This is a genomic window from Variovorax sp. GW821-FHT10C12, assembly GCF_059415405.1.
Genome location: NZ_JBWKNE010000009.1, coordinates 53713 through 106395, shown reverse-complemented (window position 1 = coordinate 106395; position 52683 = coordinate 53713). Strand labels below are relative to the sequence as shown.

Here is a 52683-nt window from a genome sequence, read left to right as displayed (position 1 = left end):
GTTGCCGTGGTTTTTTCGCCCCATCGCATGTAATTCCAAAGTTCTATATAAGAAAATTTCTCTTCAACGAAAACATTTATTGCACTAAATTGTCAATTCGCTCTCGGCGATGCCTTACAAGCCTGAGGGTCGGGTAATTCAAGGATTTGATGAGAAGGAATCACCTCTGTTGAATTGATTGAATCCGTGGTTTTTTTGTCCGTGGTCATGGGAATTCACGCAATTAGAGTTCCCCGTTGCGTGGCCTTTTTTGCCATTCGATGCGATTGAATTGCTTTGAAAGAAGGCAGACATGAAGCAGAAGAGCGAACAGGCCGAGGTGTCCCTGGGCCCGTCCACGGCAGCCCCCGGCTGAGAGGTGGTCGTGGTGTTGCGCATCACCTTCCGGCAGCTGGAGGCCTTTCACTGGGCCGCGACGCTGGGCTCCGTCAACGCGGCGGCCCGCCACCTCTTCGTCAGCCAGCCGGCCATCACGGCCCGCGTGAGGGAACTCGAAGGCATCCTCGGGCACGCGCTGTTCGCGCGCAGCCAGCAGGGCGTGCAGTTGACCGCGGCCGGCTGCGAACTGTTCCAACAGGTGCAGGTCGTGTTGCAGGCCGGCGAAGAAGTCGAGCGGCGCGGCGGGCGGCCGCTGCCGCCGCAGGCCGCCGGCCTGCTGTGCGGCATCGACGAATCGCAGCAGCGCCTGTAGCCCGCCAGGGCCGGGTCAGTCGTGCAGCGACGACAGGAACTGCTTCAGCTCCGGCGTCTGCGGCGCACCGAACAGTTCTGCCGGTGGGCCCATCTCGTGCACGCGCCCCTGGTGCATGAAGATCACGCGGTCGCTGACCTTGCGCGCAAAGCTCATCTCGTGCGTGACCATCAACAGCGTCATGCCTTCGTCGGCCAGCGACTCCACCACGCGCAGCACCTCGCCCACCAGCTCGGGGTCGAGCGCCGAGGTGATCTCGTCGCACAGCAGCACGGCCGGTTCCATCGCGAGCGCGCGGGCGATGGCCACGCGCTGCTGCTGGCCGCCCGACAGTTGCTCGGGCATCGCATCGAACTTCTCGGCCAGGCCCACGCGCTCGAGCAGCTTGCGCGCCTGCGAAGCCGCTTCCGCTTGCGAGCGTTTCTTCACCAGCGTGGGCGCGAGCATCACGTTCTTGCCGACCGTGAGGTGCGGGAACAGGTTGAAGCCCTGGAAGATCATGCCCACGCGCTGGCGCAGCGTGCGCATGGCCATCGCGCTCTCGTGCAGCAGCGGCTTGCCGTCGACCGTGAGCGCACCTTCCTGGAACACCTCGAGCCCGTTGATGCAGCGCAGCAGCGTGCTCTTGCCCGAGCCGCTCTTGCCGATGATGGCGATCACCTCGCCGCGCTTCACGTCCAGGTCGATGCCCTTGAGCACCTCGTTCGTGCCGTAGGACTTGCGCAGCGCCGTGATGCGCACGATGGGCGCCGCGAACGATGCGGTTTCGGGTTGTGTTTGGGGTTCAAGCACGGCGGCCATGGGTCTTCCTCTCGAGGGTCTTGGCGTACAGGCTCACGGGGAAGCACAGCACGAAGTAAAGCAGGGCCACGCAGCTGAACACCACGAAGGGCTGGAAGGTGGCGTTCGAAATCATGCTGCCGGCCTTGGTGAGTTCGACGAACCCGATCACCGACGCCAGCGCCGTGCCCTTGATCACCTGCACCAGGAAGCCGACCGTCGGCGCGATGGCGATCTTCACGGCCTGCGGCAGGATCACGTGGCGCATCTGCTCGCCGAAGCTCAGCGCCAGGCTGCCCGAGGCCTCCCACTGGCCCTTCGGAATCGAGGCCACGCAGCCGCGCCAGATCTCGGTGAGAAAGGCGCTGGTGTACAGCGTGAGCGCCACGCTCGCGGCGGTCCACGCCGACACGTCGATGCCGAACAGCGCGATGCCGAAGTAGGCGAGAAACAGCTGCATCAGCAGCGGCGTGCCCTGGAACAGCTGCACGTACAGGCCCACGGCCCGCTGCGCCGCCTTGCCGCCGCGCAGCCGCGCGAACAGCAGCAGCGCACCCACGATCCCGCCGCCGACGAAGGCGATGAGCGAGAGCACGACGGTCCAGCGCAGCGCCATCAGCAGGTTGCGCAGGATGTCCCACAAGGAAAAATCGACCATGGTGCAAGGGCCTCGCGTTCAGCGGCCGAAGAAGAAGCGCGGCCCCGCCCACTGGAGCAGGCGGCGCAGCGCCACGGCCAGCGCCAGGTAGATGAGCGTGGCGACGATGAAGGATTCGAAGGCGCGGAAGTTGCGGCTCTGGATCAGGTTGGCCGCGTAGCTCAGCTCCTCGGTCGAGATCTGTCCGCACACCGCCGAGCCCAGCATCACGATGACGATCTGGCTCACCATCGCGGGCCACACTTTCTTCAGCGCCGGCGGCAGCACCACGCGCAGGAACACCTGCGCCTTGCTGAGCGCCAGGCTCACGGCCGCCTCGATCTGCCCCTTGGGCGTGGCCTCGATGCCGGCGCGGATGATCTCGGTGGAGTACGCGCCCAGGTTCATCACCATCGCGATCACCGACGCCACCTCGGGCGAGAGCTTCACGCCCGCGGCCGGCAGGCCGAAGAAGATGAAGAACAGCTGCACGATGAAGGGCGTGTTGCGGATCAGCTCCACGTACGCACCCACGAGCGCGCGTAGCCACGCCGGCCCGCCCGAGCGGGCCCACGCGCACAGCGTACCCACGGCCAGCCCGAGCACGGTGCCGACGGCCGTGAGACCGAGGGTCCACGCCACGCCGCGCAGCAGCAGCGGCCACTCGGCGAGCACCGCGCCGAAGTCGAATTCAATGCCCATGGCCGCGCCTTCCGCTCAGACCGGCAGGTCGCCGGCGGCCTTGCCGAGCCACTTCTTGGACATCGCGTCGAGCGTGCCGTCCTTCTTGGCGGCGGCAATGATCTCGTTGACCCGGGTCTTCAATGCGGTCTCGCCCTTCGCGATGCCGATGAAGCAGGGGCTGTCCTTCAGCAGCAGCTTGTACTCGGCGCTCACCTTCGGGTTCTTGGCGAGCATGTCGCCGGCCACCGCCGCGCTGGTGGCGAGGGTCTGCGTCTGGCCGGCCACGAAGGCGGCGATCGTCGCGTTGTTGTCCTCGAAGCGGCGGTAGTCGACGTTCGGCGGCGCCACCTTGTTCAGTTCCTGGTCTTCCATGGCGCCGCGCGTCACGGCGACGGTCTTGCCGGCCATGTCGGCGAAGCTGGTGAGTTTCATGCTCTTGGCCGCATACACGGCCTGGAAGAAGGGCGCGTAGGCCGCGCTGAAGTCGATCACCTTCTCGCGCTCGACGTTCTTGCCGAGCGTGGAGATCACGAGGTCGGCCTTGCGCGTCTGCAGGTAGGGAATGCGGTTGGCGCTGGTCACCGGCACCAGCTCGACCTTCACGCCGAGCTTGGCGGCGACGAGCTGCGCCATCTCGACGTCCAGGCCCTGCGGTTGCATGTTGCGGTCGACCGAGCCGTACGGCGGGTAGTCGGTGGGCACGGCGATCTTGATCGTCTTGGCCTTGAGCACGTTCTCGAGCGCGTTCTGCGCCTGGGCGGCGCCGGCGGCGGCCAGCAGGGCGACGCTGGCCAGCGCGAGGGCAAGACGGCGGGTGGCGAAAGAGGTCATAGCAGGGCTCCTAGGTAGGTCGATGAATCGGTGGTGGCGTCGTCGGTGGGCGCGGCCTTGCGGCGGCGCTTCGGCGCGGGGGTGTTGTTCAGCGGTGCCAGCGCATCGCGCAGCTGCGCGAGCGGGTCGGCGGGCGCCTGCACGCGCAGCGCCGACTGCACCGTGCCGATGTGTTCGGCCATCAGCGCCTCGGCGGCGGCGTGGTCGCCGCGCTCCAGCGCCGCGACGATCTGCACGTGGTCTTCGCACGACTGCACGGCGTCGTGCGTGCTCTGGTAGAGCATGGCGATCAGCGTGGTGCGCGCGGTGAAGTCGCGCAGCGTGTCGGCCAGCAGCGTGTTGCCCAGGCACTCGGCCAGGCACACATGGAAGTCGCCCAGGAGGAAGCTGCGGTGGCCGACGTCGCTCTCTTTCAGTGCGGCCTTTTCACGCTGCAGGTGCGCCTTCAATTGGCGCAGAGCACTCTTGTCGATCTTGTCCGTGCTGCGGATGAGCCCGAGCTCGATCACGCGCCGCGCCTCGAAGGCTTCGCGCGCCTCGTCCTGCGAGGGCTCGATGACGAACCAGCCGCGCCGCGCGCTCACCGTGACGATGCCGCGCGCGGCCAGCCGCGTGAGCGCCTCGCGCACGATGGTGCGGCTGCAATCGAACAGCATCGCCAGCGGCTGCTCGCCCAGGCGCGCGCCGGGCGCGAGCTTCTGCGCCATCACCGCTTCGACGATGCGTGCACTGATTTCGGATGCGGAGATGGCCATAGGCCTGCATATCAGCAGCTTCCGTGCCAACTGGTATGCAAGCCGTGTGCACCGAAATGGGCCGGCCGCGGTGCGCCGGCGGTGCGCGCTACCGCCGGCCGAGCGCGCTGCGGGGCAGGGCCAGCAGCATGAGCAGCGCCGACAGCACCAGCGCACCGCTCAGCACATACAGGCTGGCCGTGAAGCCGCCCGTGAGCGTCTTGAGCGCGCCCACCATCATCGGCGCCACCAGCCCCGCGCTGCCGCCGATGGTGCTGATGAGCGCAATGCCCGCCGCCGCGGCGCTCTTGGACATGAAGCTGCCGGGAATCGCCCACAGCACGGTGAAGGCGCTCGAGATGCCCATCGACGCCAGCGCCAGGCACAGCACGGCGGCCACGGGGCTGTGCATGAAGAGCGTGGTCAGCGCCAGCCCGGCTGCGCCTGCGAGCGCGCCCAGCGCGAAGTGCCAGCGGCGCTCCTGGTGCCGGTCGGAGTGGCGCCCCACGACGATGTTGGCGGCAATGCCTGCGATGGCGGGAATCACCGAATAGAAGCCGATCTGCAGCACGCTGAGTCCCATCGACTTCAGGATCGTCGGTTGCCAGAACGACAGCGCGTAGATGCCCAGGATGATCAGGAAGGACATGAAGCCGATGAGCCACACGCGCCCGTCGCGCATCGCCGCGCCGAAGGTGTGGCGCCCGGCGGCGCCGTGCGCGGCCTGGTCCTCGGTCAGCAGCTGCGCCACGCGCTGCTTCTCGGTCGCCGACAGCCACGGCGCCTGCGCCGGGCTGTTCGACAGCGTGCGAAAGGCGATGACGCCCAGCAGCACGCTCGGCAGCCCTTCGAGCAGGAACAGCCACTGCCACCCGCGCAGCGCCAGCACGCCGTCCAGGTAGGTCATCGTGAGCCCGGCGATCGGCCCCGCGACGATGGGCGCCGCGCCGAAGGCCATGAAGAAGAGCGCGGTGGCCTGCGCGCGGCGGCGCGAGGGGAACCACAGCGTCAGATAGAACAGCACGCCCGGTGCGAAGCCGGCCTCGAACACGCCGATGAGAAAGCGCAGCACGTAGAACTGCGTGGGCGTGGTGGCGAACATCATCGCCGCCGAGGCCAGGCCCCACAGGCCCATGATGCGCAGCAGCGTGGCGCGCACGCCGATCTTCGCGAGCATCAGGTTGCTCGGAATCTCGAACACCGCGTAGCCCAGAAAGAAGATGCCCGCGCCCAGGCCGAACACCGCGTCGCTGAAGCCCAGCTGGTCCTTCATCTGCAGCTGCGCGTAGCCGACGTTGGTGCGGTCCAGGTAGTTCAGCACGTAGCAGGCGCACAGCAGCGGCATCAGCCGCCAGGTGATCTTGCGAAAGAGCGCGGCGTCGTCGCGCGCATCGGCCGAGGCCGGTGCGTGCGCGCCGGCGGCGGCGTCGAGGGTGGCGGTGTTCATCGGTGTGTCTCCTTCTCTTTTTTGCTGTTGTGCGCGTGTTGGCGGGTCAGGCCCGCACGAGCGCGCCGAAGCTGGTTTCGCCCCACAGGTGGCTCGTGGGCGCGCCCGGAAACAGCCAGTGCGGCGAGCACTCGGCCGACGGCACGACGTTGCTGAAGCCGTGCAGCGCCGAGGTGCCCGCGAGCGTCTTCTCGAGCACCATCGACAGGTACTGCTCGTTGCTGCTTTCCTGCGTGTTGCCGTTGAGGATCACCTCGGCGCCCGTGGCCTGCGCATAGCGGCGGATGCCGTTGTGGCGCGACTGCAGCGGCGCCCAGCTGTCGGCCGACACGCCGTTCTCGCTGCTCACGCGCAGGCCGTCGCCCGTGCGGTACACCAGCGAGTGGTTGCCTTCGGTGTGCCCCGGCGTGTGCACCAGCGCGATGCCGGGCCCGAGCTGCAGGCTGCCGTCGAAGGCGACGATGCGTTCGGTCGGCACACCGTCCAGGCCGTGCGGGCAGTACCACTCGGCCTGCACCGGCAGCAGGCCCTGCACGTTCGCGAGTTCCTGGCGGTGCACCAGCAGCGTCGCGTTCGGCAGCAGGCCCGGCATGCCCGCGCTGCCGAGCCAGCGCCGCACGTCCTGCGTGTGCAGGTGGTCGTAGGTGATGTGGTCGATCTGCTCGGGCGCCACGCCGCAGCCGGCGAGCGCCTGCAGCACGGTCTGGTAGACCGGCGCGATCGCCTTGTGCAGGAACTTCGGCGTCTGGTCGCTCAGGCGCTTGAAGTAGGGCGTCTCGTTGCCGGCTTCGAAGTCGGCCGGCGTGAAGAGCAGCGTGCGCAGCCGGCCTTCGAAGTCGTCGTACTGGACGAGCACCGTGCGCGCCAGCAGATGCACCATGTGCGGCTTGAGCAGCTGCTGCGAGTACACGCCGGTGAAGGCGAACCACGCGGGGTACGGAATGCGCAGCAGGTTGAAGCTGCGCGCGAAGTGAACCGGCGGCGCGTCGAGCAGCCGCTCGCGCAGGGCTTCGGCGCCGCGGCGGATGGCGCGCAGGCGGTCTTGCGGCAGGGCGGCGTGGCGCGTGCCGTCGAGCTCGGTGATCTGCGCGAAGCCGGTGGGGTCGGGGTCTCGGGTCATGGGGTCTCCTGTGTCTGGATGCGTGGGCTGCCTGGTTCGTCGCTCAGTACATCGAGCGCCCTCCGGAGATATCGAACACCGCCCCGGTGCTGAACGAGCACTCGTCCGACGCCAGCCACGCGGCCATCGCCGCCACCTCGTCGACGTCGACGAAGCGCCCCATCGGCACGCGCGAGAGCAGGGCGGTGCGCAGCTGTTCGCGGTGCTCGGCGGGCACGTCCGCGAAGACGGCGGTGTCGGCCGCCGACGGCGTGATGCAGTTCACCAGCACGCCCGACGACGCCAACTCCTTGCCGAGCGACTTGGTCAGCGCGATGAGCCCGGCCTTCGAGGCCGAGTAGGCGGCGTTGAAGCCATTGCCTTCCTTGCCCGCGACCGAGGCGATGTTGACGATGCGCCCGCGCCGCTGCGCCAGCATCAGCGGCGCGAGGGCGCGGCAGCACAGCCAGGCCCCCGTGAGGTTGATGTCGAGCACGTGACGCCATTGCGCGGGCGTGTGCTCCCACGCGGGCACCGTCGGCCCCAGCACGCCCGCGTTGTTGACGAGCACGTCGACGCGGCCGAAACGCTCCTGCGACTGCGAAGCCGCACGGGCGATCTGGTCTTCGTCGCGCACATCCACCAATGCAGTGACCACGGTGCCCAGCGGCGCCAGTTGCGCCATGGCATCCGCCAGCGTTGCGGCCTCGACGTCCCACAGCGCGACGCTCGCGCCGTTCGCGAGGCAGCGCCGCGCGATGGCCAGGCCGATGCCGCGCGCGCCGCCGGTCACGATCGCATGGCGTCCTTCGAGTGGCCGGGCGGGCGTGCTGGTCATGCCGTGGCGGCCTCGGCCCGCGGGGCGGTTTGGCCGAGCAGGCCGGCGACCAGCCCGCCCACCATCTCCGGGGGCACGCCCACGAGCAACTGGCGCAGCATCGTCAGCGTGTCGAAGTACACGCGCTCGCACACCAGCCGGTCGCCCTCGAAGATGAAGAAGGCGTTCATGCGGCAGCGAAAGCTGTTGCCCGTCGGCGGCAGGCCCTTGAGCGGGCCGCGGTGCGTGCCGAGCAGCCAGAACTCCACGATCACCGAGTCGTCGGCATGGCGCAGCTGGATGATCTCGTGGCGCTGGTCGGGGAAGGCGCGGCGCGTGTCGGTGTAGTACTGGCGCACGTCGGCGATGCCGTCGTGCACCTCGCCGCTGGGAATCAGCTCGTAGTGCGGGTGCGGGAAGGTGCCCAGCACCGCGTCGAAGTCCTGGCGGGTCTCGTCGGCGAAATGGTCGAGCACGAGGCGCTCGCGGCGGGCTTGCAGGTCGGTCAGTGTGGTCATCGGGGTGTGCTCCATGCGACAGGGGTGACAGGGGACATCGGGTTGCCGCGAATGCGTCGACCCGGGTGGCCTGCGTACTATCGACAGCCCCTCGACGCCAGACTGTCCGGTGTTGGCAATCGAGGCCCCGGACAAACCCGCGATGCCACGCTCTTCCCCTTCTTCCAGCGCCAGCCCCGCCGAGCCGGACGCGCAGCCTTCGCCCGTGCACAACAGCGACATGCGGCTGGCCGACGACGTGCAGCAGCGCCTGCTCGCGGTGGCGCACCGGCGCACACTGGTGCGCGGCGAATCGCTGTTCCACAAGGGCTCGTCGCCCGACGCGCTGTTCGGCGTGGTCAGCGGCTCGTTGCGCGTGAGCGTGGTGGCGTCGGGCGGGCGCGAGGCGGTGATCGCGATGCTCGAGCCGGGCCACTGGTTCGGCGAGGTCTCGCTGCTGGTGGGGCGCGAGCGCGTCTACGACACCTGCGCCGTCGACACCACCGAGATGGCCGTGGTCGCGGCGGCCGACTTCCACCGGCTGGTGGCCGACCATCCCGACGTGCACATGGCCTTCACCCGGCTCGTGTGCCTGCGGCTGCGCCAGGCGCTGGCCTGGATCGACGACGTGATCCTGATGCCGCTGCCCGTGCGGCTGGCGCACCGGCTGCTCACGCTGGACGCGCGCGCGGTCGCGCCGGCGCAGGAGAGCGGCGGCACGCTGCTGGGCGTGTCGCAGGAAGACCTGTCGTTCATGCTCGGCGTGTCGCGCCAGAGCGTGAACCGCCAGCTCAAGCTGTGGGAAGAGGACGGCACGCTGCGCGTGCGCTACCGCAGCATCGAGCTGCTCGACCGCGCACAGCTGGAGCGGCACGCGGCCACGCCGCGCTGAGCGCGGCGCGCACGCCCGTCGGCGATCAGCCGGCCAGCGTCGCCTTTAGCGTGATCTCGGGCACGCTCGCCAGCGCCTTCGACAGCGGGCAGCCGGCCTTGGCGGCGGCGGCGATTTCCTGGAACTTCGCTTCGTCGAGGTTCGGCACGGCCGCGTCCAGTTCGAGCTGGATGCGGTCGATCTTGAAACCGGCGCCGTCCTTGGCCAGCCGCACGGCGGCCTTGGTGTCGATGCGCGTCGCGGTCAGGCCTGCCGCTTCCAGCGCGAAGGCAAAGGCCATCGTCAAGCAGGCCGCATGGGCCGCGCCGACGATTTCCTCTGGGTTGGTGCCGCGCTTGTCGTCTTCGAAGCGGCTGGCGAAGCCGTAGGGGTAGTCCTTGAGGGCGCCGGTCTCGGTGCTGACCAGGCCTTTGCCGGTCTTGCCGGCGCCTTCCCAGTGAACGCTTGCGTGCTTGTCTGCTGCCATGGACATTCCTTCAGTCAGGTGGAGGGTGGATCGGAGGGAGAACCGCAGGTATCGCTCCGAAATCCGCGACTGTCTGTAGTCGCAGGGCGCATCGCATCGGGGGCCGATGTCAGCCGCCGTGCACGCCCCAGGTGCTGCGCTTGAGCTGGCCCCGGACCTCGCCGCCCGGCCAGGCCTGGGTCGACACGCTGACATACCAGAGGCCGGCCATCAGGTCGGCCATCTGGGCGGGCGTCAGCCGGCTCGTGCCGGTCCGCTCGTAGCCGGCGCCGGTGCCGTCGTTGCGCGGCTCCCCCTCGCTGAGCAGCGGCAGCTGGATCGCCAGCGGGCCGTTGCTGCCCGTGGCGGCGGGGCCGTAGAAGCCGACGATCGTCGCCGGCCCGCTCAGGCGTGCGGCGTTCACGCGCCATTCGAACAGCCCGGTGGCCAGCGTCAGGGTGCCGGCCGCCGAGCCGCCGGCCTTGCCCTTGTGCGGCGGGACCACCTCTTCGGTTCCGAGCCAGCAGTCGGCCACGAACCACGTCGGCGGTTCCTTGGACGGCGAGTCCGTCACGGGGGCCGACATGCCGAACCGCGGGACCCGCGAGCAGCCCGCCGCGGCCAGGGCGGCCAGTGCGGCACCGAAGAGGGCGATGCGTCGGCGCAAGGTGGGGCGGGCGGGATCGGGCATGGCAGGCAGGCACAGGTGAAGCGGAGCCCGCACGATAGCCGATGCGCCTGTGCCTACCCGACGTACGAAGAATGGGCGTCGCCAAGGTGACGCCCCGGGGGCTTCCCCGATGGGAGCGGCGGCCGGTGCGGCTTAGGCTGGCGCATTGCGCCTTTTCGCACCGCTTTCCTTTCCCCTCCTTCCTCCTCCTCCGCCTGTTCACAGACCATGCAACCACGCCCGCATTACAAGTTCTGGCCCAAGCGCCTCCCGCATTCGATCACCGTCCCCGCGACCTCGCTGTGGCACAACCTGGCCACCTCGGCGGCGCGCTACCCCGACAAGGCCGCGCTGGTCTTCTTCGGCCGCGTGCTGAGCTACCGCGACGTGGCCGACCAGGTCGAGCGGCTGGCCGGCACGCTGCATGCGCTGGGCGTGCAGCGCGGCGACCGCGTGGTGCTGAACATGCAGAACTGTCCGCAGCTGGTGATCGCGCATTTCGCGATCCTGCGCGCCAATGCCGTCGTGGTGCCGGTCAACCCGATGAACCGGGCCGAAGAACTCAAGCACTACATCGTCGACCCCGACGCCAAGGTGGCGATCACCACCGGCGACCTCGCGGCCGAGCTGGCCAAGGCCAGCGACGCACTGCCGCCCGAGCAGCGCCTGTCGCACCTCATCGTGAGCCAGTTCACCGACGCCTTCGATGCGAATGTGACCGGCGACGACGCCCCAGCGCCGGCCTGGGCCGACTGGCTCGGCACGCGTCACCCGCTGCCCGCGCTGGCCGGCGGCCAGGTCATGGCGTGGACCGACGCGCTTGCGGCCGGCCACCCGGCGCCCGCGCATGTGGTGGGCGCCAACGACATGGCGCTGCTGCCCTACACCAGCGGCACCACCGGCCTGCCCAAGGGCTGCGTGCACCACCATTCGAGCCTCATGCACAACGCGATGGCCGGCCAGCTCTGGGGCCAGGCCACGTCGGAGGCGGTGGTGCTGGCCGTGGTGCCGATGTTCCACATCACCGGCGTGGTGAGCATGATGCACACCTCGATCCTCGCGGCGGCCACGCTGGTCATCATGCCGCGCTGGGACCGCGACGTGGCGGGCCGGCTCATCTCGCGCTGGAAGGTCACGAGCTGGACCAACATCCCCACCATGGTCATCGACCTCATGGCCAGCCCCAACTTCGCGAGCTACGACCTCACGAGCATGACCCACATCGGCGGCGGCGGCGCCGCCATGCCGCAGGCGGTGGCGCAGCGCCTGTTCGAGCAGTACGGCCTGAAGTACCAGGAGGGCTACGGCCTCACCGAGACCGCCGCGCCCTCGCACACCAACCCCTCGGACCACCCCAAGCAGCAGTGCCTGGGCATTCCGTTCATGAGCACCGACGCGCGCGTGGTCGACCCCGACACGCTGCAGGAAATGCCCATCGGCGAATCGGGCGAGATCATCATCCACGGCCCCGAGGTGTTCCAGGGCTACTGGAAGCGCCCCGACGCCACCAAGTCCGCTTTTGTCGAGTTCGAGGGCAAGCGCTTCTTCCGCTCGGGCGACATGGGCCGGATGGACGAGGAGGGCTACTTCTTCATCACCGACCGCCTCAAGCGCATGATCAACGCGAGCGGCTTCAAGGTGTGGCCGGCCGAGGTCGAGCTGTTGATGTTCCGCCACCCCGCGATCCAGGAAGCTTGCGTCATCTCGACCAAGGACGACTACCGCGGCGAATCGGTCAAGGCCGTGGTGGTGCTGCGCGCCACGCACAAGGACACGACCGAGCAGCAGATCATCGACTGGTGTCGCGAGAACATGGCGGTCTACAAGATTCCGCGCAAGGTGGCGTTTGTGGATGCGCTGCCGAAGAGCGGCAGCGGCAAGGTGATGTGGCGCCTGCTGCAGGAGAAGGAAGGCACGGCGGCCTGATCGTCACTGTGGGTTACGGCTGGCGCGCGTAGCGCCCCGGCGCCTGGCCCACATGACGGCTGAACGCCGTGCTGAAGGTGCTGGCCGAGCTGTAGCCGACGCGCGCGGCCACCTCCGCCGGCGCGCAGCCGCCGCGGCGCAGCAGGTCCTTGGCGAGCGCCATGCGCCACGCCAGCAGGTATTCCATCGGCGGCAGGCCCACGGCGCGCGAGAAGCGCTCGAAGAAGGCCGAGCGCGAGAGCGCGGCCTTGCCGGCGAGCTCTTGCACCGTCCATGAACGCGCGGGGTCCGCGTGCATGTGCCGCACGGCGGCGGCCAGCCGGCTGTCCGCCAGCGCGCGCAGCAGCCCCGGCGGCGCGCCTTCGCCGGGCGCCGAGCGCAGCGCCTCGATCAGCAGCACCTCGACCAGCCGCCCGAGCACGAGGTCGCGCCCCGGCCGCTGCGCCATCGACTCTTCGCGCACGAGCTGCACCAGCAGCGACAGCCGCGCGACGCCGCGCATGTGCAGCACCGAAGGCAGCAGCGACACCATCAGGGCCGCGTCGGGCGAATCGAAGGCGAAGTAACCGCCGAGCATGCGCACGTCGGGCGGGCCGTTCCGGTCGCCGTGGCGAACCTCGTTGTGTGCGTCCTCGCGCGCCGCCTGCTCATGCGAATCGAGAAACACCGGCGGTGCCGGCGTGAGCCCCGACAGCGTGAAGCCGGGCGTGGCCGGCATGAGCAGGAAGTCGCCGGCGGCCAGCGCCAGCGGCGGCTGGCCGTCGACCGCTAGGATGCACTCGCCCTCGAGCATGGTGCAGAAGCTGGGCTGGCCGAAGGCCGTGTAGCGCACGGCCCAGGCGCCGGCGCCCGCGATCACCTTGGAATACACGGCGCGCGGGCGAAGCAGCGCGATGACCTCGGCCAGGGGATCGGCCATGGCTGGACTCCTGCAAAAGAAATGGCGACGTTAGATGGTAGCAAGTCCGGCCGGTCGTCCCTATCGTTGGGGCTCTTCATCACCCACCACCAAGGAACCTCATTGAAAACCGCACTGATCACCGGCTGCTCCTCCGGCTACGGCCTGGCCACCGCGCGCCACTTCCACGCCCAGGGCTGGCGCGTCGTCGCCACCATGCGCACGCCGCGCGTCGACCTCTTTCCCGACGCGCCGAACCTGCGCGTGCTGCCGCTCGACGTGACGCAACCCGACAGCATCGCCGCCGCCATCGAGAACGCGGGCCCGATCGACGTGCTCGTGAACAACGCGGGCGTCGGGCTCTTCGGCGCCTTCGAGGCCACGCCCATGGCCACCGTGCGCGAGGTGTTCGAGACCAACACCTTCGGCATGATGGCCATGGCGCAGGCCGTGCTGCCGCAGTTCCGGGCGCGACGCTCGGGGGTGCTGGTCAACGTCACCTCGACCGTCACGCTCGCGCCGATGCCGCTGGTGGCCGCGTACACCGCGAGCAAGACGGCCATCGAGGGCTTCACCGCCTCGCTCGCGTTCGAGCTGGCGGCGTTCGACGTGCGGGTGAAGCTGGTCGAGCCGGGCTACGGGCCCGGCACGCGGTTCACCGAGAACGGGGCGCAGCGCATGCAGGGCCTGATTCCGCCGGACTACGCAGCGCTGGCGCAGGGCGTCTTCGCGGCGCTGGGCAACCCCACGGCCGTGACCACGGCGGCCGACGTGGCCGAGGCCGTCTGGCGCGCCGCGAACGACTCGGATGCGACGCTGCGCTATCCGGCGGGCGCGGACGCGGTGGCGCTCGCGGCGGCCCGGCCGGCCTGAGCCACGCAGTCCGCAAGCGCGGGCACTGCGGCCTTTTTGCTTAAAATGAGAATAATTCTTATTTGTAGGCGGAGCCCCCGCCGCCGTGCCGCCCGCCATGTCCGCTGCCGAAGCCGCCTTCCAGCAAGTCCACACCCTCTACAGCGACCACCACGGCTGGCTGCAGTCGTGGCTGCGCAAGAAGCTCGGCAATTCGTGCGACGCGGCCGACCTGGCGCAGGACACCTTCGCGCGGCTGCTGACAGCGCGCAACCCCGAGGTCATCGTGCAGCCGCGCGCCTACCTCACGAGCGTGGCCAAGAACATCCTCGTGAACTGGTACCAGCGCCAGGCGCTGGAGCGGGCCTACCTCGAGGCGCTGGCCGTCATGCCCGAGCCCGAGGCCCCGTCGCCCGAGCAGCGGCTGGTGATCCTGCAGACGCTGCACGAGATCGATGCCATGCTCGACGCCCTCAAGCCGCTCGCGCGCCGCGCCTTCCTGCTGTCGCAGCTCGACGGCATGAAGTACGAGGACATCGCGCGCGAGCTGGGCGTGTCGCTCGTCACGGTCAAGCGCTACATGCAGCAGGGCTTCCGGGGCTGCCTGGCGGTGATGGCATGAGCGCCGCGCCGGGCCGCCCCAAGCAAGCGCGCGCCGAAGTGCGAAGCACGAAGGCATTCTGATGAGCGCGATGAATTTCGAAACGTCAGCACTTGCGCCTCGCGTGCTCGACGAAGCCGCCGAATGGCTGATGCGGCTGCACGACAGCGCCGTCACCGACGAAGACCGCCGCGCCTGCGAGCGCTGGCGCCAGAGCCACCCCGACCACGCCCGCGCCTGGGCGCGCGCCGAGCTGCTGATGAACAAGCTCGGTGGCCTGCCGCCGGCGCTGGCCATGTCGTCGCTCGCGCGGCCCGCGCGTGGCAATGCGAACAACCGCCGCGCCACCCTCGGCCGGCTCGCCGCGCTGCTGGCGGCCGTGCCCGCCGGCTGGCTCGGCTGGCAGGTGGTCGAGACGGCGGGCGAGCGCGGCTGGATGGCCGGGCACCGCACCGCCACTGGCGAGCGCCGCGAGCTGCGGCTGGCCGACGGCAGCCGCCTCACGCTCAACACCGCCAGCGCGGTCGATGTGCACTTCGACGGCACGCAGCGCCGCGTGGTGCTGCAGGCGGGCGAGATCTTCATCGCCACCGCGCCCGACCCCGCCGCCGCGCACCGCCCGTTCCGCGTGGCCAGCGCCGGCGGCACGCTGGAAGCCCTGGGCACGCGCTTCAGCGTGCGCAAGGAAGCAGGTGGCGCCACCCACATCGCCGTGCTCGAAGGCGCGGTGCGCATCACGCCCGAACGGGCCGCCGCGCGCGTGCTGCCGGCGGGGCAGCAGGCCCGCTTCACGGCCGACGGCATCGACGACTTCCGCCCGGCGGACGCCTCGGTGCTGGCCTGGACCCAAGGCATGCTGCTGGCCGACGGCATGCGGCTGGCCGACTTCGCCGCCGAGCTGTCGCGCTACCGCCCCGGCCTGCTGCAATGCGATGCGGCCGTGGCCGAGCTGCGTGTCTCGGGCGCCTTTCCGCTGGCCGACACCGACGGCGTGCTGCGCATGCTGGTGTCGACCTACCCGGTGGACGCGGCCACGCGCCTGCGCGGCTACTGGGTCACGCTGGTGCCGCGTGCGGCACCCGAAGAGCGCGCGACGGGCGCTTCGAAAAATATATCGATCCGGGGGTGAGACTTTTTTTCGTTTCGGCTGGCAAGGAGGGTGAAGAACTCACCGTTGCCCAACCGAAAGGCCCGTCTCCATGTCCGCATCCCGCCCGTCCGCCCTGCGCCCGTTCGCAGAGCGCCGCCTGAACACCGTCCTTCGCCATGCCCTGGTGGCGCTTGCCCTCGGCGGCCTGGCCGGCGCGGGAGGGCCGGCTTTCGCACAAGCGTCGTCGTCCTCGCTCGACGCCGCCGCGTCCCGTGCCTACGACATTCCCGCCGGCCCGCTGGGCCGCACGCTCGCCACCTTCGCGGCGGGCAACGGCATCGCGCTGTCGTTCGACCCCGCGCTGACGCAGGGGCGCAGCAGCCCCGCAATTTCGGGCCGCTACACCGCGCGCGAAGCCATCGAGCGCCTGCTCGCGGGCAGCGGCCTGCAGGTGGTGGCGCGCACCGACGGCAGCTACACGCTGAACCGTCGCGAGGCCGGCGCACCTGTCGCAGGGCAGGGCGGCATCGACACGCTCGCCCCCGTCACCGTCACGGCCGATGCCGACCGCAGCGGCACCACCGAAGGCACCGGCGCCTACACCACGCGCGCCACAGCGGCGGCCACGGGGCTGGCGCTCTCGCCGCGCGAGACGCCGCAGTCGGTCACCGTCATCACGCGCCAGCAGATCGAGGACCAGAACCTGCTGTCGCTCGGCCAGGCCATGCAGAGCGTGCCCGGCGTGTTCTCGGTGAGCTCCGACAGTGACCGCACCGACCTGTACGCGCGCGGCTTCTACATCGACAACTACCAGTACGACGGCGTGCCGACCACGGTCACCACCGACTTCTTCGGCGCCTCCACCAACGACCCGGTGCTGTACGACCGCATCGAGGTCGTGCGCGGCTCGACCGGGCTGCTCACCGGCGCGGGCAATCCCTCGGCCTCGGTGAACCTGGTGCGCAAGCACGCCGACAGCAAGGTGTTCGCCGGCAACGCATCGCTCGCACTGGGCTCGTGGAACCTGCGCCGCGGCACGGTCGACCTGCAGACGCCCGTCACCAAAGACGGCCGCGTGCGCGCCCGCCTCATCGGCATGACGGAAGACCGCGATTCCTTCATCGACATGTACCACGGCCGCAAGCACGTGCTGTACGGCGTGGTCGATGCCGATCTGTCGCCGAACACCACGCTGAGCGTGGGCATCGAGTCGCAGGCCACGCGGCCTACCTCGTCGACCTGGGGCGGGCTGCCGCTGACTTTCAGCGACGGCACGGCCACGCGCTGGGACCGATCCAAGACCCTCGGCACGCCGTGGACCCACTGGGACACGACCACCACCACCGCCTTCGCGAACCTCACGCACCAGTTCGACAACGGCTGGAAGCTCAAGGCCAACGGCTCGCACCGGCAGAGCAGGCAGAACGCCAAGCTGCTGTACCTGTACAGCGACCTTGACCGCCTCACCGGCACCGGCCTGGGCTCGCTGCCCGGCTACTTCGAGCACCAGTTCCGCCAGAACAGCCTCGACCTGCAGGCCACTGGCCCCTTCACGCTGCTGGGGCGCACGCACGAACTCGTGGTGGGCGTCAGCAACAGCCAGTCGCGCTACGTGGAGGCGAGCCATCCGCGCACCAGCCCGCTGCCCGACACCGGCAACTTCTACGACTGGAACGCTGCGTCGTACCCCGAGCCGGGTTGGGACCCGCTGAAGGTCTCGGCCATCACCAAGACGCGCCAGACCGGCACCTACGGCGCCGCGCGCCTGTCGCTGGCGGATTCGCTCAAGCTCATCGTGGGCGGGCGCCAGAACAGCTGGCGCTCCACGCGCCTGACCGCCGACGCCCCGGCCACGCGCAAGCACGAGGTGTTCACGCCCTACGCGGGCCTGGTGTACGACCTGAGCGAGAACTACTCGGTGTACGCGAGCTACACCGACATCTTCCAGCCGCAGAACTACCGCGACGCCAGCGGCGCGTACCTCGACCCGGTGACCGGCAAGAGCTACGAGATCGGCCTCAAGGGCGAGCACCTGAACGGCAAGCTCAACACCTCCATCGCCGTCTTCCGCGCCGAGCAGGAGAACGTGGCGCAGCGCGACGGCACGAAGCTCGTGCCCAACTCGAGCGAAGGCGCCTACTACGGCGCACGCGGCGTGACCAGCAAGGGCATCGAGCTGCAGGTGTCGGGCGAACTGGCCCCGGGCTGGCAGCTGAACGCGGGCATCGCGCGCACGCTGGGCCGCGAAGGCAACGGCAACCGCATCAACACCGCCATGCCGACCACGCAGGCCACGCTGTTCACCACCTATCGGCTGCCCGGCGCGTGGCACCGGCTTACGCTGGGCGGCGGCGTCAACTGGCAGAACCGCACCTCCTACGCGTACAGCGTGGGCGACGCCGACCTGCGCTACCAGCAGGGCTCGCGCGCGGTCGTGAGCCTGATGGCGCGCTACGCCTTCACGCCCAAGCTGGCGCTGCAGCTGAACATCGAGAACCTCTTCGACAAGAAGTACTACAGCAACATCGACGGGCAGGCCTACTTCGGCACGCCGCGTAACGCGGTGGCGACGCTGAGCTACGCGTTCTGACCGGAAAAGAGCGGGGGGCATGACCCTTTTTTCGTTCTCGTTTGTCATGTAGGGGAGGGGCGCATGTCCGCGCCCCGTTTTCCGGTCCCCGATGAACACCCGCACCTCCTCCTTTTCTCCCGCCCTGCGGCTGCTGTCCCGCGTCGCGGCCGCCGTGCTCGGCGGCTACGCGCTGGCCTCGGCCGCCGCCGTCTTCCTGGCCGCCGTGCTGCCGGCCGGCCCCGCCGAGGCCGCGCTCGGGGGCATGCAGTTCAGCTTCGCGGTCTACACCGTCGCCGTGATCTGGGCGTTCGCGCCCGTGTCGCTTTCGCGCGCCTGGGCCGGCTTGCTGCTGCCGGCCTTGGTGCTGGCCGGGCTCGGCCTGGCCTTGCGCGGCGCGGGAGGCGGCGCATGAGCACGAAGAAAGCCAAGGCGCCCTCGCAAGGGGGCTTTCGCCAGGCCCAGGCCTGGCTGCACACCTGGTGCGGCCTGTGGTTCTCGTGGCTGCTGTTCGCGGTGTTCCTCACCGGCACGCTGGCGGTGTTCGACGAGCCCATCACCCACTGGATGACGCCGGAGCACCACGCCGAGGAAGCCGCCGCGGCTGCAAAGAAGGGCGAGCCCACGGCCGACCGCGCGCAGCGCCTGGCCTGGGGCATGGCCTACATGGCCGAGCACCACCCGGGCGCTTCGATGTGGGAGCTGTGGCCGTCCGACGCGCAAGGCGGCGGCGAGCTGCGGGTGTTCTGGTTCGACGCCAACCGGCAGTACGCGGGTGTCGCGCTCGACCCCGCCACCGGCAAGCCGTTGACGGAAGAGGGCGGCCACGCGACCCGCGCCACGCTCGGCGGCCACCACTTCGTCGACTTTCACTACGAGCTGCACGCCGGCACCGTCGGCCTGTGGATCGTCGGCATCGCCGCGATGGCGATGCTGGTGGCGCTGGTGTCGGGCGTCATCACGCACAAGCGCATCTTCAAGGACTTCTTCACCTTCCGTCCCAAGAAAGGCCAGCGCAGCTGGCTCGACGCGCACAACGCGGTGGCGGTGCTGACCTTGCCCTTCCAGTTCATGATCGCCTACACCGGCCTCGTGATCTCGGGCACCAGCTTCATGCCGGCCCCCAAGGTCTTGCACTACGGCACAGGCCCGCAGGCGCAGGTGCGTTTCGTGTCCGAGCTGGGCGACAGCGACAAGCCCGCCGCCACCGGCCGCGCGATGCCCGTGCCCGTGCTCGAACCCTTCGCCGCGCGCGGCCAGGAGCGCATGGGCCAGCCGGTGCGCGCGGTCGTCATCGATCATCCGGGCGACGCGGCTGCGCGCATCGGCGTGTACGGATGGAATGGCGACGACGAATCCGCGCGCCGGCTCAGCGCCACCACCGGCATGGTGCAGTTCTCGGCCGCCACCGGCGAGGTGCAGCGCGTGCGCCTGCCGGGCGCCGCGGACGGCGGCACGACCATGCTCGCGCAGTCGGCCATGGGCGGGCTGCACATGGTCACCTTCGGCGGCTGGCCGATGAAGTGGCTCTACTTCCTGTGCGGGCTCGCGGGCACCGCGATGATGGGTTCGGGCGCGGTGCTGTTCATCGTGAAGCGCCGGCAAAAACACTTGGGCGAGTTCGGCGGCGCGACCGCGCGGGTCTACCGGCTGGTCGAGGCGCTGAACGTCGCGGCCATCGCCGGCCTGGCCATCGCCTGCGTGGGCTACCTGTGGGCCAACCGGCTGGTGCCGGTGGGCATCGGGCAGCGCGCGGACCGCGAACTGCAGGTCTTCTTCGCGCTGTGGGCCCTGGCGCTGGTGCATGCCTTCGTGCGCCAGCCAGCGCGCGCGTGGCGCGAGCAGCTCGGTGCGCTGGCCGCGCTGTGCCTGCTGTTGCCGCTGCTCAACTTCGTGACCACGGGCGATCACTTGTTGGCGCAGCTGTCGCGCAGTGATGGGGAAAGCCTCGGGGTCGAACTGGGCGTGGTGGCCTTCGGGCTTGCGGCGCTGGGCGCGTTGCGCCATCTGCTGCGGAAGGTGGCGCGATGACGACGGCATGGGCTTCGTTGCTTGGCCTTGCACTGGCGTATGCGGGCATGTCGTGCCTGAGCTTTGCCATGGACCGGCACCACGAGCAGCTGACGCGCGGACGCGAAGTGCCCGCGCGCCGGCGCACGGGCTTGCGCGTGATCGGCGTGTTGCTGCTGGCCGCTGCCGTCGTGCCCTGCGTGTTGGCCTGGGGCCCCACGGTCGGGACGGTCGCCTGGCTGGGCCTCCTGTCGGCGGGGGCGTTGCCGGTGGCCTTGCTGTTGCCGTACCGCCCGCGCGCCGTGGCGTGGGGCGCTGGTGCTGCCGCCGTGGCCGGTGGTGCGGGGCTTGCGCCGGTGCTGGCGGCGCTGCTGCGCTGAGGTCAGTCCACCTTGATGGCCGCGGCCTTGACCACCTGCTGCGCCTTCGCGGTCTCGTCGGCGATGAACTTGTTGAACTGCGCGGAGGGCATGGTGAAGGGCTCGGCGCCGAGCTTCTCCAGCCGCTCCTTCAGCTCGGGCGCGACCATGATCTTCGCGACCTCGGCCTGCAGCCGCTCCACCACGGGCTGCGGCGTCCTGGCGGGCGCGAACAGGCCGACCCAGAACAGGTAGGCCGAGCCCGGCACGCCGGCCTCCACGGTGGTGGGCGCGTCGGGCAGGGCCGACGAGCGACCGGCGGTGCCCACGGCCAGTGCCTTCAGCTTGCCGCTCCTAACCAGCGGCAGCGCCGACACCATCGGCGCGAAGAACCAGTCGACGCGCCCGGCCATCACCTCGGTCATGGCTTCGGGCGTGCCGCGAAAGGGCACATGCTGCGCATCGACGCCGGCCGCGAGGCGGAACACCTCGGCATTCATGTGCGTGGCCGAGCCGTTGCCCGCGGAGCCGTAGTTCAGCCCGCCCGGTTTGGCCTTCGCCTTGGCCACGAGGTCTTTCACGTCGGCGAAATGCGAGGGCGAGGTCACCAGCACGTTGGGCAGGCTGGCCATCGGCGTCACGCCAGTGAAGTCCTTCAGCGTGTCGTACGACAGGCCCTTGTAGATCCACGGGTTCACGAGGTGGCCGGCCGAATGCACCAGCAGCGTGTAGCCGTCGGCCGGCGCCTTGGCGGCGATGGCCGCGCCCAGCGTGCCGCCCGCGCCGGGGCGGTTGTCCACGATCACGCTGGTGCCCAGCGCGGGCCCCAGCTTCTCGGCGACCAGGCGCGCGACGATGTCGGTGCCGCTGCCTGCCGTGAAGGGCACGACCAGCTTGATCGGTTGCGTGCCCGGCCAGGGGCCTTGTGCATGGGCGCCGCCGAGCGTGCAGGCCGCGAGTGCCGCGGCGATCGTGAGCGCCTGTCGGCGGCTCCAGGGGAATGTCTTCTTCATGCGTCTTGTCTCCGTTGATTGGTTGGTGCGAGCGATGAATGACTGACTGGGAAAGAAGCGCGCTAGGCGGGCGGTGCGTTCGCCATCACCAGCGCCACCAGCACCGGGCGGTTGCTTCGGTTCTCGAGCTGGCGCTTCTCGCCGGGCGCGAAGCGGCAGCTGTCGTAGGGCAGCAGCACGTCTTCCTGGTGCGCGCCGTCGAGTTCGCCGACGACGTGCAGCTCGCCCTCGAGCACGAGGTAGAGCTTTTCCATCGGCGAGCCGTCCAGGCCGGTGCGACCGCCGGGCAGGATCTGGCTCATGCCCATCCACATCTGCGTCGAAGGGCCGGCTTCCTTGCCCTGCAGGCGCAGGCAGCGCATGTCGAAGTGGTTGGGCGCCTCGTAGTGCGGCGCCTCGCTGAAACGGGTCACATGCATGGTGGGTGTCCTTGGGAGTCAGGGGCGCAGCACGACGCGGTCGGTGCTGCCCGACAGCACCAGCCGGTAGGCGTCGATCGCTTCGTCGAGCGCGAAGTGGCGGGCCACGGGAAAGGGCTTCAGCGTGCCGCGCTCGAAGCCTTCGCGCATCGCGTCGAGTTGCGCGGTGGAGGCCACGCAGTCCATCGCCAGCGAGTCGATGCCCACGTAGGTGTGCATGCCGCGGTAGAACGCGAAGATGTCGAAGGGCACCGCGCGGTCGTGCGTGGCGATGAAGATCTGCGTGGCGCCCTTGGCCATTGCCTTGTTGGCGGCCTCGAAGTAGGCGCTGCCCACGGTGTTGTAGACGATGTGCGCGCCGCGCCCGTCGGTGAGCTCGCGCACCTGCGCGCCCACGTCGGCGTGGTGGCGCGCATCGACCACGTCGACCGGCGCGCTCGCGAACCCCGCGAAGGGCCCCGGGCCGCGCTGCACCGCGATCACGCGCGCGCCGGCCTGCGTGGCCAGCTGCACCGCCGCCTGCCCGACCTTGCCGTTGGCGCCCAGCACCAGCACCGTCTGGCCCGCCTGCGGCATGCCGCTGCGCCGGAAGCCCTCGTAGGCCGTGACGAAGGGCACGCCCACGGCGCCGGCCTCGTCCATCGAGATGCCCTGGGGCTTGGCGCGCAGGGCCGCTTCGGGCAGCACCAGGTAGCGCGCATGCGAGCCGTCGCGCGTGATGCCGACATCACCGCCCGAGCCGTAGACCTCGCGGCCGATCCATTCCGAAGGGCCGCTCACGACGGTGCCCGCGAAGTCGCGCCCCGGCGTGCGCGGCCAGGCGGCCTGCGGCATGAGGCCCAGCGCGGCCTTCACGTCGCTCGGGTTCACGGCGGCGGCGGCCACGCGCACCACGGCATGGCCGGGCGGCGCCACGGGCTCGGGCTGCGGCGCGGCCTCCAGGTGCAGCGCGTCGAGGTTGGCAGCCTTGCCGTTCACGCGCAGGGCGCGGGGTTCCAGAGTGACGGCGCTCATCGTGCGGCTCCCTGAACGGCGCGGGTGTCGGCCAGCCCCAGCATCGCGCGGGCCTCGCGCGGGTTGGCGACCTCGCCGCCCAGGCTGCGCAGGATGTCGCGCGCCTTCGCCACGAGCTGCGCGTTGCTCTGGGCCAGCACGCCTTTCTCGAGGTAGATGTTGTCTTCCATGCCCACGCGCACGTGGCCGCCCAGCAGCCACGACTGCGCAACGATGGGGAACTCCGTGCGGCCGATGCCGAAGGCGCTCCAGAAGGCGCCGCGCGGCAGCAGGTTGCGCGCATAGAGCAGCGTCTCGGGCGTGGGCGCGAAGCCGTACTTCACGCCGAGCACGAAGGTCCACATCGCGGGCCCGTCGAGCGTGCCGTCGGCGATGAGGTCCAGCGCCAGGTGGATGTCGCCCGAGTCGAAGATCTCCAGCTCGGGCTTCACGCCGGCCTCGCGCATCACCTTTGCCATGCGGCGCACGTTCTTCGGCGTGTTGATCACCACGTCGGGGCCGGAGTTCATGGTGTTGAGGTCGAGCGAGCACACGTCGGGCCGGATCAGCGCGATGTGCTCCACGCGCTTTTCGGGCGGCAGCAGCGTGGTGCCGGGCGCGGCGATCTTCGGGTCGTCCTCGCTGGGAATGAAGCGCCCGCCCGGCCCGGTCGTGAGGTTCACGATCAGCTCGCGGTTCTCGCGGCGGATGCGATCGACCACCTCGCGGTACAGATCGACCTCCATCGAGGGCTTGCCCGTCTCCGGGTGGCGCACGTGGATGTGGACCTGTGCCGCGCCGGCTTCGGCGGCGGCCAGGCATTCGTCGGCGATCTGCACCGGCGTGATTGGCAGGTGCGGCGTCTGCTCGGGCTTCACGAGGTTGCCCGTGACGGCGCAGGTGATGAGCGTCTTGGCGTTGTTCACAAGTGGCGCCCTCCGTCGACCACGATGCGCGTGCCGGTGACGAAGCGCAGCGTGGTGGCCAGCGCTTCCACGGTGGCGGCCACGTCGTCGGGTTTGCCGATGCGTCCCAGCGGCGTGGTGCTGGCCATCTTGTCGGCGAACTCCGCGCCGCGCCCGGGCACGAAGCCCGACTCGACCGCGCCCGGTGACACCGACACCACGCGCACCGCCGGCGCCAGCGCCTTGGCCAGCGCGTTGCCTACCACGTCGAGCCCGGCCTTGGCCGCGACATACGCGAGGTTGCTGCCCACGCCCGTGAAGCCGGCGATGGACGAGATGTTGACCACCAGCCCGTCGCCGGTGGCCTTGAGCATCGGCGCGAAGGCGCGGATGGTGGCGAACACGCCGCGGAAGTTGGCGCGCAGCAGGTCGTCGATGAGGTCGTCGGTCAGCGCGTCGAGGTCGCCGGCCGGCACGGGCTGCGTGTGGCCCGCGCTGTTGACCAGGATGTCGCAGCGCCCGTGCGCGGCCTTCACCTCGGCGGCGGCGGCCTGCAGGCTCGGCGTGTCGACGATGTCGGCGCGGATCGCGCCGTGGCGCTGGCCGCTGTCCGAGGGCAGGGCGGCGGCGCGCGCGGCGGCGTTGTTGTCGTCGCCACCGCGGTGCAGCAGCACGCAGGTGGCGCCCAGCGCGGCCAGCCGCGTGGCCGTGGCGTAGCCGATGGCGCCGAGGCCGCCGGTGATGACGGCGATCTTGCCGTGGAGTCGGGATTGGGGATCGAAGCTCATGGATGTGAGGGGGGCGGAGTGGATGAATGGGTCATGTCTTTTCGCGGAACACCGAGGAACCGGCTTTGCCGGGCCTCTGGTGTTGCCCCCTGGAAGGGGGTTGGCGAAGCGACACGAAGTGCGCGAAGACTGGGGGTGATCAAGGTATCGGTGGGCGGGGGAACTTCATTTCTCCCGGTTCGAGTTGGAAGTCGTACTGCAGCGTGGCGCTGCGGCCATCGGGCGCGAGCGCGAAGCGGCCGATGAGCTGGCGCGTCACGCCGAAGGTCGGGTCGCTCTCCAGGTTCTCGTCGTCGTCGGCGAACACCTGCGTGACCAGCACCTTGTGGCCCGGCTTGCTCAGCATGAAGTGCAGGTGCGCGGGCCGGTTCGGGTGACGTTGCTGTGCGCGCAGCAGCACGCCGCACGGCCCGTCGGTGGGCACGGGGTAGCCGGCGGGGCGCACGCTGCGGAAATGAAAGCGGCCCTCGGCATCGGTGGTGAAGCGTCCGCGCAGGTTCATGTCGTCCTGCTCCGGGTCCTGGTTCTCGTAGAGCCCGACCGGCGAGGCCTGCCACACGTCGACCGTGACGCCGGCCATCGGCTGCCCGCTCACGTCGCGCACCGTGCCCGTCACCGCCAGCGGCGTGCCGGGCGTGCCCGAGCGCGCGATGCTCTCGCCCGCCGCGCAGGCCGGCGAGTTGGCGCGCCAGAAGGGGCCGAGCAGGGCGGCCGGCGATTCGCCGTGCGGGTCCTGGTTGTTCTGCAGCGCCACCACCGTGGACACGCCCAGGATGTCGGCCGCCAGCACCACCTCGTTCTTGGTCTCGCCCGTGGCGTGGCCGATGGCGACGATGAATTCGAGCGCCTGCTCGAACTCTTCCTCGGTCAGCTTCACCTCCTGGACGAAGGCGTGCAGGTGGCGCGTGAGCGCGTCCATCACGGTGCGCAGGCGCGGATCGGGGGTGCGTTGCATGGCGTCGAGCGCAAAGCCGAGCACCGAATCGGGGGAGGTGGCGATGTTCATCTGCAATCCTTGCAATCGTTTGCATGATCTTAAGGCAGATTCCCAAAAAGTAAAATGGCGGGTATCCGGGACGCCAGAATGGGAATTCGCCAGCCGTGGCACACCGGATGACCAACAATCGTTTGCACCAATGAGCACCCATCCCCCTTCCAGCCCCGTCACCATCCGCGACGTCGCCCGTGCCGCCGGGGTGCATGTGTCGACCGTGTCGCGCGCGCTCAGCCCCGAGAAGCGTTCGCTGATCAGCGACGAGGTGCTGCGCGTGGTCGAGGAGGCCGCGCAGCGCCTGGGCTACCGGCCCAACCGCGCGGCCTCGGCGCTGCGCACGGGCCGCACCCACACCATCGGCGTGCTGGTGCCCGACATCACCAACGCGGTGTTCCCGCCGATCCTGCAGGGCATCGAGGCCAGCGCGGCGGCGCGCGGCTACTTCGTGTTCGTCACCAACGTGGTCGACCCGGCGCTCGCGCGGCCGGTGCTCGAACGCATGCTGGCGCAGCGCGTGGACGGCGTGATCCTGGCCACCGCCACGCGCGACGACCCGCTGGTCGACTTCGTCGCCAAGGCCGGCATGACCGCGGTGCTGGTCAACCGCGCCGACGAGACCGGCCGCCTGCCCGCCGTGGTGAGCGACGACCGGCTGGCGATGAAGCTCGCGGTCGATCACCTCGTGGGCCTGGGCCACAAGCGCATCGCGCACCTGGCGGGGCCGCAGACCATCCCCACTGGCGTGGGCCGCCTGCTGGGCGTGGAGCAGGCGCTGCGCGACCACCGCATGAAGCCGGCCCGCATCGTCGAATGCGCGAGCTACAGCCGCGAGGCGGGCGCGGTCGCGATGAAGCAGATGCTCGCGGCCGGCGCCGCGCCGCAGGCCGTGGTGTGTTGCAACGACCTCGTGGCGCTGGGCGCCTACGACGCGCTGCGCGAGGCCGGCCTGCGCGTGCCGAAAGACATCTCCATCACCGGCCACAACGACATGCCGCTGGTGGACATGGTCGATCCGCCGCTCACCACCATCCGCCTGCCGCACCGCGAACTCGGCTGGCGTGCGGCCGAGATGCTGTTCGAGGAAATCGACGGGCAGGCGCTGTCGGCCTCCACCGTGGTGCTGCGCCCGGAGCTGGTGGTGCGCAAGTCGACGGCCGCGCCGGCCGCGCGCTGAGCGAAGACGAAAACAAATGCATCCGCAGGGCGAAGCGCGCACTTCGCGCCGAGAATCGTCGGCCATTCTTGGCCCCGTGTTCCGCTTCCTTTCCGCATGCGCTTTCGTTCCGTCTTCCTGCTTCTTTCCCTCGGCCTTTCCCTCCCGCTGCTGACCCACGCCGCGTCGTCGCGCACCTGCCTCGTCGTGGGCGTGAGCGACGGCGACACGCTCACCGCGCGCTGCGGCCGCAGCGGCGCCTATGAGCAGGTCAAGGTGCGCATTGCCGCCATCGACGCGCCCGAGAAAGCGCAGCCTTACGGCCAGCGCAGCCGCCAGGCGCTGAGCCGCCTGTGCTACGCCGAGAAGGCCGTCATCACCGAGCGCGACACCGACCGCTACGGCCGCACCGTGGCCGACGTGCGCTGCAATGGCGAAGACGCCGGCCGCCGCCTGGTGGCCGAGGGCTGGGCCTGGGTGTACGACTACCACGGCATCGTGAAGAAGCGCGGCGGCGACCTGTTCCGCCTCGAAGCCGCGGCGCGCGCGCAGCACCTGGGCTTGTGGGCCGACACCGCGCCGACGCCGCCGTGGGACTGGCGGCGCGAACGCCGGGAGCAGCCGCGCAACAACAACCACGGCGGCTCGCGGCCCTGGGGCGACGTGCGCTTCGAACCCCTGTCATGACGGCTTCATGGGCGCGCGGGAGCATCGCGGGTTCCCACGATTCCCACGGACCCCCAGGACATGGCCAAAGACTTCGCGCGCATGGAGGACTCGAACCCCTCCGGCAATCCCACCATCCACGACGTGTCCGATCCGCAGCGGCGGGTCTTCGTGCGCGGCGGCCTGGCAGCGGCCGTGGCAGGCCTGTTCGGGCCGCTGGCCGGCTGTGCCAGCACGGGCAGCGGCGGTAGCAACGCCGTGAGCGGCCTGGGCCGCGCGATCGGTTTCAAAAGCGTGCCCATGGCGGCGGTCGACCAGGTCGTCGTGCCCGAGGGCTACCGCACGCAGGTGATCTACCGCTGGGGCGACCCCACCGGCATCGCGGGTCGCATGCCCGCCTTCAAGACCGATGCCTCCGACACCGCCGACGACCAGGCGCTGCAGGCCGGCATGCACCACGACGGCATGGCCTTCTTCCCGCTCGACGGATCGAACCGCGGCCTGCTGGTGCTGAACCACGAGTACGTGGACGACGGCCTGCTGCACACCGACGGCATGAAGACCTGGAGCGCCGCGAAGGTGCGCAAGTCGATGCACGCGCACGGCGTGTCGGTGATCGAGCTGCAGCGCGACGGCGCGGCCTGGCAGCAGGTGCTGCCCTCGCGTTTCGCGCGCCGCATCACCGCGCTCACGCCGATGACGCTCACCGGCCCCGCCGCTGGCCACCCGATGCTGCGCACGGCGGGCGACCCCTCGGGCACGCAGGTGCTCGGCACTTTCAACAACTGCGCCAACGGCCAGACGCCGTGGGGCACCTACCTGACCTGCGAGGAAAACTTCGCCGACTACTTCGAGGGCACCGCCACGCCCGACGCGCACCAGAAGCGCTGGGGCCTCAAGAAGGGCAACGGCGCCAAGTACCGCTGGCACGAGCACGAAGAGCGCTTCGACGTCGCGAAGCACCCGAACGAGTCGAACCGCTACGGCTGGGTGGTCGAGATCGATCCGCAAGACCCGAGCTCCACGCCGCGCAAGCGCACCGCGCTGGGCCGCGCCGCGCACGAGGGCGCGGCCGTGGCGCTCACCGACGACGGCCGAGCCGTGGTCTACATGGGCGAAGACTCGCGCTTCGAATACATCTACAAGTTCGTGAGCCGCGACAAAGCGCGTCCCGGCGGCGCCGCCGCCAACCGCGAGCTGCTCGACCACGGCACGCTGTACGTGGGCCGCTTCGACGTCGACGGCACGGGCGAATGGCTGCCGCTGGTGCAGGGCAAGGGCGGGCTGGTGGCCGACAAGGGCTTCGCCACGCAGGGCGACGTGCTCATCAAGTCGCGCCAGGCCAGCGACATCCTCGGCGCCACCAAGATGGACCGCCCCGAGTGGACCACCGTCGATCCGCTGACGAAGGAGGTCTACTGCACGCTCACCAACAACAGCAACCGCGGCGCGCCGGGCCAGCCCTTCATGGATGCGGCCAACCCGCGCTCCAACAACACGATGGGCCAGATCATCCGCTGGAAGGAAAGCGGCGACCTCGACGCCACGAAGTTCGCCTGGAACCACCTCGTGCTCGCGGGCGACCCGAAGCAGACGCGCTACGAGGCGCAGGGCAACGTCAAGGGCGACGCCTTCGGCAGCCCCGACGGCCTGATGGTCGATGCGCGCGGCGTGCTGTGGATCCAGACCGACGTGTCGACCTCCACGCTCGGCAAGGGCGAGTACACGAACCTGCCCAACAACCAGATGCTGGCCTGCGACCCGACCAAGGGCGAGATCCGCCGCTTCCTGCTCGGCCCGGCCGGTTGCGAGATCACCGGCCTCACGGCCACGCCCGACCTGCGCACGCTGTTCATCAACATCCAGCACCCGGGCGAGCCGGCCAACGAGCGCAGCGACCCCGAGCGCCCGCTCGCCGTGTCGAAGTGGCCCGACGGCGCGGGCCGGCCGCGCTCGGCGACCGTGGTCATCACGAAGATCGACGGCGGGGTGATCGGCAGCTGACACGGCCAGGGGGGCGCCTCGCGGGGCGCCCTCGGGGCTTCAGCAGTGGCCCGAGTACCAGCAGCGCACCTCGGGCATGAACAGCCCCCAGACGAAGCTGATCGCGCACACGACCAGCATCAGCAGCGCGAACATGCGCAGGCCCTCGGCGCCCCAGCGCGGCGCGAAGATGCTCACGAGAAAGCCCGAGAGGAAGGTGCCTTCGAGCCAGGCCGCGCCGCCCCAGCGCAGGATCCAGAGCCAGAACAGCGCATCGAGCGCATGAAAGACGACCCACCAGAGCAACGTCATCGCGCGGCGTGGGAAGTGCTTACGACTCGCTGCGGCCCTGCACGTCGGCCACCACGCGCGCGTTGCGCTGGAAGCTCCAGTAGGCGCTGGCCCAGTCCCACATCACGACCACGCGGTTGCGGAAACCGATGAGGAAGTACGCGTGCGCGAACAGCCAGAACAGCCACGCGGGCCGGCCGCTGAAGCGCAGCGGGCCGAAGGGCGTGCCCAGGTCGACCACCGCCGAGTTGCGCCCGATGGTGGCCAGGTTGCCGTAGTCGGCGTAGCGGAACGGCACGGTGGGCTGGCCCGCCAGGCGGCGCAGGATGTTCGCCGCCGCCGCGCGGCCCGCCTGCTTGGCGCCGGGCGACACGCCGGGCACCGGCTTGGGCGGCTTGCCGGGCGCGTGGCTCATGGCGGCGGCCAGGTCGCCCACCACGCTGATCTCGGGGTGGCCCGCCAGGCTCAGGTCGGGCTCGACCTTGATGCGGCCCGCGCGGTCGCACTCGACGCCCGTGGCATTGCCGAGCAGGCGGCCCAGCGGCGAGGCCGCGACACCGGCCGCCCACACCACGCAGCTGCTGGGAATGCGGTAGCTCTGCAGCGGCGCGCCGTCGGGGCCGCCGCCGGTCTGCACTTCGAGGCCGGCGTTGTCGATGGCGGTGACGCGCGCGTTCAGCCGCACCTCCACGCCGAGCCGTTCCAGTTGTTCGAGCGCCTTCTGGCTCAGGCTCTCGGGCATGGCCTGCAGCACGCGCGGGCCGCCCTCGACCAGCAGCACCTGCGCGCTGCCGGGGTCGATGCGGCGGAACTCGCCCGCGAGCGTGTGCTTGGCGATCTCGGCCAGCGTGCCGGCCATCTCGACGCCGGTCGGGCCAGCGCCGATCACCACGAAGGTGAGCAGCGCGCGGCGGCGCTCGGGGTCGGCGGTGGTCTCGGCCGTTTCGAAGGACATCAGCACGCGGCGGCGGATCTCGAAGGCGTCGGCCAGCGTCTTCAGGCCCGGCGCGGCGGGCGCCCATTCGTCGTGCCCGAAATAGCTGTGCGTGGCGCCGGCCGCCACGATCAGGTGGTCGTAGGCCACCTGGCTGCCATCGGCCAGCTGCACCGTGCGCGCGGCCGGGTCGATGCCCGTCACCTCGGCCAGCAGCGTGGTCACGTTGGCCTGCTTGCGGAACAGGGCGCGCACCGGCGCCGCGATCGACGGCGCCGCGAGCCCAGCGGTCGCCACCTGGTACAGCAGGGGCTGGAACAGGTGGTGGTTGGTCTTGTCGATCACCGTCACATCGACGTCGGCCCGCTGCAGCTTGCGCGCTGCCTCGAGTCCGCCGAAACCGCAGCCGATGATGACAACGTGGGGCCTGGCCGAAGGAGAGGGGGTTTGCATCGCCCGAATCATACGCAGCGGGCCGGGGCGTTCCGGGGCCGCTTGCGCGCAGGACGGGCTCCCGCGGCGGCGCGGCGGCGGCGTCTTGTCCTACGTGCCTTTGTCGCCCGAATGGGCTAAAACTTCCGGCTCACCCGACTGGAGACACCATGACGTTTTCCCGGCCGATCGCCCCCGTGGCGAGCGCCTTGCGCGAGCAATTCCGCACGGTGCGCGCCGCCAGCGTGGCGCTGGCCGCGCCGCTGTCCGCCGAGGACCAGTGCATCCAGTCGATGCCCGACGCCAGCCCGACCAAGTGGCATCTGGCGCACACGACGTGGTTCTTCGAGACCGTGCTGCTGCAGCCGCATGCGGCGGCGTACCGGCCCTTCGATGCGCGTTTTCATTACCTCTTCAACTCCTACTACGAGGCGCTCGGGCCGCGCCACCCGCGGCCGCAGCGTGGGCTGCTCACGCGGCCCTCGCTCGACGAAGTGCACGCCTACCGCCGCCATGTCGACGAGGCGGTGCTCGCGCTGCTGGCGGCGCCGGAGGCGCTCGATTGGGCGGCCATCGAGGCCATCGTCGCGCTCGGGCTGAACCACGAGCAGCAGCACCAGGAGCTGCTGCTCACCGACATCCTGCATGCGCTGTCGTGCAACCCGCTGCTGCCGGCCTACAGGCCCGCGAGCGGCCCCGCGCGGCGCTTGGCCGCCGTGCCGGCCGAGGTGCGCTGGCTGGCACAGCCGGGCGGCACGGTCGAGGTCGGGCATGCGGGCGAGGGCTTCTGCTTCGACAACGAGACGCCGCGCCACGCCGCCTTGCTGCGCCCCTATGCCATCGCCGACCGGCTGGTGAACTGCGGCGACTACGCGCAGTTCATCGCCGACGGCGGCTACCGCCGGCCCGAGCTGTGGCTGTCCGACGGCTGGGCCACGGTGCAGGCCCAGGGCTGGCGCCACCCGGCCTACTGGCTCGAAGCCGACGACCCGCGCATCGCCACCCTCGGCGCGGGCGGCGGCCCTGCCGCGCCCGGCGCCTGGCAGGTGTTCGGCTTGCACGGCGTGCGGCCGATGGAGGCCGACGCGCCCGTGTCCCAGCTGAGCTTCTACGAGGCCGCCGCGTACGCCGAATGGGCCGGTGCGCGGCTGCCCACCGAGTTCGAATGGGAGGCTGCCTTCGACGCGCCCGGCATCGCGCAGATGAGCGGCCATGTCTGGCAATGGACGCGTTCCTCGTACGACCCGTACCCGGGCTTCCGTCCGCTGCCCGGCATCGCGGCCGAATACAACGGCAAGTTCATGGTGGGCCAGCTGGTGCTGCGCGGCGGCAGCGTGGCCACGCCGGCCGGCCACACGCGGCCCAGCTACCGCAATTTCTTTCCGCCGGCGGCACGCTGGCAGTTCTCGGGGCTGCGGCTCGCGAAAGACCTTTGACCGACACCTCGATGGAGCCGAGCACCATGCGCAATCCGACCGCCCCGTTCGCCCTCGCCAGCCACCTGCAGCGGCAGGAAGCAGCGACCCCGCCCGACACCGCCCCGTGGTCCGAGTTCGGCCGTGCCATGCAGGCCGGCCTGGCGCGCACGCCGCGCCACATCTCGCCCAAGTTCTTCTACGACGTGGCCGGCTCGCAGCTGTTCGACCGCATCTGCGAGCTGCCCGAGTACTACCCCACGCGCACCGAGCTGGGCATCCTGGGCGCCTGCGCCGGCGAGATCGCCGCGCAGATCGGGCCGAACGCCGAGATCGTCGAGTTCGGCGCCGGCTCGCTCACCAAGGTGCGGCTGCTGCTCGACGCACTCGAATCCCCCAAGCGCTACCTGCCGATCGACATCTCGGGCGAGCACCTCGAAGCCGCGGCGGCGCGCCTGAAGGCCGACTACCCGGCGCTGGCCGTGCAGCCCATCGCGGCCGACTACACCATGCCGCTCGTGCTGCCCGCGCCCATGGCCGGGGCGGGGCGGCGCGTGGGCTTCTTCCCGGGCTCGACCATCGGCAACTTCGAGCCCGACGAGGCGCTGGCGTTCCTGCAGCTCGCGGCGCGCATGCTGCGCGGCGGCGGCCTGCTCATCGGCGTCGATCTGGTGAAAGACCCCGACCGGCTGCACGCGGCCTACAACGACGCACAGGGCGTGACGGCGGCGTTCAACCTCAACCTGCTGCGACGCGCGAACGCCGAGCTGTCGGCCGACTTCGACCTCGACGGCTTCTCGCACGCGGCCTTCTACAACGCACCGATGCGCCGCATCGAGATGCACCTCGTGAGCCGGCGCGCGCAGAGCGTGCAGCTGCGCGGCGAGCGTTTCTCGTTCGAGGAAGGCGAGACCCTGCACACCGAGTATTCGCACAAGTTCACCGTCGAAGGCCTGCAGGCCCTGGCGGTGCGCGCGGGCTTCCGCGTCGGGGCGGTGTGGACCGACCCCGAGCGGCTGTTCAGCGTGCACTGGCTGCTGAGCTGACGCGCTAGCTGTCCAGCCCCGCCAGGCACACATACTTCACTTCGAGAAAGTCGTCGAGCCCGTACTTCGAGCCCTCGCGCCCCAGCCCCGACTGCTTGACGCCGCCGAACGGCGCCTCGGCTGTCGACACCAGTCCGGTGTTCACACCCACGATGCCCGATTCGAGTGCTTCGGCCACGCGCATGATGCGGCCGATGTCGCGGCTGTAGAAGTACGCGGCCAGGCCGAACTCGGTGTCGTTGGCCGCGGCGATGGCCTCGGCCTCGGTGTCGAACGCGAAGATCGGCGCCAGCGGGCCGAAGGTTTCCTCGCGCGCGAACAGCATGCCGGGCGTGGCGCCGCCGATCACCGTCGGCTCGTAGAACAGGCCGCCCAGCGCGTGGCGCTTGCCGCCCGCGAGCACGGTGCCGCCCTTGGCGACGGCGTCGGCCACGTGCTCCTCGATCTTCTCGACCGCCTTGGCGTCGATCAGCGGGCCCTGGTTCACGCCGGCCTCGGTGCCGTTGCCGACCTTCAGTGCGTTGACCTTGGCCACGAGCTTCTGCGTGAAGGCTTCCAGCACACCGCGCTGCACGTACAAGCGATTGGCGCACACGCAGGTCTGGCCGGTGTTGCGGTACTTGGAGACCATCGCGCCTTCGACGGCCGCATCCACATCGGCATCGTCGAACACGATGAAGGGCGCGTTGCCGCCGAGTTCGAGCGACAGCTTCTTGATCGTGTCGGCCGACTGCTTCATGAGCGTGCGGCCCACCTCGGTCGAGCCGGTGAAGGTGAGCTTGCGCACGATGGGGCTGCGCGTCATCTCGCCGCCGATCTGGCTGGCCGAGCCGGTGAGCACCGACAGCAGGCCCTCGGGCACGCCCGCGCGTTCGGCCAGCACGGCAAAGGCCAGCGCCGAGAACGGCGTCTGCGTGGCCGGCTTCACGACCATGGCGCAACCGGCCGCGAGCGCGGGCCCGGCCTTGCGCGTGAGCATGGCGGTGGGGAAGTTCCAGGGCGTGATGGCGGCGGTGACACCCACGGGCTGCTTCAGCGCCAGGATGCGGCGGTCGGCCTGCGGCGCGGGAATGGTGTCGCCGTACACGCGGCGCGCTTCTTCGGCGAACCACTCGATGAACGAGGCGGCGTAGGCGATCTCGCCGCGGCTCTCGGCCAGGGGTTTGCCCTGCTCGGTGGTCATGATGAGCGCGAGGTCGTCCACGTTCGCGAGCATCAGGTCGTTGAGCTTGCGCAGGATGGCCGAGCGTTCCTTGGCGGGCACCTTGGCCCAGGCCTTCTGCGCCTTCTCGGCGGCGGCGATGGCGCGCACGGTTTCCTCGGTGCCGCACATCGGCACGGTGCCGATCTGCTCGCCGGTGGCGGGGTTGGTGACGGCGACGGTGGTGCCGTTGTCGGCATTCACCCAGGCGCCGGCGATGCAGGCCTGCTGGCGCAGCAGGGTCGGGTCTTGGAGCTTCAATGGCATGGAATGTTGTCTCAGGCTTGCAGCGCGGCGGCGAGGATGTCGAGGCCTTCGCCGAGCACCGCGTCTTCGATGGTCAGGGGGAACAGGAAGCGGACCACATTGGCGTGCACGCCGCAAGTCAGCAGCAGCAAACCCGCGTCGCGCGCTCGGGTTTGCACCTGCTTCGTGAACTCGGGGTCGGGCGCGCCGTCGGCCCCCGCGAACTCGACCGCCACCATCGCGCCCAGGCCGCGCACGTCGGTGATCTGCGGCACCTTGGCGCGCAGCCCTTCGAGGCGCGCCTTGAGCCGGTCGCCCAGTATCTGCGCGCGCTCGCACAGGCGTTCGGCCTCGATCACGTCGAGCACCGCATGCGCCGCCGCAATGGCCAGCGCATTGGCGGCGTAGGTGCCGCCGAGGCCACCGGGCGCGGGCGCGTCCATGATCTCGGCGCGACCGCACACGGCCGACAGCGGCGTGCCGCCGGCCAGGCTCTTGGCCATGGTCATGAGGTCGGGCACCACGTCGTAATGGTCCATGGCAAACCATTTGCCGGTGCGCGCGAAGCCGGTCTGGATCTCGTCGGCGATCAGCAGGATGCCGTGGCGGTCGCAGATCTCGCGCAGCGCGCGCATGAAGGCGGGCGGCGCGGCGTAGAAGCCGCCTTCGCCCTGCACCGGCTCCAGGATGATGGCCGCCACCTGCTCGGGCTCGATGTCGGCCTTGAACAGCTTGTCGATGGCGCGCAGCGAATCGTCCACCGACACGCCGTGCAGCGCGATCGGCGCGGGCACGTGGAAGATGCTGCCGGGAAAGGGGCCGAAGCCGGTCTTGTACGGCACCACCTTGCCCGTGAGCGCCATGCCCATGAAGGTGCGGCCGTGAAAGCCGCCGCCCAGCGCGATCACGCCGGGCCGGCGCGTGGCGGCGCGCGCGATCTTGATGGCGTTCTCGACCGCCTCGGCGCCGGTCGTGAAGAAGGCGGTCTTCTTGGCGTGGGTGCCGGGCGTGAGGCGGTTCAGGCGCTCGGCCAGCGACACCACGCTTTCGTACGGCACCACCTGGTAGGCCGTGTGGGTGAAGCACTCGAGTTGCGCGCGAATGGCCTCCACCACGCGCGGATGCCGGTGGCCGGTGTTGAGCACCGCGATGCCAGAGCCGAAGTCGATGTAGCGCCGGCCTTCGACGTCCCACAGCTCGGCGTTGAGCGCGCGCTCTGCGTAGATCGGAAAGCCGATGCCGACGCCGCGCGGCGTGGCGGCGATGCGGCGCGCGTCGATGGCGGCGTTGGTCTTGGATGTCATGAGATTCCTTCGTTACTTGTGTGGGGGTGTGAAGCTCAGTGGCTGCCCGGCGCCACCATGCGATGGCGGATCTGGTCGGCGACCACGGCCACGATCAGCAGGGCGCCCAGCACCACCATCTGCAGGTACGAGCCCACGCTGGCCAGGTTCATGCCGTTCTGCACCAGGCCGATGAAGATCGCACCCATCACCACGTTGGGCACGCGGCCGATGCCGCCGCGCAGGCTCACGCCCGCGATCACGCAGGCGGCGATCGATTCGAGCGCGACGGTGCCGCCGAGGTTGGCCTCGCCGGTTTCCACGCGCGCCGTGAGCAGCAGGCCGCTCACGGCCGCCAGGCCCGCGCACAGCAGGTAGGCCATGAGCAGCACGCGGCGCGTGTCGATGCCCGAGAGCGCCGCGGCCTTGGCGTTGCCGCCCACCGCGAGCAGGTGCGTGCCGGTCGGCAGGCGGCCCATGAGCAGGCCCATGCCGGCCACGCACACGGCCGTCACGAGAATCGGCACCGGCACGCCGAGCACGGTGCCGAAGCCGAACAGCTCGCTGAACTGCGCCGGCATGCCTGACACCGGCACGCCGCCCGTGAGGAACAGCGCAAAGCCGAAGCCGATCGACTGCACGCCCAGCGTCACGATGAAGGGCGACACGCCGATCACCGCCACGCCGAAGCCGTTGATGAGGCCCACCACCAGCCCGGCGAGCATCCCGCAGGCGCAGCCCACGAGCACCACCATCCAGGCCGCGTCGGGAAAGGCCGCGCCCAGCGCCTGCATGGCGAGCGCCGATACCACCGAGGTGATCGCCATCACCGTGCCGACCGAGAGGTCGAAGCCGCCGGTCACCAGCGCCAGCATCTGGCCCAGCGACACGAGGATCAGGTAGACCGACTGGCGCAGCAGGTTCACCAGGTTCTGCACCGTGAGGAACTGGTCGGACAGCGTGGCGAACACCACGCAGGCGATCACCAGCATGAAGGGCAACACGCCCAGGCGCAGGAAGAGGCTGCGCAGCAGGCCGAGGGCACGCCCGGCCAGGCCGGGCGTGGGAGCCGCCGGGGCGGCGGTGAGGGAAGGCGAAGTCATGAGGAGGGGTTCTCGCTGGGGCCGAAAAACAGGTTGAGCACGGCGGTTTCCTGGATGGCGTCGCCGTGCAGCTCGCCGGCGATCTCGCCGCGGCACATCACGTACACGCGGTGGCTCAGGTGCAGCACCTCGGGCAGGTCGGACGAGATCACGACCACCGCCGCGCCGCCTTCGCAGAGCTTGCGGATCACCTCGTACAGCGCGCTGCGGGTGCCGACGTCGACGCCGACCGTGGGCTCGTCGAACACGTAGAGCGCGGCGTCGCGCGTCATGCCCTTGCCGAACAGCACCTTCTGCTGGTTGCCGCCCGAGAGCAGGCCCACGGGCCGTTCGAGGTTGCGCGGCGCGAGCTCGACGCGCTCGGCGGCCGTCGTGGAGAGCCGTCGCCCGAGGCGCTTGCGCAGCCAGCCGCCGCGCCCGCGCAGCGGCCCGTGCACCAGCGGCAGCGTGATGTTGGCGCGGGAGGTGAAGCCGAGCACCAGCCCTTCGCCCTTGCGGTCGGGCGGCAGGTAGAAGAGGCCGTCGTCGAGCAGCTGGCGCACCGTCGCGCCGGTGCGCGGTTGGCCCTTGAAGAGCACGCGGCCTTCGCTCACGGGGTCGAGCCCGTAGATCGCGCGGAACAGCTCCGACTTGCCGCAGCCGACCAGCCCGGCCAGCCCGACCACTTCGCCGCGCCGCACCGTGAGGCTGGCGTTTCGCACACCGTTGTGCGAGGCCAGCCCCTCGACCTGCAGCACCACCTCGCCGGGATTGGCGGTGATGCGCGGGTAGATGTTGTCGATGGCCCGCCCGCTCATCAGCTCGATGAGCCGGTCGGCGCTCGTGGCGTGGGCTTCCACGGTCGTGACCTTGCGGCCGTCGCGCAGCACCGTGATGCGGTCGGCGATCTGCGCGATCTCCTGCATGCGGTGCGAGATGTAGACGATGCCCACGCCGCGCGCCTTCAGCCGCGCCACCAGTTCGAACAGGCGCTGCGTCTCGGTGTCGGTGAGCGAGGCGGTGGGCTCGTCGAGGATCAGCACCGACACCTCGCCGCGCAGGCCCTTGGCGATTTCCACCATCTGCTGCTGCGCGCGCGTGAGGCCCGCCACGGGCGCGCCGACGTCGATCTCGAAGCCCAGGTCGGCCAGCATCGTACGGGCGCGTTCGCGCACCGCCGCGCGGTCGAGCAGGCCGCGCTGGCACGGCTCCTCGCCCAGGCTCAGGTTCTGCGCCACCGACAGCGTGGGGATCAGCGAGAACTCCTGGAACACCGCGCTGATGCCGTGGCGCCGCGCGTCGTGCACGTTGGCGAACTTCACCGGCGCGCCATGCATGCGGATCTCGCCCGCGGTCGGCACGTTGGCGCCGGCCAGCAGTGAGATCAGCGTCGACTTGCCGGCGCCGTTCTCGCCGAACAGCACGTGCACCTCGCCGGCGCGCAGCTCGAAGTCCATCGCATCGAGCGCGAGCACGCCGGGGTAGCGTTTGCCCAGGCCGAGGGTCTGCAGCAGCACGGGAGCCATGGCCGGCCTACTTGACCTCGAACACCGGCTTGAAGCCGGTCGGCGGCAGGATGTCGGCCTGCTTCACGGTCTTGATGTTGCCGCTGTCGACCACGAAGATCTTCGGGCCGACGTGCTTCACCACGTCCTTGCTCTCGAGCAGGCGCACGGCCTGGTCGACCGCGATGCGGCCCTGGATCACCATCGAGTCGGCCGGCGCGGCCACGATGCGGCCCTTCTGGATGCCTTCGTACACGCCCGGCGTCATGTAGAACGAGAGCACCTGCACCTTCTTGTCGAGGTTGCGTGCGCGCAGGATGCCGGTGGCGGCCTCGGCGGTCACTGCCGTGCCGGCCACGTAGGCGAGGTCGGGGTTGCCCTGCAGCACGTCTTCGACCAGCTTGGCCTGCGCCTCCTTGCCGGTGTCGCCGTACTTGGGGTCGAGCACCGTCACGGCGCTGCCCTTGATCGCTTCCATGAAGCCCTTGTGCGCGGCCTCGACCCAGCCCGCGCCGGCCGGGCCCGGGAACCAGCCGACCTTCACCGCCGGCGAACCGGCCGGGTGCTTCTTGGCAAGGTACTCGCCGGTCGACTGGCCCATCGTGTAGAACGACACCAGCGACTTGGCCGACAGGTCGGGCGAGCTGATGCCGTTCACGAGGTCGATCACCGGCACCTTCTTCGCGGCCGTGGCCTTGATGACGTTGTTCAGCCCGTCGCCCGAGATCGCGCCGATGACCACGGCGTTGGCGCCGCGCGCCACGCAGTCCTCGATCTGCGAGACCTGCTTGCTCAGGTTGGTGTAGCCGCCCGCGTCGACCACCTGCAGCTTCACGCCCAGGCGGCGCGCTTCCTCGATCACGCCGTAGTCCACGCCGAGCCAGTAGGCGTCCTTCATGTGCGGGAACGACACGCAGATGTCCCACTTCTTCGACGCCTTGGCCAGCGGCGTGTAGTCGATGGGTTTCTTCGTGCCCTCGGCCGAGAAGGCGGGCTCGGTGGCCTCGGCCTTGTAGGGAAACCAGTCGGCGGCCGAGGCCGGGGCGTGCCACGCCAGGGCGGTGGCGAGCGAAGCGGCGATCAATGAAACGCGCAGGGGCGAGCTGTTCATGAAGAACTCCTTGGGTGACAGCGGTGAAGAAAAGGGGGAGGGAACGCGTCAGGCCGCGAGCGCGGCCCGCAGGCGATCGAGCCGTCGTCGGCGTTCGGCGCGGGCTTCGAGCGCCTGCGCCATGTCGACCTCGACGAAGCGCGCCTTGTGGTTGGGCTGCATCTGGGCGATGAGGTCCATGTCGGCGCTGATGACGGTGCCGACCATCGCGTAGCCGCCGCCCGACACCGCGTCGCGGTGCAGGATGATCGGCTCGCGCCCGCCCGGCACCTGGATGGAGCCGTACGGGTAGCCCGCATCGACGATGTTCGACGGGTCGTCGCCCGCGCCGAAGGGCGGCGTGCGGTCCTGGAACTTCAGCGGTGTGCCGTGCTTGTAGCGGTAGCCGATGCGGTCGGCCTCGGAGCCGACGGTCCAGGTGTCGGCGAAGAAGCTGTGCACCGACACCTCCTGCAGGCGGTGGAAGTAGATGCCCGGCAGCACGCGCAGGGCCACTTCCTTCTCGAGCGCTGGCAGCAGCGCGGCATCGACCGTGCGGCCTGCGCGGGCGCTGGTCGAAGGCGTGCCCACGGGGAGCTTGTCGCCGGCCAGCAGCTTGCGGCCGTTGAAGCCGCCGAACGCGCCCAGGCCGTAGGTCGAGCGGCTGCCCAGCACCACCGGCACGTCGATGCCGCCGGCCACGGCGATGCACATGCGCGCGCCGAGCTTCATGAAGTCGAAGCTCAGCTTGTCGCCGGCCTGCACGGCGAACGAGGTGTTGCGCGGCGCTTCGTTGCCATTGAGCTTGATCTTCGCGTCGGCGCCGGTCACCGCCACCAGCGCGGGCGCGTCGAACTGCAGCTCGGGCCCGAGCAGCGTGCTCTCGATGACGGCCGCGCCTTCGTCGTTGCCCACCAGCAGGTTCGCGAGCACCAGGCTTTGCTGGTCGAGCGCGCCCGACAGCGGAATGCCCAGGTGGTAGTAGCCGGGGCGGCCGGCGTCCTGCACGCTGGTCGCGAGGCCGGGCTTGAGCACGTCAATCGCCATGGAGCACCTTCAGCAGTTGTTGGTTGTAGCCGTCGGGATCGGCCAGGAAATCGTTGAGCGAGAACGACACCGGCGCGATGCGCAGCGCGTAGGTGCCGGCCTCGACCTGCGCCACCTGGCGGTCGTACTCGGTGCGGTCGATGGGCTTCCACTTGACGATGTCGCCGGGCTGGAAGAACACCATCAGGTCCTTGAGGTACGACAGCCGCTGGGCCGGGTCGAAGATCGGTGCGGGCGTGACGCCGAACATCTGGTAGCCGCCCGCGCCGCGCACCGAGTAGATGCAGCTGAAGCAGCCGCCGTGGCCCAGCGTGAGCTTGGGCGTGTCGGTGCGCGGACTCAGGTACTTGGGCACCTGGATCTGGCGCTGGCGCTCGACCATCTGGAACAGGAAGGGCAGGCCCGCGACGAAACCGACCATCGACACGAACCACGGTGCCGACGAGTGCGCCTCGATGAAGGCTTCGACCGAGGCGTGGCCGTTGATGCGCGCGGCGTATTCGATGTCGGTGCTCGACGGGTCCTGGTGGCGCTCGCGAAAACGCATCAGCGTCTCGTGCGTCCACGGGTCGTTGTAGAGCACCGGGATCTCGACGATGCGCGTCTGCATCTGCAGGTCTGCATCGCCCAGGCCCGCTTCGATCTCTTTCAGCGTGGCGAGCAGCGTGTCGGGCGCGATCGTGTCGGGGTCGAAGCGCACGAGGTAGGCGGCGTTGGCCGGGCAGATCTCGGTCACGCCGGGCAGCGCGCGACGGCGCAGCGCGTTGCAGATGGCCATGCCCTTGAAGAAGGCGGGCAGCGACATCTCTTCGCTGATCTCGACGAACAGATGCTCGTCGCCGCCGAAGCTGTAGCGGGCTTGTGGGGGGAGGGTGCTTGCAGCGGTCATGCGGCCACCTTCAACAGGGGAGGCGCATCGGCGAGTGGATTCGCCGCGAGCCAGGTTTCGAGAAAGCCGGTATGGAACTCGGCCTTGGCGACATCAGCGTCCTCGCACAGTGCGCGGTGCAGCGGGATCGTCGTATGGATGCCCTCCACCTGCAACTCGTCGAGCGCACGGCGCATGCGGGCCAGGGCACTGGCGCGGTCGGTGTCGTGCACGATGAGCTTGCCGAGCAGCGAGTCGTAGTAGGCCGGCACGGTGTAGCCGGGAAACAGGAAGGTGTCGAAGCGCACGCCCGGGCCGCCCGGCACCACGAGCTGCGACACGAGGCCGGGGCTCGGCATGAAGTTCTTCGCCGCGTTCTCGGCATTGATGCGCACCTCGATGGCTGCGCCGTTCAGGCGGATGTCCTCCTGCTGCAGGCGCAGTGGCTGGCCCAGCGCGATGCGCAGCATTTCCTTCACGAGGTCGACGCCGGTGACCATCTCGGTGATCGGGTGCTCGACCTGGATGCGCGTGTTCATCTCGATGAAGAAGAACTCGCGCGTGTCGTCGTCGTACAGGTATTCGAGCGTGCCCGCGCCGCGGTAGGCCACGGCGCGTGCGAGCCGCAGTGCCGATTCGCACAACGCGGCGCGCGTGGCCTCGCTGATGGCGGCCGAGGGCGCTTCTTCCCACACCTTCTGGCGGCGCCGCTGCAGCGAGCATTCGCGCTCGAAGCAGTGCACCACGCGCTCGCCATCGCCCAGGATCTGCACCTCGATGTGGCGCGCCTGGCGGATGAAGCGTTCGAGGTACACCTCGCCGTTGCCGAAGGCCGCCTGCGCTTCGGCGGTGGCCGTGGCGAACTGCTGGCGCAGCTCGGCCTCGTCGTGCGCCACGCGGATGCCGCGCCCGCCGCCGCCGGCCGAGGCCTTGATCATGATCGGGTAGCCGATGTCCTTCGCCACTTCGACGGCGGTGTCGGGGTCGGTCACCACGCCCGCGCTGCCGGGCACGGTGGGCACGCCCGCGCGCAGGGCGGCGGCGCGTGCTGCGGCCTTGTCGCCCATGGTGCGGATCGCATGCGGCGTCGGGCCCACGAACACCAGGCCCGCGGCCTCGACGCGCTCGGCGAACGCGGCGTTCTCCGAAAGAAAACCGTAGCCCGGATGCACCGCGCCGGCGCCGCTGTCGGCGGCGGCCTGCAGGATCGCGTCGATGCTCAGGTAGCTCTTGGTGGCGTGCGCCGGGCCGATGCGCACGGCCTTGTCAGCCATGCCCACGGCGAGGCTCTGCGCGTCGGCGTCGCTGTAGACCGCGACGGTCTTCAGCCCCAGTTCCTTCGCGGCGCGGATGATGCGCACCGCGATCTCGCCCCGGTTGGCGACCAGCAGTGTGTCGAATGCGGCGGTCATGGGCAGTTGCCTCAGGCCGTTTCGATGACGGCCAGCAGCTGGCCCGGATCGACCGGCTCGCCGTTCTCGACCGCGAAGCGCGCCAGGCGCCCGGCCGCGTCGGCCGTGACTTCGCTGAACTGCTTCATCACCTCGACCAGGCCGAGCACGTCGCCCACGGCCACGGTGTCGCCTTCGGCCTTGAACGGCGGCGCGTCGGGCGCCGAGCGGCGGTAGAAGGTGCCCGGCAGCGGGCTCAGGACTTCATGGGTAGCGGGCATCGGGACACTCCTGGAACAGGTTCGGGTAACGAGGAAAAAACTCAGGCGGGCTTGGCCAGGCCTGCAACTTCGATGCCGTTGTCGGCAAGGGCGCGGCGCGTGGCCTGCACCAGGGCGAGCGCGCCGGGCGTGTCGCTGTGGATGCAGACCGAGTCGAAGCCGATCGCAATGTCTTCTCCTTCGACCGTGCGCACCACGCCCTCGGTGCAGGCGCGCAGCACCTTGGCGGCCACGGCCTCGGGGTCGAGCGCGCCGACGCGGCGCGTGAAGACGATGGAGCCGCTCAGGTCGTAGTCGCGGTCGGCATAGAACTCGCGCACCACCGGCTGGCCCAGCTCGCGCGCCACCTGGAAGGTGACGGACGACTCCATGCAGAACAGGCGCAGCGTGGGTTCGATCTGCTGCAGCGCGGTGACGAGGGCGCGCGACAGCGCCTCGTCGCGCGCCGCATGCATGTACAGCGCGCCGTGCGGCTTGATGTGCTGCAGCGTCAGGCCGGCCAGGCGCGCGAACTCGCGCAGCGCGCCGAGCTGGTAGACCATGTCGTTCACCAGCTCGTCGGCCGGGGCGGTGATGTGGCGGCGCCCGAATCCCACGAGGTCGCGAAAGCCCGGGTGCGCGCCGATGCCCACGCCGTGTTCGCGGGCCAGCAGCACCATCCTGCGCATGATGTTCGGGTCGCCGGCATGGAAGCCGGTCGCGATGTTGGCCGAGCTGATCAGCGGCATGAGCTGCTCGTCGACGCCATCGCCGATGGTCCAGGGGCCGAAGCCTTCGCCCATGTCGGAATTCAGATCGATCCGCGTTGTCTTCGTCACGTCGTCCCGCCTTTGTGTGGTGCGCATCGCCAAGGGGGCGGTGCAGGTTGGCGCGAAGGTTAGCCAGCAGTCGAAAGGCCGAAAAGCATTGTTTTCAGGCGGCCCGATATCGGAAAAACAGATGCTGCAAGCCGCCGGATTGGGCGCTACGCTGGAGGGAAGCGATCGCGCGGTATCGGGTTTTCGCCCGAGGCGGGCAGCGCGTATCCGTAAATACCCTAGGAAGACGGCGCCATGTCCCTGACCCTTCGCCAGCTCAAGTACTTCTCGGCGGTGGCCGAGGTGGGGCGCATCTCGCACGCGGCGCTACAGCTGAACATCTCGCAGTCGGCCGTGACCACCGCCATCCGCGAGCTCGAGGAGCTGATGGGGCAGCAGCTCTTCGAGCGGCACCCGCACGGCGTGGAACTCACCAAGGCCGGGCGCCGCTTTCTCAGCCACGCCTACGCGGTGCTGTCGGCGGCCGACGAGGCGGTGCGCATGCCGCACGAGGGCGAGAACGTCGAGGGCTCGCTCACCATCGCGGCCAGCTACACGGTGCTGGGCTACTTCCTGCCGCACCACCTGCAGCGCTTCGAGCAGCTGCATCCGCAGGTGACGGTGAAGGTGCACGAGGTGGCGCGCGAGGCCATCGAAGAGGGCCTGATCACGCAGCGCTACGACATCGGCGTGGTGCTCACCTCGAACGTGGTGCTGCGCGAGCTGTCGCTCGAAACCTTCTTCGGCTCGCAGCGCCGGCTGTGGGTGCCGGCCAAGCACCCGCTGCTCGACAAGGCCGAGGTGACGCTGGCCGACGTGGCGGCCGAGCCCTACATCATGCTCACGGTGGACGAGGCCGCGGCCACCGCGCTCAAGTACTGGAGCAAGACGCCGCACCAGCCGCAGATCCGGCTGCGCACGAGTTCGGTGGAGGCGGTGCGCAGCACGGTGGCCAACGGGCTGGGCGTGACGGTGTTGTCGGACATGGTCTACCGCCCGTGGTCGCTGGAAGGCAAGCGCATCGAGACCATCAACCTGCGCGACGCGGTGCCCACGATGAACATCGGCCTGGGGTGGAAGCAGGGCGTGGAGTTTTCGCCGGCGATGACGGCGTTCCGCAACTATTTCCGGCAGCTGTTTCTCGAGCCGGCGTCGGGGCGCACGGGGCGCGGTCGCGGCTGAGGTTGCGGGGGAAACCCTGCCGGCATCGGGCCGGGATGACCCGGCGCAAGGAAAGCACGTCGCGCCAGCGTCACAATAGCCGCTGTCCCGAGCGCGCAATGCGGCATCGGCACCTTGCACCTCCCCGGAGATCGATCCCATGAAAGCAACCTGGAACGGCGTCACCATCGCCGAAAGCGACGACACCGTGCTCGTCGAAGGCAACCACTACTTCCCGATGAGTTCGCTCAACCGCGACGTGGTCACCTTCAGCAACCACAAGACCACCTGCCCGTGGAAGGGCTCGGCGAACTACTACTCGCTGCTGGTCAACGGCGAGCTCCATGCCGACGCCGCCTGGTACTACCCCGACCCGAAGCCCGAAGCCGAGGAAATCCGTGACCGCGTCGCGTTCTGGAAGGACGTGAAGGTCAGCGCCCAGTGAGCACCGCCGCCTTCGCTCCCCCGTTCACGCCGCCGGCCGAACTGGCCGGTGCGCTGCGCGAGCACGGCTACGCGGTGCTCAGCCCGCAGGGCGTGTGCGACTGGCTCGGCGTGCCGCTGGCACAGCTCGAGGCGCTGCACGCCGACTGGAACGACCTGCCGCCCGACGAGTACCTGAAGGACGGTGGCCGCTACCGCACGCGGCGCCACGCCTGCTTCACGGTCGAGGCCGACGCCACGCTGGCGCAGGTGCCGCACCGCGCGCACTGGCAGCCGGTCGAATACAACGCGCTGCACGGCGGCATGCAGCGCTGGTTCGCGCCGATGCTCGAGGCCACGGTGGCGCAGCCCGTGTGGCAGCGGCTGATGCAGCAGCTGGGCCAGGTCAGCAGCGACATGCGCGGCGCACCGCAGCGCTGGTTCGTGGAAGCGCACCAGTTCCGCATCGACACCGCCGGCGGCATCGGCCGCCCCACGCCCGAAGGCGCGCACCGCGACGGTGTCGACCTGGTGGCGGTGGTGCTGATCGGGCGTCAGGGCATCAAGGGCGGCGAGACGCGCGTGTTCGAGGCCAACGGCCGGCGCGGCGAGCGCTTCACCATGACCGAACCGTGGACGCTGCTGCTGCTGGACGACGCGCGCGTGATCCACGAATCGACGCCGATCCAGCCGCTGGAAGAGGGCGGCGATGGGTGGCGCGACACGCTCGTCGTCACCTGCCGGTCCGAGGGTTTCCAGGGGGATTGAGATGCCTGCGGGCTTCGCTGGTCGGAGTCCTACAGGGCGGGTTCTGCATAGCGGTTAAATTCGGGGCCCGACCCGGTGCGAACCGGGTCCGTCAGTCTGTCTGTCTGCGAACGCTAAGCGAGGTCCCGCCATGTTCAATCACATCCTGGTCCCCATCGACGGCTCCGAAACTTCCATGCTCGCGGTCAGCAAGGCCAGCGGTCTCGCCCTGGCCTTCGGCAGCCGCATCACGCTGATCCACGTGATCGACAACTACCCCTTCATCGGCGTGGGCGCGGACTACGCACTCGGCCAGAACGAATACCTCGCGGCGGCCACCGCCAGCGCCAACGCGGCGCTGGCACGCGGCGTGGCCGCCCTGGCGGCCGAAGGCCTGCACAGCGACCAGCGCGTGATCGACGGCCACGTGGTGCACGAAGGCATCGTGGACACCGCCATCGCCATCGCGGCCGACCTGATCGTGATGGGCTCGCACGGGCGCAGCGGCATCGAGAAACTGCTGCTGGGCAGCGTGACGCAGCGCGTGCTGCAGGACGCCACCATGCCGGTGCTCGTGGTCAAGGGCCGCTGAGCACGAAGCCCGCCGCACGTTCGAAGTGCAACGGCTCCCGCGTCGCGGGATGCACGAACCCCAGTTCCCTGGCATGCAGCAGCAGGCGCGGTGCGCGTGCCTGCAGCGCGGCGTCGCCGTACAGCGCATCGCCCAAAATCGGGTGCCCGATCGACAGCAGGTGAACGCGCAGCTGGTGTGAGCGGCCGGTGAGCGGCTCCAGCAGCACGTGCGTGGCCGCAGGGCCGCCGGGCGGCGACACGCTGGCCAGTGCGCGCCAGCGCGTGAGGCTGGGCTTGCCCGCAGGGTCGATCTTCTGCAGCGGCCGGCGCGGCCAGTCGGCCATCAGCGGGGCGTCGATGAGCGACCAGTCATCGCGCTGCGGCATCACGCCGTCGACCACGGCTTCGTAGCGCTTGTGCACCTCGCGGTCGGCGAAGGCCGCGCTCAGGGCGCGTTGCATTTCCAGGCCGCGCGCCATCACCACGAGGCCGCTGGTGCCCATGTCGAGCCGGTGCACGATGAGCGCGTCGGGCCACTGGCGCTGGGCGCGCGCGCTCAGGCAGTCCTGCTTGTCCTCGCCGCGCCCGGGCACGCACAGCAGGCCGGCGGGCTTGTCGAGCACCAGCAGGTGGGCGTCTTCGTGAACGGGGAACAGGTCGGGCGGCGAAGCGGTCATGGGGACAGCGAGTGTAGAGAGGCTCAGAAAGCCGGAAGAAGGCTGGGCTATCCTCGACCGATATGCCCGGCGCCGCTTCTCCTCCCTTGTCTCCCACGTTCACCGACCTGAGGCGCGAGCGCCCCTTCATGCAGCTGTGGGTGGCGCGCCTGTTCGGCACCGCCGCCTCGCAGATGATGCTCGTGGCCATCGGCTGGCACATGTACGAGTTGACCGGCAGCGCGTGGGACCTGGGCCTGGTCGGCCTGTACCAGTTCGTGCCAGCGCTGCTGCTCGCGCTGTTGGCCGGCCACGTGGTGGACCGGCACCACCGCGGCCGCATCGTGGCGGTGTGCTTCGCGGTGCAGGGCACGGTGGCGCTGGCGCTGCTGTTCGCCGTGCTGCACAGGAACGACACGCGCGGGCTGCTGCTCGGGCTGTCGCTGGTGCTGGGCGCGGTGCGCGCCTTCCAGATGCCGGCGCAGCAGGCGCTCACGCCGCTGCTGGTGCCGCCGCTGCTGCTGTCGCGCGCGATGGCGTTCAGCTCGGCCGGCATGCAGGGCGCGATCATCGGCGGGCCGGCGCTCGGCGGGCTGCTGTTCGTGGCGGGCATGGCGGTGGTGTACGGCGCGAGCGTGCTGTGCTTCGCGGTGGCCTGCGTGCTGGTGCTGCGGCTGCGCTACGACCACGCGCCGGCCGCGCGCGAACCGGTCACGCTGGCCACGGTGTTCGCGGGCGTCAATTTCATCTGGCAGCGCAAGCCGGTGCTGGGCGCGGTGTCGCTCGACCTGTTCGCGGTGCTGCTGGGCGGCGCCGTGGCGCTGCTGCCGATCTATGCCAAGGACATCCTGCACACCGGCCCCTGGGGCCTGGGCCTGCTGCGCAGCGCACCGGCGGTGGGCGCGCTGGTGATGTCGATCGCGCTCACGCGCCGGCCGGTCGAGCGCAACGTGGGGCGCACGCTGCTGCTGGCCGTGGGGGCGTTCGGGCTGTGCATGGTGGTGTTCGGGCTGTCGAAGAGCTTTCTCGTCTCGCTCGTCGCGCTCGCGGTGTCGGGCGGGGCCGACATGGTCAATGTTGTGATCCGCCAGACGCTGGTGCAGCTGGAAACGCCCGACGCCATGCGCGGGCGGGTGAGCGCGGTCAACTCGATCTTCATCGGCGCGAGCAACCAGCTCGGCGAGTTCGAATCGGGCGCGACGGCGGCGCTGCTGGGGCCGGTCGGCTCGGTGGTGCTCGGCGGCGTGGGGACGATGCTGGTGGCGCTGACGTGGTTCCGCCTGTTCCCGTCGCTGGCACAGCGTGACCGGCTGGTGGTCGCGGCACCGGCTTCGGCGCGGTCCTGATCGTCAGTCGAAGAGGGCGCGGGCCTGCGGCACGTCGAGCGTGAGGTCGCTCAGCGCCTCGGCCACGCACGGAAGAATCCAGCCGTCGATTTTTTCGTCGAAGCTCAGGCCCGGCCATTCGATGAGGTGGCGGCTCTCGCCGGAGAGCCGCTGGCAGATGCAGGTGCGGCAGGTGCCGTTGCGGCACGAACTGGGCAGCTCGATGCCGGCCGCCTCCGCCGCGTGCAGCAGCGTGACGCCCGCCTCGGCCTCGAATTCGAGGCCCGACGGTTCGAGACGGACCTTCATCGCGCGGGAGGTTCTTGCTGTTGTTGTTGTTCGCGGCGTTGCTCGCGCAGCATGAAGAGGTACAGGCTCTCGACCTTGTCGCGCGCCCAGGGCGTCTTGCGCAGGAACTTGAGGCTGGAACCCACGCTGGGCTCGCTGATGAAGCAGCGGATCGGCACCAGGTGCCCCAGCTGCTCCCAGCCGTAGTAATCGGCCAGCGCAGTCACGATGGCCTCCAGCGTGAGGCCATGCAGCGGGTTGCGCGGCTGCGCCGGCTTGGGGGCGGGCGCGGGGACGTCGGTCACTCGGTCACTTGTTCTTGAGCTTGCCGCGCGGAATCACCGCCGTGGTGACGGTGCGCACGGGCTCGATGCCGCCGGTGGGAGCCTTCGGCGGCGAGGTGTCCTTCTTCGGTTTCTTCGCTTCCTTGTTGGTGCGTTGCTGACCCTTGGCCATGTGCTTTCTCCAGTTGATACGTGCGGATGCCGGAGGAGTTTAGCGGTGCGGCGACAATAGCCGGTTCCACACGTTTTTCCGCTTTCATGTCCGATTACGAAGTTCGCCCCGCCACGATGCGCGACGCCAAGGCCGTCGCCGAAGTCCATGCCCTCTCTGCCAAGGCCGCCTACGAAGGCATCCTGTCCGAAGACGACCTGCGCGTGCTGGCCCCCGCCTCGCGCGAGGCCAAGTGGCGCGAGGCCATCGAATTCAGCGAACCCCAGGTCCATGTGGTGACGCACGGCAGCGAGATCGTCGGTTTCGTGGGCTTCGACCGCTCGCGCGACCCCAAGACGCCGCCCACCACGGGCGAGATCTGGGCCATCTACGTCAAGCCCGAGCACTGGGGCAAGGGCGCCGGCGTGGCTCTCTGGGACGCCGCCCGCGAAGGCCTGGCCGAAGAAGGCTGCACCACGGTCACCATCTGGGTGCCGCTGCGCAACGACCGCGCTATGCGCTTCCACGAACTCGCCGGCTTCAAGCGCGAGATGAAGACGGCCAAGACCACCGCACTGGGCACCGTCCGCGTCGAAGAAATCCGCCTGAAGCGCGCGGTGGACTGATCCACCCCCGGATGCCGCGTACGGTCTTCACCGGCGCGGCCATCGGCTGCGGATAAGCTCGCCGCTTCTTCCACAGCCCGACTTCGCCCATGGCCACCAGCCTGCTCCTGCTGCTCGACGACATCGCCACCGTGCTCGATGACGTCGCCGTCCTCACCAAGCTTGCTGCCAAGAAGACCGCCGGGGTGCTCGGCGACGACCTGGCGCTGAACGCGCAGCAGGTCACCGGCGTGCGCACCGAGCGCGAGCTGCCGGTGGTGTGGGCCGTGTGCAAGGGCTCCCTCGTCAACAAGGCCATCCTGGTGCCGGCCGCACTGGCCATCGGCACCTGGCTGCCCTGGCTGGTGACGCCGCTGCTCATGGTGGGCGGCGCTTTCCTGTGCTTCGAGGGCGCCGAGAAGCTGGCCCACAAGTTCCTGCACAAGAAGGAGCACGAGGCCGACACCGCGCGCCACCAGAAGGCCGTGGCCGACACCACGGTCGACGTGGTCGCGGTCGAGAAGGACAAGATCAAGGGCGCGGTGCGCACCGACTTCATCCTCTCCGCCGAAATCATCGCCATCACGCTGGGCACCGTGCAGGGCCAGCCGTTCACGACGCAGCTCAGCGTGCTGGTCGGCATTGCGCTGATCATGACGGTGGGCGTCTACGGCCTCGTGGCCGGCATCGTGAAGCTGGACGACGCGGGCCTGTACCTGAGCCAGCGCAGCAGCGCGGCGGCGCGCAGCTTGGGTCGCGGCATCCTGGCGGCAGCGCCGTGGCTCATGAAGGGCCTGTCGGTGGCCGGCACGGCCGCCATGTTCCTCGTGGGCGGCGGCATCCTGGTGCACGGCGTGCCGGCGTTCGGCCATGCGGTCGAAGACTGGGCCAAGGCCACGGGCGGCGTGTTCGGCACGCTGGGCTCGATGGGCGTCAATGCCGTCGTGGGCCTCGTGGCCGGTGCCGTCGTGCTGGCCGTGGTGGAACTCGTCGGCAAGCTGCGCGGCAAGAAAGCCGCGGCGCACTGAGCGCCTGTTGACCTTGCGGCCGGGCCTCAGCGGTCCGGCTTGCCGCGCTGGAACAGGCCGACGCCGACCAGCGCCACCCCCAGCGCGAGCGCGAACCAGCCGACGAGGTACGCGCCGGCCACCATGTCGAACCAGCGCGTGCCCTGCAGGAAGCGCGGCCCCAGCAGCACGGCGACGCCGATCAGGAGGCAGAGGATGCCGCGCTCGATGGTGCGCAGCTGTCGTTGGGGGCGTCGGGCCATGGGGGTCTTTGCAAGGGAAAACGGAAGCGGCCATTGTCCCGCGCCGCGCGGGGAGGCCGGTGGCCGCCTGAAAACGTCGCGTGCGCGCATCGGTCGGCGCGCAAAAATGCTTCCAAACGTTGCAGAATCGCAGGCCATGCCATACCGCCACCTGCCCACCGGTTCCGCCTTCTTCCTCCCGCTCCGACGCGCCTGCGTGGGCGCCTCGCTGGCCCTGCTGGCCGCCACGGCCCTCGCGCAGCCGCTGCCCGACCCCGCCGGTTTTCCGCTGGACTCGGTCGGCTACCTCAACGAGGAGCTGCCGCGCATGGAAGCGGCCATCGCCGCGAAGGACCGCAGCTTCTTCCTCGGCGCGATGACGCGCATGGTGCAGTTCTCCGAGCGCTGGGGCTTCAAGGCCAAGGCCAACCCCGAGCTGGCCGCTTACCCGATGTGCACGGCGGCCGTCATGGACTACGCGGTGGTCGGCATGTGCCGGCTCAACCCCGCCGACGATGGTTGCGAGCCGGGCCTGGTGCCGCGTTTCGATGCGAACGTGAAGCGCTGTCGCGAGCTGGCCGCGCAAAAATAGGCCTCCGGCCTTTCTTCTCTCCTTCATCGAACGAAGTCCCCGCGCCATGGCCGTGCGTGCGGGGCGGAGACACACGCATGGACTACACCCGCTACCAGACCCTCGCCCTCACGCGCCGCGGCGCGAACGGCGCGGTGCTCGACATCCAGATGCGCGCCGCCAACGGCAAGCTGCCCACGGCCGGCCATGACGGCCACCGCGAGCTGGCCGAGATCTGGCGCGACGTGGCGGCCGACGACACGGTGCGCTGCGCCGTGCTGCGCGGCGAGGGCATGGG

59 protein-coding genes (1 of these 59 only partly in view) are annotated in these 52683 nt (G+C 70.0%); 24 read left to right on the top strand and 35 right to left on the bottom strand.

What is annotated here, in order from left to right:
- Positions 1-367 precede the first annotated feature (367 nt).
- The gene (locus AC07OH_RS27785; protein ID WP_489058225.1) at positions 368-691 is read left to right on the top strand and encodes a LysR family transcriptional regulator; all 324 of its coding nucleotides are present in this window, start codon (positions 368-370) and stop codon (positions 689-691) included.
- 15 nt (positions 692-706) lie between these two features.
- Here AC07OH_RS27785 and AC07OH_RS27780 read toward each other — a convergent pair whose 3' ends face one another.
- The 9 genes from AC07OH_RS27780 to AC07OH_RS27740 form a co-directional block, all read right to left on the bottom strand.
- The gene (locus tag AC07OH_RS27780; RefSeq protein WP_495302848.1) at positions 707-1492 is read right to left on the bottom strand and encodes an amino acid ABC transporter ATP-binding protein; all 786 of its coding nucleotides are present in this window, start codon (positions 1490-1492) and stop codon (positions 707-709) included.
- Complete coding sequence (locus tag AC07OH_RS27775) at positions 1476-2129, bottom strand: amino acid ABC transporter permease (protein WP_095746234.1); 654 nt, start codon at positions 2127-2129, stop codon at positions 1476-1478. Before AC07OH_RS27775 ends, AC07OH_RS27780 begins: the two co-directional genes overlap by 17 nt.
- Positions 2130-2147: 18 nt before the next feature.
- Positions 2148-2810, bottom strand: a complete 663-nt coding sequence (locus AC07OH_RS27770; protein ID WP_062475944.1) for an amino acid ABC transporter permease — start codon at positions 2808-2810, stop codon at positions 2148-2150.
- A 15-nt stretch (positions 2811-2825) separates the two neighbouring features.
- Positions 2826-3623, bottom strand: a complete 798-nt coding sequence (locus AC07OH_RS27765) for a transporter substrate-binding domain-containing protein (RefSeq protein WP_495302847.1) — start codon at positions 3621-3623, stop codon at positions 2826-2828.
- Positions 3620-4378, bottom strand: coding sequence for a GntR family transcriptional regulator (locus AC07OH_RS27760; protein ID WP_495302846.1), 759 nt, complete (start codon positions 4376-4378; stop codon positions 3620-3622). The genes AC07OH_RS27765 and AC07OH_RS27760 overlap by 4 nt, the downstream gene beginning before the upstream one ends.
- 88 nt (positions 4379-4466) lie before the next feature.
- Positions 4467-5804, bottom strand: coding sequence for an MFS transporter (locus AC07OH_RS27755; protein ID WP_495302845.1), 1338 nt, complete (start codon positions 5802-5804; stop codon positions 4467-4469).
- 46 nt (positions 5805-5850) lie between these two features.
- The gene (locus AC07OH_RS27750) at positions 5851-6924 is read right to left on the bottom strand and encodes an MBL fold metallo-hydrolase (protein ID WP_495302844.1); all 1074 of its coding nucleotides are present in this window, start codon (positions 6922-6924) and stop codon (positions 5851-5853) included.
- 43 nt (positions 6925-6967) lie between these two features.
- Positions 6968-7741 carry an SDR family NAD(P)-dependent oxidoreductase gene (locus AC07OH_RS27745; RefSeq protein WP_495302843.1) on the bottom strand — a complete coding sequence of 258 codons (774 nt, stop codon included), beginning with the start codon at positions 7739-7741 and terminating at the stop codon, positions 6968-6970.
- The gene (locus tag AC07OH_RS27740; RefSeq protein WP_223301409.1) at positions 7738-8238 is read right to left on the bottom strand and encodes an ester cyclase; all 501 of its coding nucleotides are present in this window, start codon (positions 8236-8238) and stop codon (positions 7738-7740) included. The genes AC07OH_RS27745 and AC07OH_RS27740 overlap by 4 nt, the downstream gene beginning before the upstream one ends.
- Positions 8239-8380: 142 nt before the next feature.
- On the opposite strand from AC07OH_RS27740, the gene AC07OH_RS27735 reads away from it, so the two are divergent.
- The gene (locus AC07OH_RS27735; protein ID WP_495302842.1) at positions 8381-9109 is read left to right on the top strand and encodes a Crp/Fnr family transcriptional regulator; all 729 of its coding nucleotides are present in this window, start codon (positions 8381-8383) and stop codon (positions 9107-9109) included.
- A gap of 25 nt (positions 9110-9134) precedes the next feature.
- On the opposite strand, the gene AC07OH_RS27730 is transcribed toward AC07OH_RS27735, so the two are convergent.
- Together AC07OH_RS27730 and AC07OH_RS27725 are read right to left on the bottom strand one after the other, a co-directional pair.
- Positions 9135-9575, bottom strand: a complete 441-nt coding sequence (locus AC07OH_RS27730) for an OsmC family protein (protein ID WP_489058233.1) — start codon at positions 9573-9575, stop codon at positions 9135-9137.
- A gap of 109 nt (positions 9576-9684) precedes the next feature.
- The gene (locus AC07OH_RS27725; RefSeq protein WP_495302841.1) at positions 9685-10245 is read right to left on the bottom strand and encodes a CHRD domain-containing protein; all 561 of its coding nucleotides are present in this window, start codon (positions 10243-10245) and stop codon (positions 9685-9687) included.
- Positions 10246-10452: 207 nt separating this feature from the next.
- Between AC07OH_RS27725 and AC07OH_RS27720 the strand changes: the two genes are divergently transcribed.
- A complete protein-coding gene (locus tag AC07OH_RS27720; RefSeq protein WP_495302840.1) occupies positions 10453-12150 on the top strand; it encodes a long-chain fatty acid--CoA ligase in 1698 nt (565 codons plus the stop codon).
- A gap of 13 nt (positions 12151-12163) precedes the next feature.
- On the opposite strand, the gene AC07OH_RS27715 is transcribed toward AC07OH_RS27720, so the two are convergent.
- Positions 12164-13069: an AraC family transcriptional regulator gene (locus AC07OH_RS27715; RefSeq protein WP_495302839.1), complete on the bottom strand. Its 906-nt coding sequence runs from the start codon at positions 13067-13069 to the stop codon at positions 12164-12166.
- A 102-nt stretch (positions 13070-13171) separates the two neighbouring features.
- Between AC07OH_RS27715 and AC07OH_RS27710 the strand changes: the two genes are divergently transcribed.
- From AC07OH_RS27710 to AC07OH_RS27680, 7 genes are all read left to right on the top strand, one after another.
- The gene (locus tag AC07OH_RS27710; protein WP_495302838.1) at positions 13172-13921 is read left to right on the top strand and encodes an SDR family oxidoreductase; all 750 of its coding nucleotides are present in this window, start codon (positions 13172-13174) and stop codon (positions 13919-13921) included.
- A 97-nt stretch (positions 13922-14018) separates the two neighbouring features.
- Positions 14019-14522 (top strand): sigma-70 family RNA polymerase sigma factor, encoded by a 504-nt coding sequence (locus tag AC07OH_RS27705; RefSeq protein ID WP_070062515.1) that lies wholly within the window; start codon positions 14019-14021, stop codon positions 14520-14522.
- A gap of 61 nt (positions 14523-14583) precedes the next feature.
- Positions 14584-15630 carry a FecR domain-containing protein gene (locus tag AC07OH_RS27700; RefSeq protein ID WP_495302837.1) on the top strand — a complete coding sequence of 349 codons (1047 nt, stop codon included), beginning with the start codon at positions 14584-14586 and terminating at the stop codon, positions 15628-15630.
- Between the two features lie 70 nt (positions 15631-15700).
- On the top strand, positions 15701-18181 hold the full coding sequence (fhuE, locus tag AC07OH_RS27695; protein WP_495302836.1) for a ferric-rhodotorulic acid/ferric-coprogen receptor FhuE: 2481 nt from the start codon (positions 15701-15703) through the stop codon (positions 18179-18181).
- A gap of 91 nt (positions 18182-18272) precedes the next feature.
- Positions 18273-18575, top strand: a complete 303-nt coding sequence (locus tag AC07OH_RS27690; RefSeq protein WP_495302835.1) for a DUF3649 domain-containing protein — start codon at positions 18273-18275, stop codon at positions 18573-18575.
- Positions 18572-20191 carry a PepSY-associated TM helix domain-containing protein gene (locus AC07OH_RS27685; RefSeq protein ID WP_495302834.1) on the top strand — a complete coding sequence of 540 codons (1620 nt, stop codon included), beginning with the start codon at positions 18572-18574 and terminating at the stop codon, positions 20189-20191. The genes AC07OH_RS27690 and AC07OH_RS27685 overlap by 4 nt, the downstream gene beginning before the upstream one ends.
- On the top strand, positions 20188-20550 hold the full coding sequence (locus AC07OH_RS27680; protein WP_495302833.1) for a DUF3325 domain-containing protein: 363 nt from the start codon (positions 20188-20190) through the stop codon (positions 20548-20550). Before AC07OH_RS27685 ends, AC07OH_RS27680 begins: the two co-directional genes overlap by 4 nt.
- Positions 20551-20552: 2 nt before the next feature.
- On the opposite strand, the gene AC07OH_RS27675 is transcribed toward AC07OH_RS27680, so the two are convergent.
- The 6 genes from AC07OH_RS27675 to AC07OH_RS27650 form a co-directional block, all read right to left on the bottom strand.
- Positions 20553-21542, bottom strand: a complete 990-nt coding sequence (locus AC07OH_RS27675) for a tripartite tricarboxylate transporter substrate binding protein (protein WP_495302832.1) — start codon at positions 21540-21542, stop codon at positions 20553-20555.
- 62 nt (positions 21543-21604) lie between these two features.
- On the bottom strand, positions 21605-21961 hold the full coding sequence (locus tag AC07OH_RS27670) for a cupin domain-containing protein (protein WP_070062522.1): 357 nt from the start codon (positions 21959-21961) through the stop codon (positions 21605-21607).
- Between the two features lie 18 nt (positions 21962-21979).
- On the bottom strand, positions 21980-22975 hold the full coding sequence (locus tag AC07OH_RS27665; RefSeq protein ID WP_495302831.1) for a quinone oxidoreductase family protein: 996 nt from the start codon (positions 22973-22975) through the stop codon (positions 21980-21982).
- Positions 22972-23880 carry a beta-keto acid cleavage family enzyme gene (locus AC07OH_RS27660; protein WP_495302830.1) on the bottom strand — a complete coding sequence of 303 codons (909 nt, stop codon included), beginning with the start codon at positions 23878-23880 and terminating at the stop codon, positions 22972-22974. The genes AC07OH_RS27665 and AC07OH_RS27660 overlap by 4 nt, the downstream gene beginning before the upstream one ends.
- A complete protein-coding gene (locus tag AC07OH_RS27655) occupies positions 23877-24647 on the bottom strand; it encodes an SDR family NAD(P)-dependent oxidoreductase (protein ID WP_495302829.1) in 771 nt (256 codons plus the stop codon). Before AC07OH_RS27655 ends, AC07OH_RS27660 begins: the two co-directional genes overlap by 4 nt.
- 139 nt (positions 24648-24786) lie before the next feature.
- The gene (locus tag AC07OH_RS27650) at positions 24787-25653 is read right to left on the bottom strand and encodes a dioxygenase family protein (RefSeq protein ID WP_489058249.1); all 867 of its coding nucleotides are present in this window, start codon (positions 25651-25653) and stop codon (positions 24787-24789) included.
- 130 nt (positions 25654-25783) lie between these two features.
- On the opposite strand from AC07OH_RS27650, the gene AC07OH_RS27645 reads away from it, so the two are divergent.
- The 3 genes from AC07OH_RS27645 (at position 25784) to AC07OH_RS27635 (ending at position 29464) form a co-directional block, all read left to right on the top strand.
- Positions 25784-26815, top strand: coding sequence for a LacI family DNA-binding transcriptional regulator (locus AC07OH_RS27645; protein WP_495302828.1), 1032 nt, complete (start codon positions 25784-25786; stop codon positions 26813-26815).
- A 96-nt stretch (positions 26816-26911) separates the two neighbouring features.
- On the top strand, positions 26912-27481 hold the full coding sequence (locus tag AC07OH_RS27640; RefSeq protein ID WP_495302827.1) for a thermonuclease family protein: 570 nt from the start codon (positions 26912-26914) through the stop codon (positions 27479-27481).
- A 60-nt stretch (positions 27482-27541) separates the two neighbouring features.
- Positions 27542-29464 carry a PhoX family protein gene (locus AC07OH_RS27635; RefSeq protein WP_495302826.1) on the top strand — a complete coding sequence of 641 codons (1923 nt, stop codon included), beginning with the start codon at positions 27542-27544 and terminating at the stop codon, positions 29462-29464.
- Positions 29465-29503: 39 nt separating this feature from the next.
- Here AC07OH_RS27635 and AC07OH_RS27630 read toward each other — a convergent pair whose 3' ends face one another.
- Both AC07OH_RS27630 and AC07OH_RS27625 read right to left on the bottom strand, forming a co-directional pair.
- Positions 29504-29755 (bottom strand): hypothetical protein, encoded by a 252-nt coding sequence (locus AC07OH_RS27630; protein ID WP_095746208.1) that lies wholly within the window; start codon positions 29753-29755, stop codon positions 29504-29506.
- A gap of 19 nt (positions 29756-29774) precedes the next feature.
- Positions 29775-31121, bottom strand: a complete 1347-nt coding sequence (locus AC07OH_RS27625; protein ID WP_062477668.1) for an NAD(P)/FAD-dependent oxidoreductase — start codon at positions 31119-31121, stop codon at positions 29775-29777.
- Positions 31122-31270: 149 nt separating this feature from the next.
- Here AC07OH_RS27625 and egtB point away from each other — a divergent pair, with 149 nt between their 5' ends.
- Both egtB and egtD read left to right on the top strand, forming a co-directional pair.
- Positions 31271-32536 (top strand): ergothioneine biosynthesis protein EgtB, encoded by a 1266-nt coding sequence (gene egtB, locus AC07OH_RS27620; RefSeq protein ID WP_495302825.1) that lies wholly within the window; start codon positions 31271-31273, stop codon positions 32534-32536.
- A gap of 26 nt (positions 32537-32562) precedes the next feature.
- Positions 32563-33561: an L-histidine N(alpha)-methyltransferase gene (gene egtD / locus AC07OH_RS27615; protein ID WP_139705681.1), complete on the top strand. Its 999-nt coding sequence runs from the start codon at positions 32563-32565 to the stop codon at positions 33559-33561.
- 4 nt (positions 33562-33565) lie between these two features.
- On the opposite strand, the gene AC07OH_RS27610 is transcribed toward egtD, so the two are convergent.
- From AC07OH_RS27610 to AC07OH_RS27565, 10 genes are read right to left on the bottom strand one after another with little or no spacing between them, the layout of a single operon-like run.
- On the bottom strand, positions 33566-35029 hold the full coding sequence (locus tag AC07OH_RS27610; protein WP_495302824.1) for an NAD-dependent succinate-semialdehyde dehydrogenase: 1464 nt from the start codon (positions 35027-35029) through the stop codon (positions 33566-33568).
- 11 nt (positions 35030-35040) lie between these two features.
- Positions 35041-36312: a 4-aminobutyrate--2-oxoglutarate transaminase gene (gabT, locus tag AC07OH_RS27605; protein WP_495302823.1), complete on the bottom strand. Its 1272-nt coding sequence runs from the start codon at positions 36310-36312 to the stop codon at positions 35041-35043.
- Between the two features lie 35 nt (positions 36313-36347).
- Positions 36348-37394 (bottom strand): ABC transporter permease, encoded by a 1047-nt coding sequence (locus tag AC07OH_RS27600; protein ID WP_354343694.1) that lies wholly within the window; start codon positions 37392-37394, stop codon positions 36348-36350.
- Positions 37391-38899, bottom strand: a complete 1509-nt coding sequence (locus AC07OH_RS27595; RefSeq protein ID WP_495302822.1) for a sugar ABC transporter ATP-binding protein — start codon at positions 38897-38899, stop codon at positions 37391-37393. The genes AC07OH_RS27600 and AC07OH_RS27595 overlap by 4 nt, the downstream gene beginning before the upstream one ends.
- A gap of 7 nt (positions 38900-38906) precedes the next feature.
- Positions 38907-39989, bottom strand: coding sequence for a TMAO reductase system periplasmic protein TorT (gene torT, locus AC07OH_RS27590; protein ID WP_495302821.1), 1083 nt, complete (start codon positions 39987-39989; stop codon positions 38907-38909).
- A 48-nt stretch (positions 39990-40037) separates the two neighbouring features.
- Positions 40038-41015, bottom strand: a complete 978-nt coding sequence (locus AC07OH_RS27585; RefSeq protein ID WP_495302820.1) for a 5-oxoprolinase subunit C family protein — start codon at positions 41013-41015, stop codon at positions 40038-40040.
- Positions 41005-41904 (bottom strand): 5-oxoprolinase subunit B family protein, encoded by a 900-nt coding sequence (locus AC07OH_RS27580; RefSeq protein ID WP_495302819.1) that lies wholly within the window; start codon positions 41902-41904, stop codon positions 41005-41007. The genes AC07OH_RS27585 and AC07OH_RS27580 overlap by 11 nt, the downstream gene beginning before the upstream one ends.
- On the bottom strand, positions 41901-43295 hold the full coding sequence (locus AC07OH_RS27575) for an acetyl-CoA carboxylase biotin carboxylase subunit (protein ID WP_495302818.1): 1395 nt from the start codon (positions 43293-43295) through the stop codon (positions 41901-41903). The genes AC07OH_RS27580 and AC07OH_RS27575 overlap by 4 nt, the downstream gene beginning before the upstream one ends.
- Positions 43296-43306: 11 nt before the next feature.
- A complete protein-coding gene (locus AC07OH_RS27570) occupies positions 43307-43555 on the bottom strand; it encodes an acetyl-CoA carboxylase (RefSeq protein ID WP_095746198.1) in 249 nt (82 codons plus the stop codon).
- Between the two features lie 41 nt (positions 43556-43596).
- Positions 43597-44373, bottom strand: coding sequence for a 5-oxoprolinase subunit PxpA (locus AC07OH_RS27565; RefSeq protein WP_495302817.1), 777 nt, complete (start codon positions 44371-44373; stop codon positions 43597-43599).
- Between the two features lie 234 nt (positions 44374-44607).
- Between AC07OH_RS27565 and AC07OH_RS27560 the strand changes: the two genes are divergently transcribed.
- From AC07OH_RS27560 to AC07OH_RS27545, 4 genes are all read left to right on the top strand, one after another.
- Positions 44608-45534 carry a LysR family transcriptional regulator gene (locus AC07OH_RS27560; RefSeq protein ID WP_070062541.1) on the top strand — a complete coding sequence of 309 codons (927 nt, stop codon included), beginning with the start codon at positions 44608-44610 and terminating at the stop codon, positions 45532-45534.
- Positions 45535-45673: 139 nt separating this feature from the next.
- Complete coding sequence (locus AC07OH_RS27555; RefSeq protein ID WP_056579293.1) at positions 45674-45958, top strand: DUF427 domain-containing protein; 285 nt, start codon at positions 45674-45676, stop codon at positions 45956-45958.
- On the top strand, positions 45955-46704 hold the full coding sequence (locus AC07OH_RS27550) for a 2OG-Fe dioxygenase family protein (protein ID WP_062477608.1): 750 nt from the start codon (positions 45955-45957) through the stop codon (positions 46702-46704). Before AC07OH_RS27555 ends, AC07OH_RS27550 begins: the two co-directional genes overlap by 4 nt.
- Before the next feature lie 130 nt (positions 46705-46834).
- On the top strand, positions 46835-47275 hold the full coding sequence (locus AC07OH_RS27545) for a universal stress protein (RefSeq protein ID WP_056579296.1): 441 nt from the start codon (positions 46835-46837) through the stop codon (positions 47273-47275).
- Here AC07OH_RS27545 and AC07OH_RS27540 read toward each other — a convergent pair.
- Positions 47262-47933, bottom strand: a complete 672-nt coding sequence (locus AC07OH_RS27540; protein ID WP_495302816.1) for an RluA family pseudouridine synthase — start codon at positions 47931-47933, stop codon at positions 47262-47264. The genes AC07OH_RS27545 and AC07OH_RS27540 overlap by 14 nt on opposite strands.
- A 128-nt stretch (positions 47934-48061) precedes the next feature.
- Between AC07OH_RS27540 and AC07OH_RS27535 the strand changes: the two genes are divergently transcribed.
- The gene (locus tag AC07OH_RS27535; protein WP_495302916.1) at positions 48062-49258 is read left to right on the top strand and encodes an MFS transporter; all 1197 of its coding nucleotides are present in this window, start codon (positions 48062-48064) and stop codon (positions 49256-49258) included.
- Positions 49259-49261: 3 nt separating this feature from the next.
- Here AC07OH_RS27535 and AC07OH_RS27530 read toward each other — a convergent pair whose 3' ends face one another.
- Genes AC07OH_RS27530 through AC07OH_RS27520 form a run of 3 tightly spaced genes read right to left on the bottom strand, consistent with a single transcriptional unit; the run spans position 49262 to position 49981 of the window.
- On the bottom strand, positions 49262-49546 hold the full coding sequence (locus AC07OH_RS27530; RefSeq protein ID WP_495268359.1) for a 2Fe-2S iron-sulfur cluster-binding protein: 285 nt from the start codon (positions 49544-49546) through the stop codon (positions 49262-49264).
- Complete coding sequence (locus AC07OH_RS27525; protein ID WP_070062546.1) at positions 49543-49830, bottom strand: VF530 family protein; 288 nt, start codon at positions 49828-49830, stop codon at positions 49543-49545. Before AC07OH_RS27525 ends, AC07OH_RS27530 begins: the two co-directional genes overlap by 4 nt.
- Before the next feature lie 4 nt (positions 49831-49834).
- Entirely contained in the window at positions 49835-49981 is a 147-nt protein-coding gene (locus tag AC07OH_RS27520; RefSeq protein ID WP_167395057.1) for a hypothetical protein, read from the bottom strand.
- Positions 49982-50067: 86 nt separating this feature from the next.
- Here AC07OH_RS27520 and AC07OH_RS27515 point away from each other — a divergent pair, with 86 nt between their 5' ends.
- On the top strand, positions 50068-50586 hold the full coding sequence (locus AC07OH_RS27515) for a GNAT family N-acetyltransferase (RefSeq protein WP_062477596.1): 519 nt from the start codon (positions 50068-50070) through the stop codon (positions 50584-50586).
- Positions 50587-50675: 89 nt separating this feature from the next.
- Positions 50676-51593, top strand: a complete 918-nt coding sequence (locus AC07OH_RS27510; protein WP_495302815.1) for a DUF808 domain-containing protein — start codon at positions 50676-50678, stop codon at positions 51591-51593.
- A gap of 26 nt (positions 51594-51619) precedes the next feature.
- Here AC07OH_RS27510 and AC07OH_RS27505 read toward each other — a convergent pair whose 3' ends face one another.
- Entirely contained in the window at positions 51620-51835 is a 216-nt protein-coding gene (locus AC07OH_RS27505) for a hypothetical protein (RefSeq protein ID WP_095948954.1), read from the bottom strand.
- Positions 51836-51971: 136 nt separating this feature from the next.
- Between AC07OH_RS27505 and AC07OH_RS27500 the strand changes: the two genes are divergently transcribed.
- A complete protein-coding gene (locus AC07OH_RS27500) occupies positions 51972-52406 on the top strand; it encodes a hypothetical protein (RefSeq protein ID WP_495302814.1) in 435 nt (144 codons plus the stop codon).
- A 77-nt stretch (positions 52407-52483) separates the two neighbouring features.
- Positions 52484-52683, top strand: partial view of an enoyl-CoA hydratase/isomerase family protein gene (locus AC07OH_RS27495; protein ID WP_495302813.1) — the beginning only. 598 nt of this gene lie beyond the right edge of the window; the window shows 200 of its 798 coding nt (coding positions 1-200); its start codon is at positions 52484-52486; its stop codon lies beyond the right edge, outside the window.

What these genes read in the sequence shown, in the direction of transcription:
- AC07OH_RS27780 (WP_495302848.1), bottom strand. Translation starts at nt 1,492, where the DNA reads ATGGCCGCCGTGCTTGAACCCCAAACACAACCCGAAACCGCATCGTTC.
- AC07OH_RS27775 (WP_095746234.1), bottom strand. Translation starts at nt 2,129, where the DNA reads ATGGTCGATTTTTCCTTGTGGGACATCCTGCGCAACCTGCTGATGGCG.
- AC07OH_RS27770 (WP_062475944.1), bottom strand. Translation starts at nt 2,810, where the DNA reads ATGGGCATTGAATTCGACTTCGGCGCGGTGCTCGCCGAGTGGCCGCTG.
- AC07OH_RS27765 (WP_495302847.1), bottom strand. Translation starts at nt 3,623, where the DNA reads ATGACCTCTTTCGCCACCCGCCGTCTTGCCCTCGCGCTGGCCAGCGTC.
- AC07OH_RS27760 (WP_495302846.1), bottom strand. Translation starts at nt 4,378, where the DNA reads ATGGCCATCTCCGCATCCGAAATCAGTGCACGCATCGTCGAAGCGGTG.
- AC07OH_RS27755 (WP_495302845.1), bottom strand. Translation starts at nt 5,804, where the DNA reads ATGAACACCGCCACCCTCGACGCCGCCGCCGGCGCGCACGCACCGGCC.
- AC07OH_RS27750 (WP_495302844.1), bottom strand. Translation starts at nt 6,924, where the DNA reads ATGACCCGAGACCCCGACCCCACCGGCTTCGCGCAGATCACCGAGCTC.
- AC07OH_RS27745 (WP_495302843.1), bottom strand. Translation starts at nt 7,741, where the DNA reads ATGACCAGCACGCCCGCCCGGCCACTCGAAGGACGCCATGCGATCGTG.
- AC07OH_RS27740 (WP_223301409.1), bottom strand. Translation starts at nt 8,238, where the DNA reads ATGACCACACTGACCGACCTGCAAGCCCGCCGCGAGCGCCTCGTGCTC.
- AC07OH_RS27735 (WP_495302842.1), top strand. Translation starts at nt 8,381, where the DNA reads ATGCCACGCTCTTCCCCTTCTTCCAGCGCCAGCCCCGCCGAGCCGGAC.
- AC07OH_RS27730 (WP_489058233.1), bottom strand. Translation starts at nt 9,575, where the DNA reads ATGGCAGCAGACAAGCACGCAAGCGTTCACTGGGAAGGCGCCGGCAAG.
- AC07OH_RS27725 (WP_495302841.1), bottom strand. Translation starts at nt 10,245, where the DNA reads ATGCCCGATCCCGCCCGCCCCACCTTGCGCCGACGCATCGCCCTCTTC.
- AC07OH_RS27720 (WP_495302840.1), top strand. Translation starts at nt 10,453, where the DNA reads ATGCAACCACGCCCGCATTACAAGTTCTGGCCCAAGCGCCTCCCGCAT.
- AC07OH_RS27715 (WP_495302839.1), bottom strand. Translation starts at nt 13,069, where the DNA reads ATGGCCGATCCCCTGGCCGAGGTCATCGCGCTGCTTCGCCCGCGCGCC.
- AC07OH_RS27705 (WP_070062515.1), top strand. Translation starts at nt 14,019, where the DNA reads ATGTCCGCTGCCGAAGCCGCCTTCCAGCAAGTCCACACCCTCTACAGC.
- AC07OH_RS27700 (WP_495302837.1), top strand. Translation starts at nt 14,584, where the DNA reads ATGAGCGCGATGAATTTCGAAACGTCAGCACTTGCGCCTCGCGTGCTC.
- fhuE (WP_495302836.1), top strand. Translation starts at nt 15,701, where the DNA reads ATGTCCGCATCCCGCCCGTCCGCCCTGCGCCCGTTCGCAGAGCGCCGC.
- AC07OH_RS27690 (WP_495302835.1), top strand. Translation starts at nt 18,273, where the DNA reads ATGAACACCCGCACCTCCTCCTTTTCTCCCGCCCTGCGGCTGCTGTCC.
- AC07OH_RS27685 (WP_495302834.1), top strand. Translation starts at nt 18,572, where the DNA reads ATGAGCACGAAGAAAGCCAAGGCGCCCTCGCAAGGGGGCTTTCGCCAG.
- AC07OH_RS27680 (WP_495302833.1), top strand. Translation starts at nt 20,188, where the DNA reads ATGACGACGGCATGGGCTTCGTTGCTTGGCCTTGCACTGGCGTATGCG.
- AC07OH_RS27675 (WP_495302832.1), bottom strand. Translation starts at nt 21,542, where the DNA reads ATGAAGAAGACATTCCCCTGGAGCCGCCGACAGGCGCTCACGATCGCC.
- AC07OH_RS27670 (WP_070062522.1), bottom strand. Translation starts at nt 21,961, where the DNA reads ATGCATGTGACCCGTTTCAGCGAGGCGCCGCACTACGAGGCGCCCAAC.
- AC07OH_RS27665 (WP_495302831.1), bottom strand. Translation starts at nt 22,975, where the DNA reads ATGAGCGCCGTCACTCTGGAACCCCGCGCCCTGCGCGTGAACGGCAAG.
- AC07OH_RS27655 (WP_495302829.1), bottom strand. Translation starts at nt 24,647, where the DNA reads ATGAGCTTCGATCCCCAATCCCGACTCCACGGCAAGATCGCCGTCATC.
- AC07OH_RS27650 (WP_489058249.1), bottom strand. Translation starts at nt 25,653, where the DNA reads ATGAACATCGCCACCTCCCCCGATTCGGTGCTCGGCTTTGCGCTCGAC.
- AC07OH_RS27645 (WP_495302828.1), top strand. Translation starts at nt 25,784, where the DNA reads ATGAGCACCCATCCCCCTTCCAGCCCCGTCACCATCCGCGACGTCGCC.
- AC07OH_RS27640 (WP_495302827.1), top strand. Translation starts at nt 26,912, where the DNA reads ATGCGCTTTCGTTCCGTCTTCCTGCTTCTTTCCCTCGGCCTTTCCCTC.
- AC07OH_RS27635 (WP_495302826.1), top strand. Translation starts at nt 27,542, where the DNA reads ATGGCCAAAGACTTCGCGCGCATGGAGGACTCGAACCCCTCCGGCAAT.
- AC07OH_RS27630 (WP_095746208.1), bottom strand. Translation starts at nt 29,755, where the DNA reads ATGACGTTGCTCTGGTGGGTCGTCTTTCATGCGCTCGATGCGCTGTTC.
- AC07OH_RS27625 (WP_062477668.1), bottom strand. Translation starts at nt 31,121, where the DNA reads ATGCAAACCCCCTCTCCTTCGGCCAGGCCCCACGTTGTCATCATCGGC.
- egtB (WP_495302825.1), top strand. Translation starts at nt 31,271, where the DNA reads ATGACGTTTTCCCGGCCGATCGCCCCCGTGGCGAGCGCCTTGCGCGAG.
- egtD (WP_139705681.1), top strand. Translation starts at nt 32,563, where the DNA reads ATGCGCAATCCGACCGCCCCGTTCGCCCTCGCCAGCCACCTGCAGCGG.
- AC07OH_RS27610 (WP_495302824.1), bottom strand. Translation starts at nt 35,029, where the DNA reads ATGCCATTGAAGCTCCAAGACCCGACCCTGCTGCGCCAGCAGGCCTGC.
- gabT (WP_495302823.1), bottom strand. Translation starts at nt 36,312, where the DNA reads ATGACATCCAAGACCAACGCCGCCATCGACGCGCGCCGCATCGCCGCC.
- AC07OH_RS27600 (WP_354343694.1), bottom strand. Translation starts at nt 37,394, where the DNA reads ATGACTTCGCCTTCCCTCACCGCCGCCCCGGCGGCTCCCACGCCCGGC.
- AC07OH_RS27595 (WP_495302822.1), bottom strand. Translation starts at nt 38,899, where the DNA reads ATGGCTCCCGTGCTGCTGCAGACCCTCGGCCTGGGCAAACGCTACCCC.
- torT (WP_495302821.1), bottom strand. Translation starts at nt 39,989, where the DNA reads ATGAACAGCTCGCCCCTGCGCGTTTCATTGATCGCCGCTTCGCTCGCC.
- AC07OH_RS27585 (WP_495302820.1), bottom strand. Translation starts at nt 41,015, where the DNA reads ATGGCGATTGACGTGCTCAAGCCCGGCCTCGCGACCAGCGTGCAGGAC.
- AC07OH_RS27580 (WP_495302819.1), bottom strand. Translation starts at nt 41,904, where the DNA reads ATGACCGCTGCAAGCACCCTCCCCCCACAAGCCCGCTACAGCTTCGGC.
- AC07OH_RS27575 (WP_495302818.1), bottom strand. Translation starts at nt 43,295, where the DNA reads ATGACCGCCGCATTCGACACACTGCTGGTCGCCAACCGGGGCGAGATC.
- AC07OH_RS27570 (WP_095746198.1), bottom strand. Translation starts at nt 43,555, where the DNA reads ATGCCCGCTACCCATGAAGTCCTGAGCCCGCTGCCGGGCACCTTCTAC.
- AC07OH_RS27560 (WP_070062541.1), top strand. Translation starts at nt 44,608, where the DNA reads ATGTCCCTGACCCTTCGCCAGCTCAAGTACTTCTCGGCGGTGGCCGAG.
- AC07OH_RS27555 (WP_056579293.1), top strand. Translation starts at nt 45,674, where the DNA reads ATGAAAGCAACCTGGAACGGCGTCACCATCGCCGAAAGCGACGACACC.
- AC07OH_RS27545 (WP_056579296.1), top strand. Translation starts at nt 46,835, where the DNA reads ATGTTCAATCACATCCTGGTCCCCATCGACGGCTCCGAAACTTCCATG.
- AC07OH_RS27540 (WP_495302816.1), bottom strand. Translation starts at nt 47,933, where the DNA reads ATGACCGCTTCGCCGCCCGACCTGTTCCCCGTTCACGAAGACGCCCAC.
- AC07OH_RS27535 (WP_495302916.1), top strand. Translation starts at nt 48,062, where the DNA reads ATGCAGCTGTGGGTGGCGCGCCTGTTCGGCACCGCCGCCTCGCAGATG.
- AC07OH_RS27530 (WP_495268359.1), bottom strand. Translation starts at nt 49,546, where the DNA reads ATGAAGGTCCGTCTCGAACCGTCGGGCCTCGAATTCGAGGCCGAGGCG.
- AC07OH_RS27520 (WP_167395057.1), bottom strand. Translation starts at nt 49,981, where the DNA reads ATGGCCAAGGGTCAGCAACGCACCAACAAGGAAGCGAAGAAACCGAAG.
- AC07OH_RS27515 (WP_062477596.1), top strand. Translation starts at nt 50,068, where the DNA reads ATGTCCGATTACGAAGTTCGCCCCGCCACGATGCGCGACGCCAAGGCC.
- AC07OH_RS27510 (WP_495302815.1), top strand. Translation starts at nt 50,676, where the DNA reads ATGGCCACCAGCCTGCTCCTGCTGCTCGACGACATCGCCACCGTGCTC.
- AC07OH_RS27505 (WP_095948954.1), bottom strand. Translation starts at nt 51,835, where the DNA reads ATGGCCCGACGCCCCCAACGACAGCTGCGCACCATCGAGCGCGGCATC.
- AC07OH_RS27500 (WP_495302814.1), top strand. Translation starts at nt 51,972, where the DNA reads ATGCCATACCGCCACCTGCCCACCGGTTCCGCCTTCTTCCTCCCGCTC.